Source organism: Escherichia sp. MOD1-EC5495 (genome assembly GCF_002965965.1).
GTDB classification, from domain to species: domain Bacteria; phylum Pseudomonadota; class Gammaproteobacteria; order Enterobacterales; family Enterobacteriaceae; genus Escherichia; species Escherichia ruysiae.
In genome coordinates, this window is record NZ_PTRI01000023.1 from 1 (window position 1) to 57,671 (window position 57,671).

Here is a 57,671-nt window from a genome sequence, read left to right on the forward strand (position 1 = left end):
GACTATCACTTATTTAAGTGATATTGGTTGTCTGGAGATTCAGGGGGCCAGTCTAGTGATTAAGTTTTATGCATTTAATGAAAAAAATCTGAGGAAAAGGTGGATATCTGAGCGATTAATACCATGAACGCTAAAACGCACAGCGGAAAATGCCAGCGCCAGCCATAAGTAACGCAATAATAGATTTAAGCAAATATAAAAAAAGACAATGGTTTCTGTCACAAATCCGTTAATGGATAGTGAGATATGGGGCGCAAATTTGGCAGGGAAATGTGTGATGTGTAGGTCGAATAAGGTGTTCACGCCGCATCCGACAATGGGCTGGCACATTTGCCTGATGCGACGCTGGCGCGTCTTATCAGGCCTACGTCGAGTCGAACCTCACTGCCCCCGGAGGTTCTCATCCTCTTCAGACCGCAGAAAGCAAAAAACCAGCCCGTAGGCTGGTTTTTCTAAATTGGTCGGTGATAGAGGATTCGAACCTCCGACCCCTTCGTCCCGAACGAAGTGCGCTACCAGGCTGCGCCAATCACCGAATGCGGGGCGCATCTTACTGCGCAGATACGCCCTCGTCAATCCCTTAATAGCAAAATGCCTTTTGATCGGCGAGAAAGTCAGCAGGCCGTTTAGTTAGCCACAACAGCCTTCGCCTGTGGGATGTGACACCAGTTGTTGTTTTCGTTAATTCCACCATCCGGTGAAGTATAGCCGAGACAGCCCATGATGGTGTCGTACAGCTCTACGTGACGGCGCGGTACTTTCATATCGGCTTCTTTTTTCAACTGCGCGAATGCCTGCGCATTGGCCGGATTTTCCAGATATTTATCTGACATCCAGACCATCATCGGTACGCGGAACTGCTCCGGTGGTGCATATTCGCGTGGTGTACCATGCAAGTGCTCACGCTCGTTAATCGACTCACCGTGATCCGCTGCATAGAAAATAATGGCCTTCTTATCGCGGAATCTGTCGATCACCGAGTCGATAAAATGATCTACGTAGGTAATGGAGTTATCGTATGAGTTAATCATCGGCGCTCTTGGACATTTGCGATCAATTGCATAACACTCTGGCTTCCACTGGGCAAACTCACGTGGATAACGCTGAGTATAGTTGTAGTGCGACCCTTTGGTATGCAGCACAATCAGATGCTTACCTTCTGGTTTTTTCTCCAGAGAACGTTCAATTTCATTAACCAGCAACATGTCGTCTACCGCTTTCCCACGGTTACGTGGCTCAGCCGCGATTTGCTCACGGTAGGCAATGTTGTCAGCCATGGTATTGCTGTAGAACCACATCTCGCTCTGCATGGCGTACAAATCAGAGCTAAAACCCAACTGCTTGAGAACCGCAAATACGTTCTGCTCTTTGAGCGTACGTTGAGGGTTATCTTCCGTTCCGCCCTCACGAACAAACATACAGCGTAGTGATAATTTAGTCGCAGTATCGCAAGAATAACCACGGTACATCACCAGATTTTTCTCTTTCGCCAGCTTCGGCGTGGTATCACGCTCGTAACCCAGCATCCCCATATGATCCCAACGCGTGGTTTCACCAATAATGAAAATCACATAGGTGTCGTCGAGATTTTGCGTCGGGGTATAGGTGAATTTTTTCGCCGGATTCATCAACGAACGATTGTCAGAAGATTCATCCACTTGCGCCCAGGCGTACAGACCCAGCGCAGAAAGCCAGTTCGAGGGTAAATAAGAGTTCGCCAGCACCCCGCCATAACTTGGCATATCCACCCCAGCCATGCGGTCTGCACGCTTTTGTGCTACATCCATAAGACGGATTGGGCCCCATACCAGCAAGCCCGCTAACAGCACAGTAAGCGCGCTACGCCAGCGTGTTTTCGGGGTACAAAGCTGACGCCAGAAGGTGTCTTGTGAGCGGTTCATCCAGATAAAGAGCAACGGGATAATACTCACCAGTACAACCCATGCGATAAGTGTCCAGCCAACCACTTCTTTCGACAGGTCGATGTCGGTGGTCATCACCGAAGCGACAATCCCGTAGCCAATCATGACGTTCATAAATGTCATGTAGTAACTGGCTCCGGCAGAAATCAGCACCAGCAATGAAGCCAGCACTTTCCAGGCCGTTCTGCCAAAGAGTGAAATTAAGCGTAAAAAGAAGAAGGTTGCCAGAACCGTCCCTGCCAGTTCGATAACCGCCGAGACACCATTAAGAAAAGTGAAGTTATGCGCGTAACCATCAAACCGACGGAAATAGACTGCGCAATTCATAAACAAACCAATATAGACAGCGAGCAAAAAGCTTAGCTTTTGCTGCGTTATCGTTTTGATATATCTCATGCAAACAAACCCTGGACAAACAGGTGATAACACCCTGCTTAGCGGCTTTTCAGGCCCGGCAGGGGAAAAGTGCGGAGGTAGCCAGATAAGTAAAATCTACACGCGCGAATAAGTAGACCACAGCAAAGGGAAAAAGTGTGGGGAAAGAGTGTGCATGAAGCACAAATTTACAAAAATGCAAGTATGAAAGGAGACTTTCATTAATTGAACACTTAAAAGGGCCAGCTAACTGGCCCCAACTTTATCAATGACTCATCCTGAATTGTTTTGATACATTGGCTCATTCACGGTGAAAAATGTGCCACTCTATCTCAGGACGAGACTGAAACCAGTCGCCAAACTTAACCATGCACCTCACGAAACGCTCTGAGTCCTGGTTGGCGAATAGTCGTAGAAAGTGCCAGAGACAGAATCAGCAGGGCGAAAATCACGTAGAAGGTCACATAGAAACCGCCAAACAGTGAGGCAATAATCGAGCCGCAAATACTACCAATACCGAAACCGAGGTAAATTACACCGTAGTTTTTCGCCAGATTATTAAGTCCAAAGAACTCGCTGACCAGTGACGGGAACACCGTGATTGTACCGCCGAAGTTAAAGGCCACGCAGGCAATCGCTGCGAAGAACGTTAACGCATTGAGTGGAGCGAACAGCAGTGCCGCCATGCCCACCAGCGAAACTACCTGTCCAATGGTGATGACCCGAATACGGGCAATTTTGTCAGACAGAATACCCAACACCAGACGACCAGAAAGGTTAGCAATAGAAATAACCGTCACTGCATTGGCTGCGGAAATTGCATCAAGATGCGCCAGACTCTGGGCGATATCTTTCGCCACCCCAATTACATACAGACCGCTCATGCAGGCAGTCAGGAACATCACCGCTAACATCCAGTATTGTGGTTTTCGCATCGACTCTGCCAGAGTGAAATCATTTTCCACCACACCATTATGGGTTTTGACTTCCTGTTTCGGCGCATCTTTCATTAAGGTCGCACCAAAAACAATCATCACCAGCGCAATCGCACCCCAAATTATAAAGGTTTTTTCCAGACCGACCGTTTCCAGCAGTTGCGTGTCGATAAATTTGAAACCCAGGCTACCCAGGCCATAGGAACCAATGGCGAATGCGGAGATCAAACCTTTACGTTCCGGGAACCACTTCACGCAGTTAGAGAGCGTCAGCAAGTAACCCGCGCCATCTGCCAGACCGACCAGCACACCGGCACTCAGCCACAGCATCATCAGGTTGTTGGAATGCGCGGTCAGGAAGAAGCCTAATCCCAGCAAAATACCTGAAGCCATAGTGACGCGTTTAACGCCAAAACGTTCCTGTAATTTTCCCGCGACAGAAGAAGAAATTGCCAGTCCCAGACTCAACAGGCCAAAAGAAAATGCCACCTGGCTTACCGGTGCATCTAGTTTGGCGGAAAGTGCACCGTTAAACAGGCTCCAGGTATAAACCGACCCCAGGGCAAACTGGGTAATAATAGTACCGATAAGCGTCAGCCAGCGCGTACGTTGATAGTTGGAAGGTGTCATGGCAGTGTTCCTGCATTAATAAAAAGGAAAGGTCTCTGCCGACAACCATATCGAAGTGCACTTTATGCCAGGGGAAAAACGGCATGAAATGCCATCAGAACGGAATGAAATGCCTTAGTTCAGGAATGAATGACGTGACAAATATTCACCGCAATAATAATTATGTCAGTTAGTACCCACTATCAGCACAATGATTGTTATACACGGCCTTGAATTGTAAATGACAAGTTAAAATCTGGCGCTAACGCCCATGCTATACAAATAATCATTATTATTGTTGCTGTTTTCTGCCTGAGATAACGCGGCATAAGCGGCAATATTTGGATTAAGCAACATATCGGCTCCCACCGTCACATCAAGCCAGTTGCCGTTCTGATTTGTCGCCGTCATGCGGCTCAGGCCTGATTGAGCCTTCCAGATATTCTCGCCAAATTGCTGGTTATAGCTGATTTGCGCCCAGGGACGAAAATCACCAAGCCGGGAATCAACACGCCAGCCTAATGTACTGACGCTGGCATGCCATAACGGATCGGTCAATGTTGCAGTGCTGTCGCCAAACTCGTTATACATCGAATTGGTCGTACCATCATAATGCAATGCGGCGACTGGGCCTGTTGTAACATGTTCATATAAAGGGAAATTCCAGCCCATACTCATACTACTGGTCACATCCGCAGGCGTATCCTCCGCCAGATTGACTTCCAGTCCCAGCGCCCTTTGGCTACTTTGAATACGTTGCGACAAAATATCATTGTAATCAGGTTGGTGATCGCTATCCCAGGTATAACGCTCCGTAGTATGCCCAGGCTGCGTATCAACGATATATTCTTGTTGCCAGGCATAAGCTGTGTTGAGAAAAAGAGAACTGGTTACAACGCTCGCCAGCAAACTTAACGTCCAGTGGCCACCGCATTTTTTTATGATCATTAACACGACTCCAGGAAAGAGCCGAATTCGGCGATATTATTGTCATTGTATGAAGGATATCGGGCATATTAGCCCTGTATTAAATATTGACTTTTTCACCGATGCGTCAAGAAAAGCAGGTGAAATTTTTACGACCGGGTATATAACGAGGGAAAGTATGGAACGTTGCGGCTGGGTGAGTCAGGATCCACTTTATATTGCCTACCACGATAATGAGTGGGGCGTGCCTGAAACCGACAGTAAAAAACTGTTCGAAATGATCTGCCTTGAAGGACAACAGGCTGGGTTATCCTGGATTACCGTCCTCAAAAAACGTGAAAATTATCGCGCTTGTTTTCATCAGTTTGATCCCGTCAAGGTTGCGGCAATGGAGGAAGACGATATCGAAAGACTGGTACAGGATGCCGGGATTATTCGCCATCGTGGAAAAATCCAGGCCATTATCGGCAATGCGCGCGCTTACCTGCAAATGGAGCAAAACGGCGAACCGTTTGCCGACTTTGTCTGGTCGTTCGTAAACCACCAGCCACAAGTGACACAAGCCAGAACATTGAGCGAAATCCCTACTTCAACGCCCGCCTCCGACGCGCTCTCCAAGGCTCTGAAAAAACGCGGCTTTAAGTTTGTTGGCTCGACGATTTGTTACTCCTTTATGCAGGCATGTGGGCTGGTGAATGATCATGTGGTTAGCTGCTGTTGCCATCCGGAGAACAAAACATGATTCGGGAAGCGCAACGTTCGGAACTGCCCGCGATTCTGGAGTTATGGCTGGAAAGCACAAGCTGGGGACATCCCTTTATAGAAACAAGCTATTGGCGTGACTGCATTCCGCTGGTACGTGATGCATATCTTGCCAACGCGCAAAACTGGGTGTGGGAAGACGATGGTGAATTTCTCGGTTTTGTCAGCATTATGGAGGGACGATTTCTGGCAGCAATGTTCGTTGCACCGAAGGCCATCAGGCGCGGTATCGGTAAGGCGCTGATGCAATATGTACAGCAGCGCCATCCCCATTTGTTGCTGGAGGTTTATCAAAAAAACCAACCGGCGCTAGATTTTTACCATGCGCAGGGGTTTCATATTGTCGACTGCGCATGGCAGGAGGAAACCCAACTCCCTACCTGGATTATGGATTGGCAGGCGGATCAAACGCCGTAAGCGACAGCTTCGGGCCATTATATTTTTCCAGCCACGCCAGCGCCGTGTTACCCGCACAGCCATTCCCCAGCCGCGAGCTGGGAAGGTCTTTAGTTAGCACGTTAACCGCACCATTTTTACAAATGCCGCCAGCAGATAAATCCAGATCTGGCCATGCACCTTCGTGAATACAAATCACGCCTGGCTTAATACCTTCGCTAATGACTGCTCCGGCAAGGATTTGCCCGCGCGAGTTCCACACCCGAACTGTATCGCCATCTTGTATGCCGCGCGCCCGCGCATCCTCTGGGTGAATGGTGACAGGTTCACGATTTGCCACCGCATACAATTCGCGTAGAGAACTGTAATTCAGCTGACTGTGCAGACGATGTGCCGGGTGAGCAGAAAGTACCTGCAACTGTTCCGGTTCGGCATTGCCCTGCCACTCATCCGGCTCCAGCCACGTTGGATGTCCCGGACAATCCCGGTAACCATAATCCGCAATGCGCTGCGAGAATATTTCAATCTTGCCGCTGGCGGTTTTTAACGGATGAGCCTGCGGATCGCGGCAGAAATCGGCGAAGCGAATAAACCGCTCACTGTCTGGGTTTTCCGGCATCTCAATTAATTGGTTGGCTTCCCAAAATTCATCAAATGGCGGCAATTGTACCTGCTGACTTGCCCCACGCTGCCGGGCGACGTTATAAAACGTTTCCAGCCATTGCAGCTCACTTTTTCCTTCCGTAAATCGCGCATAACCGCCCTTTTCCCACCGTTCGCTTAATTCAGCAAAAACATCAAAATCATTACGTGCTTCATCACGCGGTGGCACCACTTGTTTCATCGGCACCAGATGCTGATTGCTGTAATCTCCGGTCATAGTGAGATCATTACGCTCAAACGAGGTGGTTGCAGGGAGGACAATATCGGCGTGTTTCGCCGCCGCCGTCCAGAAGCATTCAGATATCACCACCAGCTCTGGTTTTTGCCAGGCGCGGATCAAGCGGTTAGTATCCTGATGATGAGTAAAGTTGGCGCCGCCCGCCCACCAGATAAAACGAATATCCGGAAAATGTCGGTTCATGCCGTTGTGTTGATATGCGCCACCGGGGTTTTCTAATGCTTCAACGATACGGGCAACGGGGATTTTATCTACTGCATCGGTGCCGCCAGGCAAACTACTCTGCATGGAAGAGAGCACCGCAGCGCGGCGGGTCGGATTGCCGCCATTAGCAAAATGGTAAGAAAGGCCAAAACCGCCACCGGGTGTGCCGATTTGCCCCAACATTGCCGCCAGCGTGACGATCATCCAGTGTTTTTGCTCACCAAACTGCTGGCGCTGCATTCCCCATCCCGCCATCAGCATCGTAGTGTTTTGGTGGAAAATAGCCGCCAGCTCGCGAATTTTCTCCGCTGAAATGCCACAAATCTCCGCCGCCCATTCGGCGGTTTTCGCTATTCCATCGTTCTCACCCAGCAAATAAGAAGCGAAGATGTCATAACCCGTGGTGCAACGCGCCAGAAACGCCTCATCGTGCCAGCCGTTTTTCACCAGCGTATGGGCGATCCCCAGCATTAATGCCACATCGGTGCCCATATGTGGCGCTATCCACTCCATTTTATCGCCAAAGAAATCGACGGTTTCCGATCGCATGGGATCAATACAGATCAGTTTTTTCCCGCTATCACGCAATGCGGAAAAATAAGAAAGCCCCTGCTCATCGGACGCATTCCACGCAATTTTCAGCGTATTTAGAGGGTTAGCACTCCACAGCACCACCACATCGCTATGTTGCAGCACCAGCGGCCAGCTGGTCTGCTGCTGATAGACTTCGCTACCCCCCACGACATACGGCATGATCGCCTGTGCCGCGCCGGTCGAATAATCCCCCAGATGTCCGGTATAACCGCCTGCCAGCGCCATATAGCGTTGTAATAAAGTTGACGCTTTATGCAATACACCGTTTGAACGCCAGCCGTAGGAACCAGCAAAAATCGACTCCGGTCCATAAGCATCACGAATACGTTTATGTTGATGGTGGATGAGCTCCAGCGCCTCATCCCAACTCACGCGAACAAATTCATCCTGCCCACGAATGCCTTGTGGGGTTTCTGGAGACGCGAGAAAGCCTTTGCGCACCATTGGAAATCGCACCCGCGTATTGCTGTGAACCTGGTCGCGAACCGCGCTCTGCAAGGAGTTTTCCAGCTCTGTTGCTAACGCGCCACGCGAGCTAAACACGGTTTCGCCGTCGGTTTCAACCAGCATGGGTCCCCAGTGGGCGGCAGTAAGAACGGAATAACGTGAGGATGAATTGGCCAAACCGAAGGCTCCTGAAAGGTTAGATGTATTGAGCAGTTAAATATTACTTACAAATTTCCGAGTATTCCCAGGAATAATCTTCATGTTCACACGGCATAATCTCCCGCCACGGCACCCGTGAACAAGAATAAAAAGGTTATTAAGGATTAACAATGAAGAAACGTGTTTATCTTATTGCTGCCGTCGTGAGCGGCGCTCTGGCGGTATCTGGCTGTACAACTAACCCTTACACCGGCGAACGTGAAGCAGGTAAATCTGCTATCGGTGCAGGTCTGGGCTCTCTCGTTGGCGCGGGTATTGGCGCACTCTCTTCTTCGAAGAAAGATCGCGGTAAAGGTGCGCTTATTGGCGCAGCCGCTGGCGCGGCCCTGGGCGGCGGTGTTGGTTATTACATGGATGTGCAGGAAGCGAAGCTGCGTGACAAAATGCGCGGCACCGGCGTTAGCGTAACCCGTAGCGGGGACAACATTATCCTTAACATGCCGAACAATGTGACCTTTGACAGCAGCAGCGCAACTCTGAAACCGGCTGGTGCTAACACGCTGACTGGCGTGGCAATGGTGCTGAAAGAGTATCCGAAAACAGCGGTTAACGTGATTGGTTACACCGACAGCACGGGTGGTCACGACCTGAACATGCGTCTCTCCCAGCAGCGTGCGGATTCCGTTGCCAGCGCGTTGATCACCCAGGGCGTGGACGCCAGCCGCATCCGTACTCAGGGTCTTGGCCCGGCTAATCCGATCGCCAGCAACAGCACCGCAGAAGGAAAAGCGCAAAACCGCCGCGTAGAAATCACTTTAAGCCCGCTCTAATCCCTTTCATGCCGGGTGATGCAGAAATCACCTGGCATTCTTCAGTTTTCCTTCATCATGTTTCAGGCTAAGGTGATCGCCTTATCAGTGAATGGAGAGAAGAATGAAGCCGTCCGTTATCCTCTACAAAGCCTTACCTGATGATCTACTGCAACGCCTGCAAGAGCATTTCACCGTTCACCAGGTAGCAAACCTCAATCCACAAACCATCGAACAAAACGCGGCGATTTTTGCCGAAGCTGAAGGTTTACTGGGTTCAAACGAGAATGTTGATGCCGCATTGCTGGAAAAGATGCCAAAACTGCGTGCCACATCAACTATCTCCGTCGGCTATGACAATTTCGATGTCGACGCGCTTAACGCCCGAAAAATCCTGCTGATGCATACGCCAACCGTATTAACAGAAACCGTCGCCGATACGCTGATGGCGCTGGTGTTATCTACCGCTCGCCGGGTTGTGGAGGTAGCAGAACGCGTAAAAGCAGGTGAATGGACCGCCAATATCGGCCCGGACTGGTACGGCATTGATGTTCACCATAAAACACTGGGCATTGTCGGGATGGGACGGATCGGCATGGCGCTGGCACAGCGCGCGCATTTTGGCTTCAACATGCCAATTCTCTATAACGCTCGCCGCCACCATAAAGAAGCAGAAGAACGCTTTAACGCCCGCTACTGCGATCTGGATACGCTGTTACAAGAATCAGATTTCGTTTGCCTGATCCTGCCGCTAACTGAAGAAACTCATCACCTGTTTGGCGCGGAACAATTCGCCAAAATGAAATCCTCCGCTATTTTCATTAATGCAGGGCGTGGCCCGGTAGTTGACGAAAATGCGCTGATTGCAGCGTTGCAGAAAGGGGAAATTCACGCCGCTGGTCTGGATGTCTTCGAACAAGAGCCATTGCCAGTAGATTCGCCGTTGCTCTCAATGGCAAATGTCGTTGCAGTACCGCATATTGGTTCAGCCACTCATGAGACGCGTTATGGCATGGCTGCCTGTGCCGTGGATAATTTGATTAATGCGTTGCAGGGGAAGGTTGAGAAGAACTGTGTGAATCCGCACGTCGCGGACTAAGCCGCGACTGCGTGGAGTAAAGCCCGATAATCGCTCGGGCTTTTACTCTTTATTGGGTTGCAGTAACTGCCGTAGTCCAGGCCTGATTAAACGCCTGATGCTGTGCCGGTAATGGCGCAATCAGTTTGTTATATTCACTCGCCTGCTGTGAAGTCGGGAACTGGATGCCATTCGCGACAAAGCTCACCTGAGTACCTTGTTGAGCGATGTAGTCCCCCACCATCACCAGTTGCTGCGTAAACGTTTGAGCCGCCGGAATCAGCGGTTGCAACGCATCAGCTGGGGTCGTCACTACTTTAGTGAATGCCTGATCAAAGACCGGTTTCAGGTCATCGGTCTGTTTTAGCGCAGAGTGTGCGGCATCGGCCTGCAACTTCGCATTTTGCAATTGTTGCGCCAGTACGCCCAGAGATCCGTTCATTTCACGCAGTGGACCACTTTGCGTGACATAATCCTGTGGTACGCGAATCGCGTTAACGCTGTCTACAACCGGACGCAGACCGGAATCCATCGCCTGATTAACCTGTTGGGAATAGCCATACAGGATCGCGTAATCAGAGACAAAAGGACCAAACTGTTTTTTCTGATCGGCAGTCAGGGTTGGTAGACGTTCACCGCTACGCATCACTGTATTCTGCAGGAAGTCGATAAACGCTTTACGCTGATCGCCTTCTTTATCAAAACACCCACTCAGGCTAACTACCATTAATAACGCCGCAAGAGGCGCAAACCAGCGAGAGCAGGACTTTCCTGTCGCCATTTTCTTACTCCTTTCACCCAAAAAAAGCGCACAACGACACACGCGTGTCTGACGCTGACAAGGATAGTCCAGGACAGGCTTACAGGATACCCTTTATGCATAATCTTCCTGGGAAAATGATGTAGAAAATGAAGAAGAGTTAATTTGTTGTTTTATTGTTAAAAACAGGCATTATTATTGCGTTTTTGTGGCCAGCCCCTCCCTCCTCTTGGTAGGCCAGATTTTCGGAATCTTTACAATCCCAGGACGCAACGAAATATATCGGCATTAATCATATTGTTAGGCGACTATAAGTCACGGCAACTTAGCAGCTGAATCGAATCATACTTAAATCACTCACGGGTTTCTCCCCGCTGTGTCTGCTTTTCCCGACTATTCTTAATGAGCTTCGATGAAATTCACGATCCCGCAGTGTGATTTGAGGAGTTTTCAATGGAATATAAAGATCCAATGCATGAGCTGTTGAGTAGCCTGGAACAAATTGTTTTTAAAGATGAAACGCAAAAGATTACCCTGACGCACAGAACAACGCCTTGTACCGAAATTGAGCAATTACGTAAAGGGACAGGGTTAAAAATTGATGATTTCGCCCGGGTTTTGGGCGTATCAGTAGCCATGGTGAAAGAATGGGAGTCCAGACGCGTAAAGCCTTCCAGTGCCGAACTAAAATTGATGCGCCTGATCCAGGCCAACCCAGCATTAAGTAAACAGTTGATGGAATAGACTTTTATCCACTGTATTGATGTTTACGGTCCTGATGACAGGACCGTTTTCCGACCAATTAATCATAAATATGGAAAATAATTGTTGCATCACCATTCAATGCGTGGCTTAATGCACATCAACGGTTTGACGTACAGACCATTAAAGCAGTGTAGTAAGGCAAGTCCCTTCAAGAGTTATCGTTGATACCCCTCGTAGTGCACATTCCTTTAACGCTTCAAAATCTGTAAAGCACGCCATATCGCCGAAAGGCACACTTAATTATTAAAGGTAATACACTATGTCCGGTAAAATGACTGGTATCGTAAAATGGTTCAACGCTGACAAAGGCTTCGGCTTCATCACTCCTGACGATGGCTCTAAAGACGTGTTCGTACACTTCTCTGCTATCCAGAACGATGGTTACAAATCTCTGGACGAAGGTCAGAAAGTGTCCTTCACCATCGAAAGCGGCGCTAAAGGCCCGGCAGCTGGTAACGTAACCAGCCTGTAATCTCTGCTTAAAAGCACAGAATCTAAGATCCCTGCCAATTGGCGGGGATTTTTTATTTGTTTTTCAGGAAATGAATAATCGATCGCGTAATACAATCTATTATTATTTTTATAAAGAATAAATTTGGGTGCATTGAGAATGCGCAACGCCGTAAGAAAGGCGGGAATAATTTCCCGCCGAAGACTCTTACTCTTTCAAATTGCAGGCTAAAAATGCTGCCAGCTCATAGCTTCCCTGTTTAATATGCAATTCACACAGTGAATCTCTTATCATCCAGGTGAAAAATAAAAGCGTGAAACAAATCACTATTAAAGAAAGCAATCTATATTTCTGCGGCATTCCCAGCCTCCTGTGTTGATTTCCAACGAGTAAGAGGCTAACCTTATGGTGTTCAGGCATAGGGCAGCCTCACTTTGATTTATAGTCAGGTGGGGCTTTTCTCTGTCTGCCTTTTGGTGAATACCTGAGACAAACAGTCTCAAGCACCCAGACTTATTTTAGCGTAATAACCTCTTTTCCTCTCCTTAATAAATTCCGAAAAAAAATCTCATGAAATTAATATATGAGATAATTTTTATTCAGCAGAAGATTATTACAGGTAGCTGTATTATTTAGTGATAAAAAAAGTCTGCCATCTGGCAGACTTTTTAATAAAGGAGTTATTACTGCAGTAAAGAAATATCCGCAACCCGCAGGAACAGTTCGCGCAGTTTTTCCAGCATGGTCAGGCGGTTGATACGCAGATCTTTATCATCAACCATAACCATCACTTTATCGAAGAAGGCATCAACCGGTTCACGCAGCTCAGCCAGCTCGACCAACGCATCCTGGTAACGACCTTCAGCGAAGTACGGCTCCAGCTTGTCGCGCAATACGACCACCTGCATCGCCAGTTTAATTTCTTCCGGCTCTTTCAGGGTGGAGGCATTCACGCGATCGCTCAGCACTTCGTCTGATTTCGCCAGAATGTTAGATACACGCTTGTTCGCCGCCGCCAGTGCTGCCGCTGCTTCCAGGGTACGGAAGTGCGATACTGCTTTCATACGCGCATCGAAATCAGCCGGACGAGTCGGACGACGCGCCAGTACCGCCTGGATGGTGTCGACGGTGTAACCTTCGTCCTGATACCAGGCGCGGAAGCGACCGAGCATAAAGTCGATAACGTCATCAACCACATTGGCGTTAGTCAGCTTATCACCGTACAAGCGCACCGCTTCTTCGGTCAGCGTTTGCAGATCAAGATTGAGGTTCTTCTCAACGATAATACGCAGCACGCCCAGCGCCGCACGACGCAGTGCAAACGGGTCTTTATCACCTTTTGGATGCTGACCAATACCGAAGATGCCCGCCAGGGTATCCATCTTGTCAGCAATCGCCAGCGCACAGGCTACCGGGTTAGACGGCAGGGAATCACCAGCAAAGCGCGGTTGATACTGCTCGTTCAGCGCCACCGCGACATCTTCCGCTTCACCATCATGACGCGCGTAGTGCATACCCATAACGCCCTGGGTGTCGGTGAACTCAAAGACCATGTTAGTCATCAGGTCACACTTGGACAGCAGCCCCGCACGAGTTGCGTGGTTAACGTCAGCGCCAATCTGTTCAGCGATCCAGCCAGCCAGAGCCTGAATGCGGTCAGTTTTATCGCGCAGTGTCCCCAACTGTTGCTGGAACAGTACGGTTTGCAGGCGCGGCAGGTTATCTTCCAGACGTTTTTTACGGTCGGTGTTGAAGAAGAACTCGGCATCCGCCAGACGCGGACGAACGACTTTCTCGTTACCGGAAATGATCTGCTGCGGATCTTTCGACTCAATGTTGGCAACGAAGATAAAGTTCGGCAGCAGTTTGCCGTCATTCGCATACACCGGGAAGTATTTCTGGTCACCTTTCATGGTATAAACCAGTGCTTCAGACGGTACAGCGAGGAATTTTTCTTCGAATTTCGCGGTCAGAACAACCGGCCATTCAACCAGCGAAGCCACTTCTTCCAGCAGGCTTTCGCTTAAGTCAGCATTACCACCAATCTTACGCGCCGCTTCTTCAGCATCGGCTTTAATCTTCGCTTTACGCTCTTCGTAATCGGCAATGACTTTACCGCGCTCACGCAGAATTTCCGGATACTGATCGGCATTGTCGATGGTAATTTCCGGCTCACCCATAAAGCGATGTCCGCGAATTACGCGATCGGACTGAATACCCAGAATAGTTGCCGGAATGACTTTATCGCCCAGCAGCAAAGTTACGGTGTGCACCGGACGCACAAAGTGCACGTCAGACGCGCCCCAGCGCATCAGTTTCGGGATCGGTAGTTTCGCCAGCGAAGTGGCTACCATGTTCGGTACAAGCACCTCGGTGCTTTCGCCCTTCACGTGAGCGCGATACAGCAACCATTCACCTTTGTCAGTAGTCAGACGCTCGGCCTGGTCAACGGAGATCCCGCAGCCACGCGCCCAGCCTTCTGCTGCTTTACTCGGTTTGCCTTCGGCGTCGAAAGCCTGGGCAATCGCCGGGCCGCGTTTTTCGATTTCACGATCCGGTTGCGCTTCCGCCAGGTTAGCTACTTTCAGCGCCAGACGACGCGGAGCAGCAAACCATTGAACGGTGCCATGAGCGAGGCCAGCGTTATCCAGCTCCGCAGTAAAGTTCGCAGCAAAGGACTCAGCCAGGCTGCGCAGTGCTTTTGGTGGCAGCTCTTCAGTGCCGATTTCCACCAGAAAAGTTTTCTCAGACATAGCCGCCTCTTACTTATCTTTGTTGCACATCGGGAAGCCGAGGGCTTCACGGGAAGCGTAGTATGCTTCTGCCACTGCTTTGGTCAGGGTGCGAATGCGCAAAATATAACGCTGACGCTCGGTGACGGAGATGGCTTTACGCGCATCCAGCAGGTTGAAGCTGTGGGCGGCTTTCAGAATACGCTCGTAGGCAGGCAGCGGCAGCGGATTTTCCAGTGCCAGTAGCTGCTGCGCTTCTTTCTCGTACTGCTCGAAGCAGGTGAACAGGAAGTCCACGTCCGCGTATTCGAAGTTATAAGTGGACTGCTCCACTTCGTTCTGATGGAACACGTCGCCATAAGTGGTTTTACCCAGCGGGCCGTCGCTCCAGACCAGGTCATAAACACTGTCTACGCCCTGAATGTACATCGCCAGACGTTCCAGACCATAGGTGATCTCGCCGGTAACCGGTTTACACTCCAGACCACCAACCTGCTGGAAGTAAGTGAACTGAGTCACTTCCATGCCGTTCAGCCACACTTCCCAGCCCAGACCCCAGGCACCCAGCGTCGGGTTTTCCCAGTTATCTTCCACGAAACGAATATCGTGGATGGTCGGGTCCATTCCCAGCTCTTTCAGGGAACCGAGGTACAGCTCCTGAATATTGTCCGGCGATGGCTTAATGACCACCTGGAACTGATAGTAATGCTGTAAGCGGTTGGGGTTTTCGCCGTAGCGACCATCGGTCGGGCGACGAGAAGGCTGGACATAAGCAGCCGCCATCGGTTCTGGCCCCAGCGCGCGCAGACAGGTCATTGGGTGAGAGGTTCCCGCGCCGACTTCCATGTCCAATGGTTGAACAATGGTGCAGCCCTGGCGAGCCCAGTAATCCTGTAAGGTCAGGATCAAGCCCTGGAAGGTCCTGGTATCAAACTTTTGCATATTATTTCGTGCTGGATACGTGTGGATTTAAAGGAAGGGATCAGTATACCCGCTGGATGGAAGATATACAGTACGAAACGGGAAAAAGCAGGGCTTAACGCATGGAAAGATGCAAAAAATGGCCATCTGCGTCAAAAGAACAGACAAAGTGCTCTTTCCGAAAGGTATAGCCGCGCATTTCGTAACTCCCCTGGAACTGTTCAAATGCGGTGACGTCGATTTTTTGCTCGCCGGTGTTATAACGTTTTGCTGCCTGATCCTTGCACAAGGCTTCCATATTCAACGAACGCAGAGGATCAACTTTTACCCGTTGTGCTTTCTGTACGGGTGGCGGTGTCGAGCATCCCACTAACACCATAAGCACCATTGCCGGAAAGAAATAGTTCATCATCATTAAATTACCGTCTGGTTTGCAGGTGAGTCTTATTATTTATATCGGTATAGTGGCTGATATCTTACGAATTTCCTCAAGCCTCTATAAGCTGTAGTGATAAAACTCAGATTATTCCAGTGCGCCAACCGAATGATTTATCGGTCAGACTTTTTTTAACCAGATACAGAGACACAGATGCAGCCCAAAATTTACTGGATTGATAACCTGCGAGGGATAGCGTGTTTAATGGTGGTGATGATTCACACCACTACCTGGTATGTGACCAATGCCCATAGTGTTAACCCCATCACTTGGGATATCGCGAATATTCTAAATTCTGCCTCTCGTGTCAGCGTACCGCTATTTTTCATGATTTCCGGCTATCTCTTTTTTGGCGAACGTAGCGCCCAGCTGCGTCATTTCTTACGTATCGGCTTATGCCTGCTGTTTTATAGCACTGTCGCACTGCTCTACATTGCACTGTTTACTTCCATCAATGTGGAGTTATCGCTGAAAAATCTGCTGCAAAAGCCGGTGTTTTATCACTTATGGTTTTTCTTCGCGATTGCGGTGATTTATCTGGTTTCGCCGCTGATTCAGGTAAAGCACGTCGGCGGTAAAATGTTGTTGGTGCTAATGGTGGTGATTGGCATCATCGCCAACCCAAACACTGTGCCACAGAAGATCGACGGTTTTGAATGGCTACCAATTAACTTATATATCAATGGCGATACCTTTTACTACATCCTGTATGGCATGTTGGGCCGCGCCATTGGGATGATGGACACGCAACATAAGCCACTGTCGTGGATGAGCGCCGCACTGTTTATAGCCGGGGTATTTATTATCTCTCGTGGGACATTATATGAATTACGGTGGCGCGGAAATTTTGCCGATACCTGGTATCTTTACTGTGGGCCGATGGTTTTTATCTGCGCAATTGCGTTACTGACTCTGGTAAAAAATACACTGGATACGCGTACTGTTAGCGGGCTTGGACTGATATCCCGTCATTCTCTGGGTATATACGGGTTCCACGCGTTGATTATCCATGCGCTGCGCACCAGTGGTATTGAGCTTAAAAGCTGGCCAATACTGGATATTATTTGGATCTTTTGCGCGACGCTGGCAGCAAGCTTGTTACTTTCTGTGCTGGTGCAACGAATCGATAAAAACAGATTAGTGAGTTAAGTAAAAACCCGGTCACACTGGGCTGACCGGGCTTACCTGGATTATTCGCTATATTCTTCCTGCGCAGCCATCGTTTCTTTTGGGGCGTTGATTCCGGCATCACGGATATTTTTCTGCACCGCTACTGCACCAAACAAGCTTAAAAAGAAGGCCAGACCATAAAAGCCTTTTTCACTGAGTAATAACGTTGCATTCCACAGACCTACCATCAGTAACGCGACAGAGATGATAAATACCACCAGGCAGGTCATATAATAAATAGATGTGGTAGGAATACCTTCATACTTATCCCGAACGGTCTTTTGATAGGAAGCTGCCGAAAACAGCCCTAACACCAATACGGCAAAATAATATCCCTTTTCATTTAGCTGCATCTCTGCATTCCATAGCCCCAACAGATAGGTAACGATACCACCAGCAAGAGCTACCCATGACACAATACTGAATGCCGGAGAATAGGTTGATATTTTGTTTTCCATCACAGATTTCCTTTCATTCCTGAACTATTAAGAGCTTTATGGCGATCATGCCGAGCGAAACAAGCGCATTTGACCAAACAAGCAAACAAAAAAGGCAATCGGGTAGATCACCATTTCATAAGCGTTAATGGGTGCGTTTAAAACGCCGATAAACAAAAGGCCGATAGTGATTAACGCAACTAACTGGCAAATGCGAATAAAGAAATCATCCAGTTGCCCGAGTTTCTCTGCGCGCAGATAGGCATAGTTGCCAAAAGTCCCCGTCATTAACACGCCAAGAAAATAGCCTTTGCCACTTAACAATGGACATGAGATCCATAATCCAATCAGATAAACCAGCGCCCCGACCACAAATAATAGTTTTGCCACAGTCTTTGAGTTTTTCATAACGATCTCCGTATCTACCGGTGATACATTACGAGTAACCAACGAAAGACAAAACTGAAAAACACCATTAACAAATGATTTTCAGAATAAATCCATATAAAAAATTAATATATTCTAAATATATATAGATGGAGATTATCCCCCGCCACATAAGGCAGGGGGAAATATTATGCCATTAGCGGCAGAAGTTGCTGATAGAGACGACGGAACGTTTCACGCCGTGGCTGATAAGCAGCATAACGCTGCGCGTTCGGCAGATGCGACTGTTCTAAAGGAAGTTGCGGCAACAACTCAATGAGAGATTTATCTGGATTTACCGCAATCTGTGCCAGCCTTGCTGCGCCTAATGCTGGCCCCACATCCCCCCCCGTGCGGTAATCCAGTTGCTGACCGCTAATATCCGCCAGCATCTGACGCCAGTACTCGCTACGCGCTCCGCCACCAATCAGTGTAATGCTTTGCGGTTGAATGCCACAGGCATGTACGACATCCATGCCATCCGCCAACGCATACCCCACGCCTTCCAGTACCGCGCGTGCCAGTTCTGCGGGGCCGTGTTGATGGGTGAGGCCGAAGAAAACGCCCTTTGCCTGTGGATTATTGTGCGGCGTACGCTCGCCAGAAAGATAAGGCAAAAACCAGACAGGATCGACGCTCTCATCGGCCTGCTGGGCTGCGGCAATTAAAACAGGGACATCACTCAGACCGGTTAATTTCGTCGCCCAGTCCAGACACGACGCCGCACTCAACATCACAGACATTAAATGCCAACGCTGCGGCAATGCATGACAAAAGCTATGTACGGCACTTTCCGGCTTACTGAGGAAACCTTCGCTCACCGCAAAATAAACGCCTGAAGTCCCCAGCGATAACATTGCCTGGTTGGCATCAACCATACCCACACCAACCGCGCCAGCCGCATTATCGCCGCCGCCCGCAACAACCGGCACTGCATTCATTCCCCACGCTTTTGCAACCTCAGGTAGCAAAGTGCCGGTAATTTCGCTGCCTTCGTATAATGCTGGCATCTGATCTCGAGATAACTGGCAAGCCTCCAGCATAACATCACTCCAGTCACGCTTTGCGACATCCAGCCACATGGTGCCAGCTGCATCAGACATATCACTGGCGAATTCTCCAGTCATCCGCAGACGCAAATAATCTTTCGGCAATAATACTTTGTCTACCTGAAGGAATATCTCTGGCTCATTTCGCTGAATCCACAGCAATTTAGGCGCGGTAAATCCGGGCATCATCAGGTTGCCTGTAATATCCCGCGACTGCGGAACTCGCGCTTCCAGCAAGGCACACTCCTCCGCGCAGCGCCCGTCGTTCCACAAAATGGCGGGACGTAGCACCCGCTGCTGAGCATCAAGTAAAGTTGCACCATGCATTTGCCCGGCAATACCCAATGCTTTAACGTCTCGCAGAGAATGCTGTTCACCCAGGGTTTTCATCGCGCGACCAGTCGCCAGCCACCACTGTTCCGGATCTTGCTCCGACCAGAGTGGATGCGGACGCGAAACGGTTAGTTTTTCCGTTTGCGAAGCGACCACTTCACCTTGCTCGTTGAGCAAAATAACTTTTACGCCCGATGTGCCAAGATCTATCCCGATATACATAGCGATTGTTCCTTAAAAAAATGCCCGGTATCGCTACCGATAACCGGGCTTGCGGACTGCACAATTAGCCGTTATTTGTCGAACAGATAATGATTTACCAGATTTTCCAGTTGCTCCTGGCGTCCACTCTGATGCACCGGCGCCAGATTGTTGTCCTGAGCATATTTTGCTAAATCAGCCAATGACATTTGGCCTTTCAGGATTTGCTGACCCAGTTCGCTATTCCAGCCGGAATAACGCTGCGCTACGCGTTTATCCAGTTCGCCGTCTTCAATCATGCGTGCTGCAATTTTCAGTGACAGCGCCATCGTATCCATCGCCCCAATATGACCGTAGAACAGATCGTATTTATCAGTGCTCTGACGACGTACTTTGGCATCAAAGTTCAGACCACCGGTCGTGAAACCACCTGCTTTGAGGATTTCATACATTACCAGCGCGTTCTCTTCCACGCTGTTCGGGAACTGGTCAGTATCCCAGCCCAATTGCGCGTCGCCACGGTTAGCATCGACAGAACCGAACAGACCAAGCGCAATGGCTGTGGCAATTTCATGGTGGAAAGAGTGACCCGCAAGCGTCGCGTGGTTCGCTTCAATATTCAGTTTAATCTCTTTTTCCAGGCCAAACTGTTTCAGGAAACCGTAAACCGTTGCGGCATCGTAATCATATTGATGTTTGGTCGGTTCTTGCGGTTTCGGTTCGATAAGCAGCGTGCCCTGGAAACCGATTTTATGTTTATGCTCAACCACCATCTGCATAAAGCGACCAAGCTGTTCACGCTCCTGACGAAGATCGGTATTCAACAGAGTTTCGTAACCTTCACGACCGCCCCACAGCACATAGTTTTCACCACCCAGTTTATGCGTTGCTTCCATCGCGGTAACAACTTGTGTAGCTGCCCAGCTAAAGACCTCGGGATCTGGGTTCGTCGCCGCGCCCGCGCCATAGCGAGGGTTAGTAAAGCAGTTAGCGGTTCCCCACAACAGTTTCACGCCGCTCTCTTCTTGCTTGCCAGCCAGCACATCGACCATTTGCGCAAAGTTATTGATGTACTCTTTTAACGATGTGCCTTCCGGGGAAACATCCACGTCATGGAAGCAATAAAACGGCACATGTAATTTGTGGAAAAACTCGAATGCGACATCGGCTTTACGCTTCGCCAGCGCCAGAGCTTCGCCAGGCTGCTGCCACGGACGATTAAAAGCGCCCACACCAAACATGTCCGCCCCGTTCCAGCAGAAGGTGTGCCAGTAGCAGGCGGCAAAACGCAAGTGGTCTTCCATACGCTTGCCCAACACCAGTTCGTCGGGATTGTAATGACGGAATGCTAACGGGTTAGAGGATTTCGGACCTTCATAACGAACGCGATCGAGCTGGTCAAAATAGGCTTGCATAATGAACTCCATAATCAGGTAATGCCGCGTGTGATGGATGATGTCGTAATATTGGGCACTCCCTTTCAGTTGCTCAATTATGTTATTTCACACTGCTATTGAGATAATTCACAAGTGTGCGCCCGCTCGCAAAAATAATATGGAATGATGAAATTGGGTGATTTCTCGAATAGAAAAATGCAACAAGTACAATTAATCAACAAAAGTAAGATCTCTGTCATAAATCAAGAAATAAACCAGAAATCGTAATCGAAAGATAAAAATCTGTAATTGTTTTCCCCTGTTTAGTTGCTAAAAATTGGTTACGTTTATCGCGGTGATTGTTACTTTTTTAAGCTGACCTCTAACAACAGAAGGCCTCTGAATCATGAAAATAAAGAACATCTTACTCACCCTTTGCACCTCACTCCTGCTTACTAACGTCGCAGCGCACGCCAAAGAAGTAAAAATAGGAATGGCGATTGACGATCTTCGTCTTGAACGCTGGCAAAAAGATCGGGATATCTTTGTTAAAAAAGCAGAATCTCTCGGTGCGAAAGTATTTGTGCAATCTGCGAATGGCAATGAAGAAACCCAAATGTCGCAGATTGAAAACATGATTAACCGGGGCGTCGACGTTCTTGTCATTATTCCATATAACGGTCAGGTATTAAGTAACGTTGTAAAAGAAGCCAAACAAGAAGGTATAAAAGTATTAGCTTACGACCGCATGATTAATGATGCAGATATAGATTTTTATATTTCTTTCGATAATGAAAAAGTCGGCGAACTGCAAGCAAAAGCCCTGGTTGATATCGTCCCACAGGGCAATTATTTCCTGATGGGTGGCTCCCCGGTCGATAACAACGCCAAGCTATTTCGCGCCGGGCAAATGAAAGTATTAAAACCTTATGTTGACTCAGGAAAAATTAAAGTCGTTGGCGACCAATGGGTTGATGGTTGGTTACCAGAAAATGCGCTGAAAATTATGGAAAATGCGCTAACTGCCAACAATAACAAAATTGATGCGGTTGTTGCCTCAAACGATGCTACCGCTGGCGGGGCGATTCAGGCATTAAGTGCTCAAGGTTTATCAGGCAAAGTGGCAATTTCCGGTCAGGATGCAGATCTCGCGGGCATAAAACGTATTGCTGCCGGTACGCAAACTATGACGGTGTATAAACCCATTACGTTGTTGGCAAATACTGCCGCAGAAATTGCCGTTGAGTTGGGCAATGGTCAGGAACCAAAAGCAGATACCACACTGAATAATGGTCTGAAAGATGTTCCATCCCGCCTGCTGACACCAATCGATGTTAATAAAAACAACATCAAAGATACGGTAATTAAAGACGGATTCCACAAAGAGAGCGAGCTTTAAGCGTCACGCCCCGGCGCTGACCGGGGCGTGATTTCTCTCCATGCCGCGTGAACTGATTGGCTTAGGTGGAGTCGTTATGTCTTATCTACTTGAAATGAAGAACATTACCAAAACCTTCGGCACCGTGAAGGCGATAGATAACGTCAGCTTGCGGCTAAACGCTGGCGAAATCGTCTCACTCTGTGGGGAAAATGGGTCTGGTAAATCAACGCTGATGAAAGTGCTGTGTGGAATTTATCCTCATGGTTCCTACGAAGGCGAAATTATTTTTGCTGGCGAAGAGATTCAGGCAAGTCACATCCGCGATACCGAACGCAAAGGTATTGCCATCATTCACCAGGAATTGGCCCTGGTGAAAGAATTGACCGTGCTGGAAAATATCTTCCTGAGTAACGAGATAACCTACAATGGGATTATGGATTATGACCAGATGACGCTACGCTGCCAGAAGCTATTAGCGCAGGTCAGTTTATCCATTTCACCAGATGCCCGCGTTGGCGATTTAGGGCTTGGACAACAACAATTGGTTGAAATTGCCAAGGCGCTTAATAAGCAAGTGCGTTTATTAATTCTTGATGAACCGACAGCCTCATTAACCGAGCTGGAAACCACGGTTTTACTGGATATTATTCGCGATCTGCAACAACACGGTATCGCCTGTATCTATATTTCGCACAAACTCAACGAAGTTAAAGCAATTTCCGATACGATTTGCGTTATTCGCGACGGTCAGCATATAGGAACACGTGATGCAGCCGGAATGAGCGAAGACGATATTATCACTATGATGGTAGGGCGAGAATTAACGGCACTTTACCCTAACGAACCGCATATCACTGGTGATGAAATATTACGTATTGAGCACTTGACGGCGTGGCATCCGGTTAATCGTCATATTAAACGGGTTAACGATGTCTCTTTTTCTCTGAAACGCGGTGAAATACTGGGTATTGCCGGACTGGTCGGTGCCGGACGCACCGAAACCATTCAATGCCTGTTTGGCGTTTGGCCCGGACAGTGGGAAGGGAAAATCTATATTGACGGCAAACAGGTGGATATTCGCAACTGCCAGCAAGCGATCGTCCAGGGTATTGCGATGGTACCAGAAGACAGAAAGCGCGATGGTATCGTTCCGGTAATGGCAGTTGGTAAAAATATTACCCTCGCCGCACTCAATAAATTTACCGGAGGGATCAGCCAGCTTGATGATGCCGCAGAGCAAAAATGTATTCTGGAATCCATCCAGCAACTCAAAGTTAAAACATCCTCCCCCGACCTTGCTATTGGACGTTTAAGCGGTGGCAATCAGCAGAAAGCGATCCTCGCACGCTGCCTGCTATTAAATCCACGCATTCTCATTCTTGATGAACCCACCAGGGGTATTGATATTGGCGCTAAATACGAAATCTACAAATTAATTAACCAACTCGTCCAGCAAGGTATTGCCGTTATTGTCATCTCTTCTGAATTACCTGAAGTACTCGGCCTTAGCGATCGTGTGCTGGTGATGCATGAAGGAAAACTAAAAGCCAACCTGATAAATCATAACCTGACTCAGGAGCAGGTGATGGAAGCCGCATTGAGGAGCGAACATCATGTCGAAAAGCAATCCGTCTGAAGTGAAATTAGCCGTACCGACATCCGGTGGCTTTTCTGGGCTGAAATCACTGAATTTACAGGTCTTCGTGATGATTGCAGCGATCATCGCAATCATGCTGTTCTTTACCTGGACCACCGATGGTGCCTACTTAAGCGCCCGTAACGTTTCCAACCTGCTGCGCCAGACCGCAATTACCGGCATTCTCGCGGTAGGTATGGTGTTCGTCATAATTTCTGCTGAAATCGACCTCTCGGTCGGCTCCATGATGGGGCTACTAGGCGGGGTCGCCGCTATCTGTGACGTTTGGTTGGGTTGGCCGCTGCCACTCACTATCATTGTGACATTGGTTCTGGGACTGCTTCTCGGAGCGTGGAATGGGTGGTGGGTCGCGTACCGCAAAGTCCCGTCATTTATTGTCACCCTGGCAGGTATGTTGGCATTTCGCGGCATCCTGATTGGTATCACCAACGGCACGACCGTTTCCCCCACCAGCGCCGCGATGTCACAAATTGGGCAAAGCTATCTACCAGCCAGTACCGGTTTCATCATCGGCGCGCTTGGTTTAATGGCTTTTGTCGGCTGGCAATGGCGCGGAAGAATGCGCCGTCAGGCTTTGGGTTTGCAGTCTCCGGCATCTACGGCGGTGGTCGGTCGCCAGGCATTAACGGCTATCATCGTTTTAGGCGCAATCTGGCTGCTAAATGATTACCGTGGCGTTCCCACTCCTGTTCTGCTGCTGACGTTGCTGTTACTCGGTGGAATGTTTATGGCAACACGGACAGCCTTTGGGCGACGTATTTACGCTATTGGCGGTAATCTGGAAGCGGCGCGGCTATCCGGGATTAACGTTGAACGAACAAAACTTGCCGTGTTTGCTATCAACGGTTTGATGGTAGCCATCGCCGGGTTAATTCTTAGTTCTCGACTTGGCGCTGGTTCACCTTCTGCGGGGAATATCGCCGAGCTGGACGCGATTGCAGCATGTGTGATTGGCGGTACTAGTCTGGCAGGCGGTGTGGGGAGTGTTGCCGGTGCAGTAATGGGGGCATTCATCATGGCTTCGTTGGATAACGGTATGAGTATGATGGATGTACCGACCTTCTGGCAGTATATCGTCAAAGGTGCGATTCTGTTGCTGGCAGTATGGATGGACTCCGCAACCAAACGCCGTTCCTGATTTTGATAAAAATTTTCTCAAAGCCGGTAACGTATTACCGGTTTTGAGTTTTTGCATGATTCAGCAGGAAAAGAACCATGTTTACTAAACGTCATCGCATCACGTTGCTGTTCAATGCTAATAAAGCCTATGACCGTCAAGTAGTAGAAGGTGTAGGGGAATATTTACAGGCGTCGCAATCGGAATGGGATATTTTCATTGAAGAAGATTTCCGCGCCCGCATTGATAAAATCAAGGACTGGTTAGGAGATGGCGTCATCGCCGACTTCGACGATAAACAAATCGAGCAAGCATTGGCTGATGTCAACGTCCCTATTGTTGGGGTTGGTGGCTCGTATCACCTGGCAGAAAGCTATCCGCCCGTACATTACATTGCCACCGATAACTATGCGCTGGTTGAAAGCGCATTTTTGCATTTAAAAGAGAAAGGCGTTAACCGCTTTGCTTTTTATGGTCTGCCAGAGTCGAGCGGCAAACGCTGGGCCGCCGAACGCGAGTATGCCTTTCGCCAGCTTGTGGCTGAAGAGAAGTACCGAGGTGTGGTTTATCAGGGGCTGGAAACCGCACCAGAGAACTGGCAACACGCGCAGAATCGGCTGGCAGACTGGCTGCAAACACTGCCACCGCAAACAGGGATTATTGCCGTCACTGACGCCCGGGCGCGGCATATTCTGCAAGTATGCGAGCATCTGCACATCCCCGTACCGGAAAAATTATGCGTGATTGGCATAGATAACGAAGAATTGACCCGCTATCTTTCGCGTGTCGCCCTCTCTTCTGTCGCCCAGGGCGCCCGACAAATGGGCTATCAGGCGGCAAAAATTTTGCATCGCTTATTAGATAAAGAAGAGATGCCGTTGCAGCGGATTTTGGTTCCGCCAGTCCGTGTCATCGAACGGCGTTCTACTGATTACCGTTCGTTGACCGATCCCGCCGTTATTCAGGCCATGCATTACATCCGCAATCATGCCTGCAAAGGAATTAAAGTGGATCAGGTTCTGGATGCGGTGGGCATATCGCGATCCAATCTTGAAAAACGGTTTAAAGAAGAAGTGGGTGAAACTATTCACGCCATGATTCATGCCGAGAAGCTGGAGAAAGCGCGCAGCCTGCTGATTTCTACTACCTTGTCGATCAATGAGATATCGCAAATGTGTGGTTATCCATCGCTGCAATATTTCTACTCTGTATTTAAAAAAGCGTATGACACGACGCCAAAAGAGTATCGCGATGTAAATAGCGAGGTAATGCTGTAGCGGGAGGGGAAAATCCGCCAGGCATGATAAGACGCGCCAGCATCGCATCAGGTAACTCAGCACAACCACCTGATGCGAACAAAAGCCCTATCCGACCAACAAGTCGGATAAGGCTCAAGGGAATGCAATTACATATGCGCAGCGATTAACCGCTGGTTATCCTGGTACATCGCGAACAGGTAGTTGTTATAGCTCTGCCCTTTCGTGGAATAACCTTTCAGCTTATGAATCATCGCTGTGGCGGTAACTTCCTGATCCGCTTTACGCAATTGTGCACGTGATTTGCGGAAAGAAGCGTAAGCCGGATGCGTATTCAGGTTAGTGACATAGGCGCTCACCGATTCTTTTACAGAACTGAACTGTGAGTACCCCTTCACTTTACCCGGCGCATTGGTACAACGTCCTTTCATGCACTTCATGCCGAACAGGTTGTTGTTGCTACGCGCCAGTTTCGACGTTCCCCAACCGCTTTCTGCTGCAGCCATCGTCGCCACCATACTGGTCGGGATAATGTCTACACGTTCGAGCAGCGTATTCCACGGGATTTTTCGCGTATTACCGGACCACTTCACCTTATAGCGTTTGGCAATGTCTTGCAGACGTGCACGCTCTGAAGGCGACCATTGCCCCTGGTACTGTTTTGAGATCAGCCAGTTACGTTCCGCCGTAATGGCAGCATTTTGGCTGGTAATATAGGGCATTACAGTCCGGAGAAACGCTTTTTTTCTTGGTGTTCCGGAAGGGTATTTTCGCAAATCAGGAAGTGAACTGCTCTTTGCACTATTGCGAGAATACTCTTGTTTACTGCTTACCTGTTTATTACTAGCTTTAGTTAAGTGGGACTGTTGACTCGTTGTTGTCGTGTGCGTCTTCGCTAACACCTCACTCGAAAACACCAGAGTGAGTAACATAAGAATCATCGCCCCATATCGTCGTATGGGAGTCAAAATCATCAGGTCTCCTGATCGGATTTAATCATTCAAACACCTTATACTCGTCATACTTCAAGTTGCATGTGCTGCGTAAACGCTGTTCAAAACGCCATTGGTGTTTTGTCCTGCAACTCGAATGATTTAGAGTAATATTTTTCCCAAGTTTGAGAGTTGAATCTCAAATCATATCAAAAATAGCGGTCGAGCGCACCCCAAGGAATAGTCCAAATCTGAAACTATGTCACGTGGTAATGGTTCAGATTGGTGCAAGATCGCAGAAAATGTGGATTTTATCGCAAAATTCAGCTGTTTTTTGCGCGCGATCGCTCACCCCTGCGTCTCATCCTGTGGACTTACTACTCAGGGATGAGTTTTGTCTGGTTATTCGCTGGCAAACTGTCTGAAATCGCAGCAATAAGGACTCACCCGCCATGAAACTTGCCGCCTGTTTTCTGACACTCCTTCCCGGCTTTGCCATTGCCGCCAGCTGGACTTCGCCGGGGTTCCCCGCCTTTACCGAACAGGAGACAGGAACATTTGTCAGCCACGCGAAGCTGGCTAAAGGTACGCGTCCACTAACGCTAAATTTTGACCAACAGTGCTGGCAGCCGGTGAATGCGATAAAACTCAACCAGATGCTTTCCCTGCAACCTTGCAACAACACACCGCCACAATGGCGATTGTTCAGAGATGGCGAATATACGCTGCAAATCGACACCCGCTCCGGCACGCCGACGTTGATGATATCGATCCCAAACACCGCCGAACCAATAGCAACCCCAATCCGTGAATGCCCGAAATGGGATGGTCGCCCACTTACGCTTGATGTCAGTGCCACCTTCCCGGAAGGTGCGCCTGTCCGTGATTATTACAGCCAACAAATCGCGACAGTGAAAAACGGCCAAATTACATTACAACCTGCCGCCACTAGTAACGGCTTACTACTACTGGAACGGGCAGAAACTGACACCTCTGCCTCTTTCGACTGGCATAACGCCACCGTTTACTTTGTGCTGACAGACCGTTTCGAAAACGGCGATCCCAGCAATGATCAGAGCTACGGTCGTCATAAAGACGGTATGGCGGAAATTGGCACTTTTCACGGCGGCGATTTACGCGGCCTGACCAACAAACTGGATTATCTCCAGCAGCTGGGCGTCAATGCCCTGTGGATCAGCGCCCCGTTTGAGCAAATTCACGGCTGGGTGGGCGGTGGTACAAAAGGCGATTTCCCGCACTATGCCTACCACGGTTATTACACACAGGACTGGACGAATCTTGATGCAAATATGGGCAACGAAGCCGATCTACAGGCGCTGGTTGATAGCGCACACCAGCGCGGTATTCGTATTCTCTTTGATGTGGTGATGAACCATACCGGTTATGCCACGCTGGCGGATATGCAGGAGTATCAGTTTGGCGCGTTATACCTTTCCGGTGATGAGCTGAAAAAAACACTGGGTGACCGCTGGAGCGACTGGAAACCCGCTGCCGGGCAAACCTGGCATAGCTTTAACGATTACATTAATTTCAGCGACAAAACAGGCTGGGATAAATGGTGGGGAAAAAACTGGATCAGAACGGATATTGGCGATTACGACAATCCTGGATTCGACGATCTCACCATGTCGCTGGCCTTTTTGCCGGATATAAAGACCGAATCTACCACCGCTTCAGGTCTGCCAGTGTTCTATAAAAACAAACCGGATACCCACGCTAAAGACATCGATAGTTTTACTCCCCGCGATTATTTAACGCATTGGTTAAGCCAGTGGGTTCGCGACTACGGGATTGATGGTTTTCGGGTCGATACCGCCAAACATGTTGAGTTGCCCGCCTGGCAGCAACTGAAAACCGAAGCCAGCGCCGCACTTCGCGAATGGAAAAAAGCTAACCCCGATAAAGCGTTAGATGACAAACCTTTCTGGATGACCGGCGAAGCCTGGGGTCATGGCATAATGCAAAGTGACTACTATCGCCACGGCTTCGATGCGATGATCAATTTCGATTATCAGGAACAGGCCGCGAAAGCCGTCGATTGTCTGGCACAGATGGATACCACCTGGCAGCAAATGGCAGATAAATTGCAGGATTTCAACGTGTTGAGCTACCTCTCGTCGCATGATACCCGCCTGTTCCGCGAAAGGGGCGACAAAGCAGCAGAGTTATTGCTATTAGCGCCAGGTGCGGTGCAAATCTTTTATGGTGATGAATCCTCGCGTCCGTTCGGAGCTACCGGTTCTGATCCGCTGCAAGGCACACGCTCGGATATGAACTGGCAGGATGTTAGCGGTAAATCTGCTGCCAGCGTTGCGCACTGGCAACGCCTCGGTCAGTTCCGCGCCCGCCATCCAGCGATTGGCGCGGGTAAGCAGACCACATTGTCACTGAAACAAGGTTATGGATTTGTCCGTGAACATGGCGACGATAAAGTGATGGTTGTCTGGGCGGGGCAACAGTAACTTTTCCGGCTTCCCACTTGCAGTATGTCGGGAAGCCGTATTCCAGTATAAAAGACCAGACATATCATAAACCTTAGCATGATACGCCAATCCTCTTGCAGCAACCCGATTTGCACCCCAGCAAATGTAGCGTTATTGTTACTTTCCTTGCTACAGAGTTCGACAGATATCCCGCTATGACATTCTCCCTTTTTGGTGACAAATTTACCCGCCACTCCGGCATTACGCTGCTGATGGAAGATCTGAACGACGGCTTACGCACGCCCGGCGCGATTATGCTCGGCGGCGGCAATCCGGCGCAGATCCCAGAAATGCAGGACTACTTCCAGACGCTGCTTACCGACATGCTGGAAAGCGGCAAAGCCACTGATGCGCTGTGTAATTACGACGGCCCGCAGGGGAAAACGGAGCTACTCACACTACTTGCCGAAATGCTACGCGAGAAGCTGGGTTGGGATATCGAACCACAGAATATTGCACTAACAAACGGCAGCCAGAGCGCATTTTTCTACTTATTTAATCTGTTTGCCGGACGCCGCGCCGATGGTCGGGTCAAAAAAGTGCTGTTCCCGCTGGCACCGGAATACATTGGCTACGCTGACGCCGGACTGGAAGAAGATCTGTTTGTCTCTGCGCGTCCGAATATTGAACTGCTGCCGGAAGGCCAGTTTAAATACCACGTCGATTTTGAGCATCTGCATATTGGCGAAGAAACCGGGATGATTTGCGTCTCCCGGCCGACGAATCCAACAGGCAATGTGATTACTGACGAAGAGTTGCTGAAGCTTGACGCGCTGGCGAATCAACACGGCATTCCGCTGGTGATTGATAACGCTTATGGCGTCCCGTTCCCGGGTATCATCTTCAGCGAAGCGCGCCCGCTGTGGAATCCGAATATCGTGCTGTGCATGAGCCTTTCTAAATTGGGGCTGCCAGGTTCGCGCTGCGGCATTATCATCGCCAATGAAAAAATCATCACCGCCATCACGAATATGAACGGCATTATCAGCCTGGCGCCTGGTGGTATTGGTCCGGCGATGATGTGCGAAATGATTAAGCGTAACGATCTGCTGCGCCTGTCAGAAACGGTCATCAAGCCGTTCTACTACCAGCGTGTTCAGGAAACTATCGCCATCATTCGCCGTTATTTACCAGAAGATCGCTGCCTGATTCATAAACCCGAAGGCGCTATTTTCCTCTGGCTATGGTTTAAGGATTTGCCGATTACCACCGAGCAGCTTTACCAGCGGCTTAAAGCGCGCGGCGTGCTGATGGTGCCAGGACACAACTTCTTCCCTGGGCTGGATAAACCGTGGCCGCATACGCATCAATGTATGCGCATGAACTATGTGCCGGAGCCGGAGAAAATCGAGGCAGGTGTGAAGATTCTGGCGGAAGAGATTGAACGCGCCTGGGCTGAGAGTCATTAAAAATTGCCTGATGCGCTGCGCTTATCAGGCCACATAATTTCTGCAATATATTGAATTTGTAAGATTTTGTAGGCCAGATAAGACGTTCACGCCGCACCCGGCATAAACGAAACGCACTATTCCGGCGTTGAGAACCGCCGGAATAATGTCTCAAACAGGCTGCTGTAGTAGCCGATTCCGCTGCACTTTCTCAACATCCATACATTGCAACGCCTTTGTCGGGCAAGCTTCAACACAGGCCGGTCCCGTCGCCCGATGCCAGCACAGATCGCACTTAATCGCCCTCGCCTTTGTGCGCGAAGAAACCACTTCCATCGCACCAAACGGACAAGCCAGCATACAACTTTTACAGCCAATACAACGTGATTGTTCAACGAAGATATGCCCATGTTCGCGGCGAATAGCGTCCACAGGGCAAACATTCGCGCAGGGTGCATCTTCACACTGATGACAGGCTACTGCCGTGGTCCAGGTGTGGTCTTTGATGACACGAATACGGGAAATAAACTCGCCAGGTAACAACGAAGCGCAATCCTGATTCTCCTGATGCGACACTGCGCAAGCCACTTCACAGGTACGGCAACCGATACATTTCGTCGCATCCGCAATAATAAACCGGTTCATGATCACTCCTTTGCACTAAAACCGCAGCGTGCCAGAGAGTGCGCCATTATTGCTTTGATCCAACGAAGGAAATATTAAAGTTTTGCCACCTGCCAAAAGCGTTATGTGATCGCGCCCTGGTCATCCCGGACGGTAAATCCCAGTTCATTGGAGATAGCCTGCGCAGTTTCAAGCAGCGGTTTCAGGAGATTTTTCTCCCCCACCTGTTTCAGGCGTGATGTCGAAAGCGAAATCGACACCGCATACGGCACCCGCCCATGAATATCAAACACCGGAACAGCAATACAGGAGACGCCAAGTTCATTCTCTTCTCTGTCCATTGCCACGCCGCTTTCACGAATGCGCGCCAGTTCATCGAACATCGCGGGCAGTTCGGTAATGGTGTTGCGGGTTAGCGGCTGGATTTCATTCTGATGGCTTTCCCAATACGATTTCACGTAGTCCTGATGCCCAAACGCCATATAAACCTTACCCATCGCCGAACAGTAGAGCGGCATATGCTGACCAATATAGGCGCGAGTTCGTAGCATACCGGTAGTAGGTTCCAGTTTATAAATCAAAATAGCGTGATCATCTTCTCGACTGGAAAAGTTAATGGTTTCACCAGTGGAGATGTTCAGCGTCTCAAGATGCGGCGCGGCAATATGAATGATATTCAGCGACGACAGCGCCTTTTGCCCGACAGCAATAAATTTTGTGGTCAGGCGGTAACTCCCCGCAGCGGGCGCAGCTGTCACATAGCCACAGGACTGTAGCCCCTGCAATAAACGATGGACCGTGCTTTTATTTAAGCCAGCCAGTTCAGAGAGATGCGCCAGCGGACAACCGTTTGGATAGTTGCTCAAAATCTCAATCAGCATCAACCCGCGAAACAGGCTCTGACTTCCAGCTGGGCGCTCTTTTTCCTGCGCCAACTCGTGCTCTTTTTTTCCCATCGCTTTCTTCCCCTTTTTATCGCGCCCTGATGGTAACGCAAAGTGTGTCGCAGTTCACGATCTCGACAGATAATTTGTAACTATTTGATTTTAATAATTTTTGAAAATCATGGCGCGGATTGCTTTGTTAAAAAGCGATCGATATATTTGAAATCAAATTTCGCATAGTGGAATTTTAAGCTAAAAAAGCGATCAATAAACACAAGGAAGCCAGGGATGAAAGTGACATTTGAGCAGTTAAAAACAGCCTTTAATCGGGTATTAATTTCACGTGGCGTTGACAGCGAAACAGCCGATGCCTGTGCAGAGATGTTCGCCCGCACCACCGAATCCGGCGTTTATTCTCATGGCGTTAACCGCTTCCCCCGTTTCATTCAGCAACTGGAAAACGGCGATATCATTCCTGACGCCCAACCCAAACGTATAACCAGCCTCGGCGCGATTGAGCAGTGGGACGCCCAGCGTTCGATCGGTAACCTGACGGCGAAAAAGATGATGGATCGCGCCATTGAACTGGCGGCAACTCACGGGATTGGCCTGGTCGCGTTACGCAATGCCAACCACTGGATGCGCGGCGGCAGCTACGGCTGGCAGGCGGCGGAAAAAGGCTATATCGGCATCTGCTGGACCAACTCTATCGCCGTAATGCCGCCGTGGGGCGCAAAAGAGTGTCGCATCGGCACCAACCCACTGATCGTCGCTATTCCTTCTTCACCCATCACCATGGTCGATATGTCGATGTCGATGTTCTCCTACGGCATGTTAGAAGTGAATCGTCTGGCGGGACGCGAGCTGCCGGTCGATGGTGGGTTTGATGATGAGGGCAATTTGACCAAAGAACCTGGCATTATCGAGAAAAATCGCCGCATTTTGCCGATGGGTTACTGGAAAGGTTCCGGTATGTCGATCGTGCTGGATATGATCGCCACTCTCCTTTCTGACGGCGCATCGGTTGCTGAAGTCACCCAGGACAACAGCGACGAGTACGGCATTTCACAAATCTTTATTGCCATTGAAGTGGACAAACTGATCGACGGTTCCACCCGCGATGCCAAACTGCAACGCATTATGGATTACGTTACCAGCGCCGAGCGCGCAGACGAAAACCAGGCCATTCGTTTACCCGGTCACGAATTCACTACCCTGCTGGCAGAAAACCGCCGTAACGGCATCACCGTTGATGACAGCGTGTGGGCAAAAATCCAGGCATTATAAGGAGATAGACCATGATATTTGGACATATCACACAACCTAATCCGTGCCGTTTGCCCGTCGCCATTGAAAAGGCGCTCGATTTTCTGCGCACCACCGATTTCAACGCCCTGCCGCCGGGCATTGTCGAAATCGACGGCAAGAATATTTTTGCGCAAATTATCGATTTAACCACACGCGAGGCGGTGGAAAACCGTCCTGAAGTTCATCGGCGCTATCTGGATATTCAGTTTCTGGCCTGGGGCGAAGAGAAAATAGGTATCGCCATTGATACGGGAAATAATAAAGTCAGCGAATCACTATTAGAGCAACGCGATATTATTTTTTATCACGATAGTGAACATGAATCATTTATAGAAATGATACCGGGTAGCTACGCTATTTTCTTCCCGCAGGATGTTCACCGACCGGCATGTAATAAAAATGCCCCAATGGCAATCCGCAAAATCGTGGTTAAAGTAGCCCTCTGCGCTTTATAAAAAGTTATTACTGGAGCACAAAATGAAAGCGAATAATGTCGGTTATATTATCGGCGCGTATCCCTGTGCACCTTCTTTTCATCAAAGAAGTGAAGAGGAAGAGAAGGAATTCTGGCGACAATTATCAGATACCCCTGATATTCGCGGTCTGGAACAACCCTGCCTGGAAAACTTCCATCCTCTTGGCGATCAATGGTTACTTCGCCATACGCCGGAAAGCTGGAAATTTGTCGTCACCGCTGTGATGGAAACCATGCGTCGCCGCAGCGAAAACAGCGGCTTTGGTCTCGCCTCCAGCGATGAAGAACAACGCAAGGCCTGCGTGGCGTACTATTGCCACCTGTTCCATAAAATCAACTCATTGCAGGCTAATAAAGTGCTCGCACTGGAGATCCAGGCCGCACCGTTAGCAACGAATCCCAATGTTATGCAAGCGACGGATGCTTTTGCCCGCTCGTTGAAAGAAATCGCCAGTTGGGACTGGCCGTGCAAACTGGTGCTGGAACACTGCGATGCCATGACGTCTGCCGCTCCCCGCAAAGGCTTTTTGCCTTTGGAAAATGTGCTGGAAGTCATTGCCGATTATGACGTCAGCATCTGTATCAACTGGGCGCGATCCGCCATTGAAGGCCGCAATACAGCGTTGCCGCTGACCCATACCCAAATGGCGAAACAGGCCGGGAAACTCGGCGCGTTGATGTTCTCTGGTACGACGCTAAACGGAGCATACGGAGAATGGCAGGATTTACACGCGCCGTTTGCACCATTCTGTGCAGAAAGCCTGATGACCACAGATCATGTTCGCGAGTTATTTAATGTAGCAGAACCATCAACATTGCAATTTTCGGGCATCAAGTTATTAGAAATCCATGCTGCTGCTGATGTTCAGCACCGCATCGAAATATTACGCAATGGCATTCACTCTCTAAATGAATCTATTTAAAACGATTCATTTATTTTGCCAGATTCTAATTAATCGCTCTCCAATAAATATTACGAATACCAACAACATTAATTAATGAAAACATATTGCATAACAAGAAGGACTCGTTATGAAACGGATACTCGAAGGCATTCTTGCGCTCATCATCGCAATACTGTCTTGTATTATTTTTATTAATATCATTCTTCGATATGGATTTCACACAAGCATATTATCGATTGATGAATTATCCCGGCTTTTATTTGTCTGGTTAACCTTTATTGGCGCTATCGTTGCTTATATGGACAACAGCCATGTGCAGGTTACTTTTTTAGTCGAAAAACTCTCTCCCACTAATCAACAACGTGTTTCGCTGCTAACCCATACGCTCATTTTATTGCTGTGTCTGGGTCTGGCCTGGGGTGCAATAGAAAAAACGTCACAGGACTGGAGTAACTTATCGCCCATTCTCGGCGTACCCGTTGGCTTAATGTACGCCGCCGCTATCCCCACCAGCCTGATTATCGCATTGCTGGAGTTGCGTCACTTATACCGGCAGTTCACAAATACCACCAGCCAAAATCAACAAGGAGTCTGACGATGACAATTCTTATATTTATTGTCAGTTTGTTAGGCGCTATCGCGATTGGTGTTCCCATCGCCTGGGCATTATTGCTGTGCGGCATCTCATTGATGTTCTGGATGGATATCTTTGATGTGCAAATTCTGGCGCAAACGCTGGTCAACGGTGCAGACAGTTTCTCTCTGTTAGCCATTCCCTTCTTTGTGCTGGCGGGTGAGATCATGAACGCGGGCGGCCTGTCGCAACGTATTGTCGACCTGCCAATGAAACTGGTGGGTCACAGGCCAGGCGGTCTGGGTTACGTTGGCGTGCTGGCGGCAATGATCATGGCAAGCCTTTCCGGTTCTGCGGTTGCTGATACCGCAGCTGTCGCGGCGCTGCTGGTGCCGATGATGCGTCAGGCCAACTATCCGGTAAACCGCGCCGCCGGGCTTATCGGATCGGGCGGTATTATTGCGGCCATTATCCCGCCCTCTATTCCGCTCATTATCTTCGGCGTCTCCAGCGGACTCTCTATCAGTAAACTGTTTATGGCGGGCATCGCGCCGGGCATCATGATGGGCGTCACGCTGATGATTACCTGGTGGTGGCAGGCAAAACGGCTGAATCTGCCTTGCCAGCCAAAAGCCTCACTGCGGGAAGTCTGGCAATCTTTAGTCTCCGGTATTTGGGCGCTCTTTTTGCCGATAATTATTATTGGCGGTTTCCGTTCGGGGTTATTTACGCCTACCGAAGCAGGCGCGGTTGCCGCCTTCTACGCTCTGTTCGTCTCGGTGGTGGTCTATCGCGAAATGACCTTCTCCACGCTTTATCATGTTCTGATTAACGCGGCGAAAACCACATCCGTGGTCATGTTCCTGGTGGCTTCTGCTGCGGTATCTGCATGGCTTATTACGATCGCCGAATTACCCATGATGGTATCGGAGCTATTACAACCGTTGGTTGATTCGCCTCGCTTATTATTCATCGTCATTATGCTCGCTATTATGGTGATCAGCACGGTAATGGACTTAACGCCCACCGTATTAATTCTTACACCTGTATTAATGCCATTAGTGAAAGAAGCGGGAATAGATCCGGTCTATTTCGGCATCATGTTTATTATCAACTGTTCAATATCACTGATTACGCCCCCGGTCGGTAACGTCCTTAACGTGGTATGCGGCGTGGCAAAACTTAAATTTGACGATGCGGTAAAAGGCGTTGCGCCTTACGTCATGGTTTTATTCATGTTGTTAGCATTATTTATTTTTATACCGGAGCTTATTACCGCTCCTCTTAAATGGATGAGTTAAAAGGAAATCATAATGAAATTACGTTCTGTAACCTACGCTTTATTATTTGCCGGAGTGGCGGCGTTCAGTACATCTTCTCTGGCGGCACAATCATTACGTTTCGGTTATGAAACCTCGCAAACCGATTCACAACATATTGCAGCAAAAAAATTCAACGAATTATTGCAAGAAAAAACCAAAGGCGAACTGAAGTTAAAACTGTTTCCGGACAGCACCCTCGGCAATGCGCAGGCGATGATCAGCGGCGTGCGCGGCGGCACTATTGATATGGAGATGTCTGGCTCCAATAACTTTACGGGACTCTCGCCCGTCATCAACCTGCTCGATGTCCCTTTCCTGTTCCGCGATACCGCTCATGCGCATAAAACCCTCGACGGTAAAGTCGGTGATGAGCTGAAAACTTCCCTTGAAGGTAAAGGGCTGAAAGTACTGGCCTACTGGGAAAACGGCTGGCGCGATGTCACCAACTCGCGTGCACCAGTTAAAACTCCCGCCGATCTGCAAGGGCTGAAGATCCGTACCAACAATAGTCCAATGAATATTGCGGCATTCAAAATCTTCGGTGCTAACCCGATCCCGATGCCATTTGCCGAAGTCTATACCGGGCTGGAAACCCGCACCATCGACGCCCAGGAACACCCGATTAACGTCATCTGGTCAGCAAAATTTTATGAAGTGCAGAAGTACCTTTCTCTGACCCATCACGCCTACTCCCCACTTCTGGTGGTGATCAACAAAGCGAAGTTTGATGGCTTAACCCCTGAGTTCCAGCAGGCACTGATCACATCTGCGCAAGAAGCGGGTAACTATCAGCGCAAACTGGTTGCTGAAGATCAGCAAAAAATCATCGACGGCATGAAAGACGCGGGCGTTGAAGTGATTACCGATCTCGACCGCAAAGCCTTTAGCGATGCATTGGGTAATCAGGTTCGCGACATGTTTGTTAAAGATGTTCCGCAGGGCGCTGAACTGCTGAAAGCCGTGGATGAGGTGCAATAAACCATGACGCAATACTGGCTGGGGTTAGATTGTGGCGGTAGCTGGCTGAAAGCCGGACTGTATGACCGCGAAGGCCGGGAGGCGGGCGTGCAGCGCCTGCCGCTGTGCGCATTAAGCCCGCAGCCAGGCTGGGCAGAGCGCGATATGGCAGAACTGTGGCAATGCTGCATGGCTGTCATTCGCGCCCTGCTTACCCATTCTGGCGTTAGCGGGGAGCAAATTGTGGGTATCGGTATCTCCGCACAAGGGAAAGGTTTGTTTTTACTCGATAAAAATAACAAACCGCTAGGTAACGCCATTTTGTCCTCTGACCGCCGGGCGATGGAAATCGTCCGTTGCTGGCAGGAAGATGGCATCCCGGAAAAACTCTACCCGCTGACCCGCCAAACCTTGTGGACCGGGCATCCGGTGTCGCTGTTACGCTGGCTGAAAATGCACGAACCTGAGCGTTATGCGCAAATTGGCTGCGTGATGATGACGCACGACTACCTGCGCTGGTGTTTAACCGGCGTCAAAGGCTGCGAAGAAAGCAATATTTCCGAGTCCAATCTCTACAACATGAGTCTTGGGGAATATGATCCGTGCCTCACCGACTGGCTGGGGATCGGTGAAATCAATCACGCCCTGCCGCCTGTTGTTGGATCTGCCGAAATCTGCGGGGAGATCACCGCTCAGACAGCCGCACTGACCGGTCTGAAAGCGGGTACGCCCGTTGTCGGCGGCCTGTTTGATGTGGTTTCCACCGCACTTTGTGCCGGGATCGAAGACGAATCTACCCTCAATGCGGTGATGGGAACCTGGGCGGTGACCAGCGGCATAACCAGCGGTTTACGTGACGGTGAAGCGCATCCGTATGTCTATGGCCGCTACGTTAATGACGGTCAATTTATCGTTCACGAAGCCAGCCCTACCTCTTCCGGCAATCTCGAATGGTTTACCGCGCAGTGGGGAGAAATCTCTTTTGCTGAGATTAATCAGGCCGTTGCCGGCTTGCCGAAAGCCGGAGGCGATCTGTTTTTCCTGCCGTTCCTGTACGGCAGTAACGCCGGACTTGAGATGACCAGCGGTTTCTACGGGATGCAGGCCATTCACACCCGCGCGCACCTGTTGCAGGCCATTTATGAAGGCGTGGTGTTCAGCCACATGACCCACCTCAACCGGATGCGTGAACGTTTTACCGCTGTTCACACCCTGCGCGTGACTGGCGGTCCGGCGCACTCCGATGTCTGGATGCAAATGCTGGCGGACGTCAGCGGTCTGCGTATCGAGCTGCCGCAGGTGGAAGAAACGGGATGCTTTGGTGCGGCGCTCGCTGCCCGTGTCGGTACGGGCGTTTATCGCAACTTCAGCGAGGCCCAGCGCAGCTCGCAACATCCGCTACGCACATTACTGCCGGACATGACCGCGCATCAGCATTACCAACAAAAATATCAACGCTATCAGCAACTCATTGCCGCACTTCAGGGTTATCACACCCGCATTAAGGAACACACATTATGAGCAGACCACTTCTGCAACTGGCTCTCGACCACTCATCACTTGAAGCCGCGCAGCGCGACGTGACGCGGTTAAAAGACAGCGTCGATATCGTCGAAGCGGGCACCATTCTCTGTTTAAACGAAGGGCTTGGCGCGGTGAAAGCCTTGCGTGAACAGTGCCCGAACAAAATCATCGTCGCTGACTGGAAGGTCGCTGATGCCGGTGAAACGCTCGCGCAACAGGCGTTTGGCGCGGGCGCCAACTGGATGACCATCATCTGCGCCGCGCCGCTCGCCACGGTGGAAAAAGGCCACGCGATGGCGCAACGCTGCGGCGGTGAAATCCAGATAGAGCTGTTCGGTAACTGGACACTGGACGACGCCCGTGACTGGCATCGCATTGGTGTACGGCAGGCGATTTATCATCGTGGTCGCGACGCACAGGCCAGCGGGCAGCAATGGGGCGAGGCGGATCTGGCGAGGATGAAGGCACTTTCTGATATCGGCCTCGAACTTTCTATTACTGGCGGGATTACCCCTGCTGACCTGCCGCTGTTTAAAGATATCCGCGTGAAAGCGTTTATTGCCGGGCGCGCACTGGCGGGCGCTACCAATCCAGCGCAGGTTGCCGCTGATTTTCATGCGCAAATTGACGCAATCTGGGGAGGTGCTCGTGCGTAGTCATCCGTTAGGGATTTATGAAAAGGCGCTGGCGAAAGATCTCTCCTGGCCGGAGCGACTGGTGCTGGCAAAAAGCTGCGGTTTTGATTTTGTCGAAATGTCGGTGGATGAAACCGACGAACGTCTGTCACGCCTGGACTGGAGCGCCGCACAACGTGCTTCGCTGGTTACCGCGATGATCGAAACGGGCATTGCTATTCCGTCAATGTGCCTGTCTGCCCATCGCCGTTTCCCTTTTGGTAGCCGCGACGAGGCGGTGCGCCAGCGGGCGCGGGAAATCATGAGTAACGCGATTCGCCTGGCGCGCGACCTTGGTATTCGCACCATTCAACTGGCGGGCTACGACGTCTATTACGAAGACCATGACGAAGGCACCCGGCAACGGTTTGCTGAAGGACTGGCGTGGGCGGTTGAACAGGCGGCGGCATCACAAGTGATGCTGGCGGTGGAGATTATGGACACCGCGTTTATGAACTCCATCAGCAAATGGAAAAAATGGGACGAGATGCTCGCCTCGCCATGGTTCACCGTCTACCCGGATGTCGGCAACCTCAGCGCCTGGGGCAATGATGTTCCCGCCGAACTGAAACTGGGCATTGATCGTATCGCCGCGATCCACCTGAAAGACACCCAGCCAGTTACCGAGCAAAGCCCCGGACAGTTCCGTGATGTGCCGTTTGGCGAAGGCTGCGTCGATTTCGTTGGCATCTTTAAAACGCTGCATGAACTGAACTATCGCGGTTCTTTCCTGATTGAGATGTGGACAGAAAAAGCCAAAGAGCCAGTGCTGGAGATTATTCAGGCGCGGCGCTGGGTTGAAGCACGTATGCAGGAGGCTGGTTTTATATGTTAGAGCAACTGAAAGCCGACGTGCTGGCGGCGAATCTGGCGCTTCCCGCTCACCATCTGGTGACGTTCACCTGGGGCAATGTCAGCGCAGTAGATAAGACGCGACAATGGATGGTGATCAAGCCTTCCGGCGTCGAGTACGACGTGATGACCGCCGACGATATGGTGGTGGTTGAGATAGCCAGCGGTAAGGTGGTGGAAGGCAGCAAAAAGCCCTCTTCCGACACGCCAACGCATCTGGCGCTTTATCGCCGCTATGCAGAAATTGGCGGCATTGTGCATACCCACTCGCGCCATGCCACTATCTGGTCGCAGGCAGGGATTGATCTCCCTGCCTGGGGTACGACTCACGCTGACTATTTTTACGGTGCGATCCCCTGCACGCGCCAGATGACCGCAGAGGAGATCAACGGTGAGTATGAATACCAGACTGGCGAAGTGATCATTAAAACCTTCGAAGAGCGCGGCAGGAGTCCGGCACAAATCCCGGCGGTACTGGTGCATTCCCACGGCCCGTTCGCCTGGGGTAAAAACGCCGCCGATGCGGTGCATAACGCCGTGGTGCTGGAAGAGTGCGCGTATATGGGGCTGTTCTCGCGCCAGCTCGCGCCGCAGCTTCCTGCCATGCAAAATGAACTCTTAGATAAGCACTATCTGCGTAAGCACGGGGCTAATGCCTATTACGGGCAGTAATCTCTCACGCCGGGGCTTCATCGCCCCGGTACTATGAATTGATATGCTCCCGCTTCCATGCGGTGGACGTTAAACCCGTGTGTTTGCGAAAATCTGTCGGAAATAACTGACATTATTAAATCCGCACAACGCCGCCACTTCAGTTAGCGACTCGTCTGTTGCGCTGAATTTGCCCGGCTGGCGTCCACAGCGGTATCCAACATTACATTCCTCACAAGAATCAGAAACGTTTAACGTAGGCGATTATAATCATCGACCATTTCGTTGTACTCGCGTAATGCTCGTGGAAATGAGTCTTCGACCATCCAGCTTGAGTTTGCGTCCTGAAGTTGCTCTTTATCCCAGTCGGAGTACGGGACTTTATCTCTAATGCGGCGAACATATTTTTTAGCCTCAAGCTGATATTGGTCTGCCGAATGGATGAATGAGAAATTCATGCCACCTTTATCCGCTTCTTTGGCCTGCGCCACCAGCGTTTCCAGCTCAGTCACTTTCTTCATTGCCGCTTCGGCATCAAACTTATCTTGCGAGATCAGGTTATTAATTTGTTTCGCTGAGATCATGACTGCCAGAGAGTAGTAGTGGAATGTTTTCCCTTCTCTTTCTTCAATATTTTTCAGTTCCGCAAGCTGGCGCTTATCATTAATTTCCTGAATTGCCGCATGATAAGATTCTGCTACAGGTTCAAAGGCTTCAAGATTTTTTAAGAATGTCTGGTGCAGCGTTTTCCCTTTGGCAAACGCATCGTCTTTATAATTTTCCTGGGTGTAATATTTATCCATTTCGTTAATGGTATTACCCAACGCCACGGCAGCATCGATATAACTCACCGCCACGCCGTCAATAGGTTGCAGTGCAGGCGTTAACGCCACAGCACTTTTCACTCCTTTCTCACACTCTGAGAGATTGGATTCACTAATACTGTAGATGCCATAGACAGTCCTCTCTTTACCGGTAGGCCCCTGTTTAAAATCTTCCAGCCAGTCAGCATAACGCGCCAGACTACGCTGTACAGGGATCTGTAACTTGTTGTAGCACTTGATATAGACATCCATTTTTTCGTCGAAAACCGCTTGTTCATCGACCACCGGTTGCGCAGGCGTTTCAGGCTTAGCTTCTGCTTTTGCAACGGGGGCTTCAGGAGCTGGTGCGGCAGGTTGACTATTGGCGGGCGGGGGAGTTTCTGTTTCGGCTTTTTTATCATCACATCCAGTGATACCGAGGGCCATTATGGCGATAATAATAGCTGAAGATAATAAATTCCTTTTCATTTAATTGCCTTATAAATAGATAAATAAGAGAGTGAATATAATAAATGAAAAAAGAAAGCGTCACTACACGCGTTTTGTTTATAAATAAATAGCTACAATTCACTGAATGAATAAGTCCTGTAATTTTATATCTAAATTACAGGACTTAATTCAATTAACAGTTCAACCATTGCGGGAGGGAAGTTTCTGCCCCCCATTATTTAAACCTGCATTACATCCCATAACGTTCAGAAATAGCAGCATGTTTCTCTTCGTTCGCTCCGGCTTCTTTGGCAAGTCGCCACCAGCACAACGGATGTTCCCAGTCTGCGGTCAATCCGCTCAGGGTCTTATCAATATCACCTTTAGAAACTGAACGCGGCGCGCTGATAACAAAATAGAACGCGGGCAGCGGCTGTGCATCTTCTCCCTGATGACTGTCCGTTAACGTATAGTCATCGTTACTGTTGCTCCAGTAGTACCAGTTTCGTTCACGTAGCGCCTCACGGAAGGCATTAAACTGTTCTTCACCAGGCATAACGCCTTCGCAGAACCAAGACTCGCCGTACTCAGTCGGGATAATGGTTTTCAGGCAGGCATAAAGCGGGGTGAAATTCTTCTGTTCTTCCTCATCTTCAGGCCGGGTATTCAACATCTCCGCATCGAAAACGACAACTTCATCAACATGTTGTGGGTAATCGGTCCGGTAGGTTGGTTCAATGATCCTTGCCGTTACCGGTCCAATCCGCTGGGCATAGTAATAGCGGTATTCGAAGTTTTCCCGGAAACGGATATTCAGTAACCCCCATTTTTCGTCAATAAAACCTTCACCTTCCGTGAGTTCGATTTCCAGTTCTGCGGCGATAGTCCGCACCAAATCCCACTGTTGTAAGATGCTGGCGGTCGCCATGATATCCCACTGGAGATTGCGAATATCTTCTTCACGGCTAATCATAAGTTGCTGCAATTGCTGTAAATAATCCAGCTGCCGATCCCAGGCTTCCTGTTTTTGTGCTGCCCAGGAGCACATGCGATAAACGCCGATCCACTCACGCCCTTTTTCGTGTTGTAGCAATTGCTGGCCAATCGCTTCCAGTTCGACCCAATTTTCTTGCTGGTTAAGCACACGTGCACGGAACCACAATGCCATATGCATCAGGCCCGCCCGTTCATACTGCTTCGCCAGTTGTTCGATCGCTTGCTGATCGCCACGGTGTAGCAGGAGATCCAGCAGATCGAAGCAAAGGCCGTTATCTTCCTGGATGTGGCTTTCAACATAGCTTTGCAGCAGTTCAATCGACTCATCAATCGCATTGCAAGCCTTTAACGCATTGACCAGTTTACCCAGCAATTCCGTATCATCTGGCGTGTTCAGGTAAGCACGGCGGAATATTTCGACGTCTTTTTCGGGGTCAGGCTGCGTTTCTTCATCGCTATTTTCAGGCGATTCAACAACCGGGCGAGCAAGCAGTTCCGCCTCTTTAGCGGCAATTTTTTCACTAAGTTCGAGAAACTCGCGATCAACCCCCAATAACGCGCGTAATTTCGGTATGTGCCGCTGAGCCAGTTTCATCGCCATTTTGGCAACCCAGACGGATTCACGCTCCAGTGCCAGAGTGATTTGCAGTTTCGCCAGATCAACCACTTTGCGGTGCGCCCCGGCCTGTGAACGGTGCTCCAGCATTTTTTGGATGATTCGCGCCAGTTGCCAGTGGTTTCTCTGTGGATTGCGGGGCAGTAATTCAGTAATAATCTTCAGCCATAGTCCCCATGAATAGGGAGTCAGATCTGACCAACGCGGCAATTCCTCCCAGACTTCTTTGTCCTGCCCGCATAACGCCATGATGTACAGTTTTTTGAGTTGATAATTGATGCGGTCGCGTCCCCAATAATCATTCTCTTTTGCCAGTTCATCAATCACTTCACGTGCTTCATCGTAACGCTGAAGGGCAACCAAAATATCGGCACGGGTTGCCAGTAGTGCTTCTAAATATTCACTCCCCGATGCTTTTACCGCGTCGATTTGCCTGTCGATATAAACCAACGCCTCTTCTGTTCTGTTGGAATCCATCAGCGCACTGGCATATTCGCAGGATAAACACATAAAGCAGCTCCAGGTCGGATCAATGCGCGCGATGGTTTCTTCACACACCGCCATGCGTTCATTGGCCCAGCCTGGGGCATCTATATTCTCGTAGCAGGCGGATAAATCCTGTGTAACGCAGATAGATTGCGGGCAATCTTTCGCCTCTTCCCGATGCGCTTTTTCAAACAGCGCCACCACGTCAGGCAGCACTTTTTCGCCTTCTTCGTAGTTGGTCAGACGATGGCGCATCTCCCAGTGTCCGATAAATATTTCCAGCCACGGATTTTTTGCCACCTGATTCAGTGCTTTCATTTCCGGTAATAACGAATCGCACTTTTCCATTTGCAGATGTAAAACACCTTCAGAAAAATCATCAATTATCTGCGGAATATACTCCTGCCCGGCATCACGCAACTCCTGGCTATATTTGTTGTACCACTCCCATGTATCCATTTTATTTTCCTTGATTAATTAAGACAGGAATAACCTGAGTAAAATCATCCAGCGCCTGGTGTAAATCCCACTGCTGTTCTTTATTACCGCTGGAGCACAAAATTACTTTCAGCGATTTTAATAACCGTAATGCCGCCGCTGGCTGTTGCTGATGTTGTAATGCCGTCACCAGTTGCATAACGCAGGGGTTATTGAGATTAATATACAGACTTGACGTTTTGGTCTTTTGGATTTGCGAGGTGAATTGCCGCGCCAACATTAACGCTGCGGTGCTAATACGTTTATCCGCGTCATCCTGTTCAAGAATTTGTTTTAATTCCGCTTCCCGATCTGGCGTTACCACTAATGGTAAAACGGCCGGTTCGAAGCGCGAGATAATTAATTGTTCGCCATCGCAAAGATGCTCTTCGAGATAAGCCACCTGCTCTTCGGGTAATTCCGCCAGGCTGAACAACTGCTCATTGCCCGTTTGCGTACCGACTTCAATAATCCGGCAGTGATATAACAGCGCCCAGCGGCGTAAAAATGGCACCACCGCATAGCGATCGCCACGCGCTACAGGTCGTTGCAGAATATGGAACAACATCTCTTCAAAACCGCCGTCGCGGCTTAACAGAATATGAATGCTGTTATTAACGCGTAAATCTTTCGCCAGCAGCGCACCTTTTGACGTTGGCACCTGTAAACGGTCTTTGAGCAAATCAAACAGACGGTCATCACACAACGCAGCACCAAGCAACGCTTCGTTGTGGCGCATTAATACCCTTCGCCAGATTTCTGGCTGATTTTGTGCGAGATCGGACAAACCAGAAATCAGCGCCTCTTTTAACGCCTCCTGCACCGCGACCCAGGTTTCGTCCCGTTGCAGATCTTCCCGGCTCGCCGTCGGCGTCAGTTTCGATGACTCAATCACACCGCCGATAAAACCGGCCCAGGGCGGCAGCAGCTCACGCGCTTCATCATCAAGTAACATGCCGCGCAAAAACAGCGACAGGTTGCGGTTATCGCTGGTGCCGTAGGTTGCGCCATCCTGAATCCATAAAATCCCGACCGCATCGCTCATTCCCGTTGGCACCACCGGAATGGTGCAAATAGGTTCAAAGGAGGATTCAAACTGGGCGGCAAAGGCGAGATTTTTCCGCTGTACCAGTGCGCGGTGCATCGTTACGCCATCTGGCGTTTCTTCACGCCACGGTGGCTGGAGTTTGTTCACCGGCTCGCTGGCATCCCCCACATAGACCGGTTCGTGCAGCAATATGCAGTAGCGGGAAAGGACGCGGTTCAGCAAATTGTTACTCGCCAGATGGCTGTACTCTTCTTTGAGCGTCAGAATCACCTGCGTCCCCGGCTCCGAGGCCTGATGCGGCGTAACGGTATATTTTTGCCCGTCGGTAGAGTGATATTTCCAGCTCTGATCCGGCGTTTGCCAGGATGTAGTCAACACCGTGACCTCTTTCGCCAGTACAAATGCCGACAAAAAACCGAGGCCGAACATACCAATTAAACCGGTGTTGTCATCCTGCTGGCGCAGCATTCGGGTATAACCCACGCCCACTGTAGCCAGGAAGCCGTGAATTTCGCTTTCTGTCAGACCCGCGCCAGTATCGCTGATGGTGATGGTTGACTTCGCTACGTCTGCCACCACACGAATCGCGTTATCCTTTGGCGCATCGGGCTGCTCAATCCTGCGGCGCACGATCGCATCATGGCCGTTCTGCACCAGCTCGCGCACGGCAACCACGGGAGTGGAGTAAAGATGCTTACTGAGCACCTCAATTAAGCCGTTTAAATTAACTTCTGTAGAATATGAACTGCCAGGTAACTGTAATGTACTCATTTTTCAATACTCATAATCCATCACCCACTATTGAAAATACATCGCTGTTTTTACAACCGGTGCAAGGTTTGTTATTTTCATTCACTCATCGGAAACATTTATTTATTGACACGATGATTAAAACAAAATGTCTTATATAAATAATGATTAATTCTTAAAGGATTAATGCGACTGGAGTATATCGATATAAACCGGAGTTAACGAGATAATTTCTTGTAGTTAAATTATTATTTAAATGCTGAATAACATATTCAGCATTATTTAATAAAAAAATAAAACCGCAATCCAGAATCAGAATTGCGGTATTTCTTTAATTATGAATCAACCGTTGCGGATGGGTATAAATCGTCGCCCGTCCCGGCTTACAAAAACCTACCAGCGTCAGGTTACATCGCTCGGCGACTTCTACGGCAAGCGTTGTCGCGGCAGACACCGCAAACAGAATTTCTACTCCGCACATCGCCGATTTTTGCACCATTTCATAGCTGGCGCGGCTGGAAACCAACACCGCCCCCGACTGCCAACGTTCACCTTCTTGCGCCCGCCGACCTAACAGTTTATCCAGCGCCACATGGCGGCCCACATCTTCATGTCCGCCAGCCAGTTCGCCAGACGGCAACATCCAGGCGGCGGCGTGAGTACAACCGGTCAATTGCCCCACGGGCTGGAAGTCATTGAGATGGCGTAACGCGTTATCAAGATTATTGAGATCAAATGTCTGGGTGAACGGCAGCGGCTGCACCGGTTTACCGATGTCGTTAAGTTGCTCCACGCCACATACGCCACAGCCCGTACGCCCTGCCAGCGCCCGGCGGCGCTCCTTCAACCCCATAAAGCGGCGGCTGGAAAGTTCGATTTGCACTTCCAGACCATTACACGAGGGAACAACATCCATGCCGAAAATATCACGCGGGCTTTCGATAATTCCTTCGGAAAGCGAAAAACCAAGCGCAAAGCGTTCAAGGTCTTTTGGCGAAGCCATCATCACTACGTGCGAAATGCCGTTGTAGACCAACGCAACGGGAACTTCTTCCGCGACTTCATCAAGCCGGGAATGTTGTAAATCGTCACGCTGCCATAACTCAATTTGTCGCATTCCCGTGATATTTGTCACATTTTTGATTTCTTTTTGCTGTGTTTTTTTCACTTTCTCTTAACCAGATAAGAACACACACACCAAGATTATGGTATTCTGTTACAAACCCTTCCTGGATGGAGGGAAATTGAGCCAATTCTGGACCTTTGCGGCCCCTTCCGCAAAGAAAAATAACTCCCACTCCCTGCACACGCAGCAAGCGAATGTAAATGGGACGTGACAATGTCGAAACAAGGAGCAATCCATGCAGGTCAGCAGAAGGCAGTTCTTTAAGATCTGCGCTGGCGGTATGGCAGGCACCACGGCAGCGGCACTGGGCTTTGCACCCAGCGTAGCACTCGCGGAAACAAGGCAGTATAAACTGCTGCGCACCCGCGAAACCCGTAATACCTGCACCTATTGTTCTGTTGGTTGCGGGCTGTTGATGTACAGCCTCGGTGACGGAGCAAAAAACGCCAAAGCATCTATCTTCCATATCGAAGGCGATCCGGATCACCCGGTCAACCGTGGTGCACTTTGTCCGAAAGGCGCTGGCCTGGTGGATTTCATCCACTCCGAAAGCCGTCTGAAGTTCCCGGAATACCGTGCGCCTGGTTCTGATAAATGGCAGCAAATCAGTTGGGAAGAGGCGTTTGATCGCATCGCCAAACTGATGAAAGAAGACCGCGATGCGAACTACATTGCGCAAAACGCCGAAGGCGTGACTGTTAACCGCTGGCTCTCCACCGGGATGCTGTGTGCTTCCGCGTCGAGTAACGAAACCGGCTATTTAACGCAAAAATTCTCCCGCGCGCTGGGTATGCTCGCGGTCGACAACCAGGCGCGTGTCTGACACGGACCAACGGTAGCAAGTCTTGCTCCAACATTTGGTCGCGGTGCGATGACCAACCACTGGGTCGACATCAAGAACGCCAACCTCGTCGTGGTGATGGGCGGTAATGCCGCTGAAGCTCACCCGGTAGGATTCCGCTGGGCGATGGAAGCCAAAATTCACAACGGCGCGAAGCTAATTGTGATTGATCCTCGCTTTACGCGTACGGCGGCGGTGGCTGACTACTATGCCCCTATTCGTTCCGGTACTGACATTGCTTTCCTGTCAGGCGTATTGCTGTACCTGCTGAACAATGAAAAATTCAACCGCGAATACACCGAAGCCTATACCAACGCCAGCTTGATCGTGCGTGAAGATTACGGCTTTGAAGATGGCCTGTTCACCGGCTACGACGCGGAAAAACGCAAGTACGATAAATCCTCCTGGACTTACGAACTGGACGAAAACGGCTTCGCCAAACGCGATACCACGCTGCAACATCCACGCTGCGTGTGGAACTTGCTGAAACAGCACGTTTCCCGTTATACGCCAGATGTGGTTGAAAACATCTGTGGTACGCCAAAAGACGCGTTCCTGAAAGTCTGCGAATACATCGCAGAAACCAGTGCTCACGATAAAACTGCCTCGTTCCTCTACGCGCTCGGCTGGACGCAACACTCCGTTGGTGCGCAAAACATTCGTACCATGGCGATGATCCAGCTGCTGCTCGGCAACATGGGGATGGCAGGTGGCGGCGTTAACGCCCTGCGCGGTCACTCCAACATTCAGGGGCTGACGGATCTGGGGCTGCTGTCGCAGAGCCTGCCGGGTTACATGACGCTGCCAAGCGAGAAGCAGACCGATCTGCAAACCTACCTTACCGCCAACACGCCGAAACCGCTGCTGGAGGGCCAGGTAAACTACTGGGGCAACTACCCGAAATTCTTCGTCTCAATGATGAAGGCCTTCTTTGGTGATAAAGCGACGGCGGAAAATAGCTGGGGCTTTGACTGGTTGCCGAAGTGGGATAAAGGTTACGACGTCCTGCAATACTTCGAGATGATGAAAGAGGGCAAGGTCAATGGCTATATCTGCCAGGGCTTTAACCCCGTTGCCTCATTCCCGAACAAAAACAAAGTGATCGGTTGTCTGTCGAAACTGAAGTTCCTCGTCACCATCGACCCGCTGAACACTGAAACCTCTAACTTCTGGCAGAACCACGGTGAGCTGAACGAAGTTGACTCGTCGAAGATCCAGACCGAAGTGTTCCGCCTGCCATCGACCTGCTTCGCGGAAGAGAACGGTTCTATCGTTAACTCCGGTCGCTGGTTGCAGTGGCACTGGAAAGGTGCGGACGCCCCAGGGATTGCACTGACCGACGGCGAGATCCTCTCCGGTATCTTCCTGCGCTTGCGCAAGATGTATGCCGAACAGGGTGGCGCGAACCCGGATCAGGTACTGAACATGACCTGGAACTACGCCATTCCGCATGAGCCATCTTCAGAAGAAGTGGCGATGGAGAGCAACGGTAAGGCGCTGGCCGATATTACCGATCCAGCAACCGGTGCGGTTATCGTCAAGAAAGGCCAACAACTTAGTTCGTTCGCCCAACTGCGCGATGATGGTACGACTTCCTGTGGCTGCTGGATTTTCGCCGGTAGCTGGACGCCGGAAGGCAACCAGATGGCACGCCGAGATAACGCCGATCCGTCTGGCCTCGGTAACACGCTGGGCTGGGCATGGGCATGGCCGCTTAACCGCCGCATCCTGTATAACCGCGCCTCCGCAGACCCGCAGGGTAACCCGTGGGATCCGAAGCGTCAGTTGCTGAAATGGGACGGCACTAAGTGGACCGGCTGGGATATTCCGGACTACAGCGCAGCGCCTCCGGGCAGCGGCGTCGGGCCGTTTATCATGCAGCAGGAAGGCATGGGGCGTCTGTTTGCTCTCGATAAGATGGCGGAAGGTCCGTTCCCGGAACACTACGAGCCGTTTGAAACGCCGCTGGGGACTAACCCGCTGCATCCAAACGTTATCTCGAATCCGGCTGCGCGTATCTTTAAAGATGACGCTGAAGCATTGGGTAAAGCCGATAAGTTCCCGTATGTCGGAACCACCTATCGTCTGACCGAGCACTTCCACTACTGGACCAAACACGCGCTGTTGAACGCGATTTTGCAGCCAGAGCAGTTTGTGGAAATCGGTGAGTCGCTGGCGAATAAACTTGGCATTGCCCAGGGCGATACCGTGAAAGTCTCATCCAACCGTGGCTATATCAAAGCCAAAGCGGTGGTGACCAAACGTATTCGCACGCTGAAAGCGAACGGCAAAGATATCGATACCATCGGTATTCCGATTCACTGGGGCTATGAAGGCGTGGCGAAAAAAGGCTTTATTGCCAATACGTTGACGCCATTCGTCGGTGATGCGAACACGCAGACGCCGGAGTTTAAGTCCTTCCTTGTGAATGTGGAAAAGGTGTAACGGAGACGACATATGGCTTATCAATCTCAAGATATCATTCGTCGTTCCGCGACTAACGGTCTGACCCCCGCGCCTCAGGCGCGGGACTTCCAGGAAGAAGTGGCGAAACTCATCGACGTCACCACCTGTATCGGCTGTAAAGCCTGTCAGGTGGCGTGTTCAGAGTGGAACGACATTCGCGATACCGTCGGCAATAACATTGGGGTGTACGATAACCCCAATGATTTAAGCGCCAAATCGTGGACGGTAATGCGCTTCTCGGAAGTGGAGCAGAATGACAAACTGGAATGGCTGATCCGCAAAGACGGCTGTATGCACTGTTCCGATCCGGGCTGCCTGAAAGCGTGCCCGGCGGAAGGTGCAATTATTCAGTATGCCAACGGTATCGTCGACTTCCAGTCCGAGCAGTGCATTGGCTGCGGTTATTGCATTGCGGGCTGTCCGTTCGACATTCCGCGCCTCAACCCGGAAGACAACCGCGTCTACAAATGTACGTTGTGCGTTGACCGCGTGGTGGTTGGGCAAGAACCGGCCTGTGTGAAGACCTGCCCGACGGGCGCGATTCATTTCGGTACGAAAGAGTCGATGAAAACGCTGGCGAGCGAGCGTGTGGCTGAGCTGAAAACCCGTGGTTACGACAATGCGGGTCTGTACGATCCGGCTGGCGTCGGTGGTACACACGTTATGTACGTGCTGCACCATGCTGACAAGCCGAATCTGTATCATGGCTTGCCGGAGAACCCGGAAATCAGCGAAACCGTGAAATTCTGGAAAGGCATCTGGAAACCGCTCGCGGCTGTTGGCTTTGCGGCTACCTTTGCGGCCAGTATCTTCCACTACGTGGGTGTCGGTCCGAACCGTGCGGATGAGGAAGAGAACAATCTGCACGAAGAGAAAGACGAGGAGCGCAAATGAAACGACGTGACACCATCGTGCGCTACACCGCGCCGGAACGTATCAACCACTGGGTAACCGCCTTCTGCTTCATCCTGGCGGCGGTGAGCGGGCTGGGCTTTTTGTTCCCATCCTTCAACTGGTTGATGCAAATCATGGGCACTCCGCAGCTGGCGCGTATTCTGCACCCGTTTGTCGGCGTGGTTATGTTTGCCTCGTTCATCATCATGTTTTTCCGTTACTGGCATCACAACCTAATCAATCGGGATGATATCTTTTGGGCGAAGAATATTCGTAAGATCGTCGTCAACGAGGAAGTAGGTGACACCGGGCGTTATAACTTCGGTCAGAAATGCGTTTTCTGGGCAGCGATTATTTTCCTGGTTCTGCTGCTGGTGAGCGGTGTGATTATCTGGCGTCCTTATTTTGCGCCTGCTTTCTCAATCCCGGTGATCCGATTCGCGTTAATGCTGCATTCATTTGCCGCAGTAGCGTTAATTGTGGTTATCATGGTGCATATCTACGCCGCCCTTTGGGTGAAAGGCACGATTACCGCCATGGTGGAAGGATGGGTTACCAGCGCATGGGCGAAGAAACACCATCCACGCTGGTATCGTGAAGTCCGCAAGACAACGGAAAAGAAAGCTGAATGAGTATTCGCATAATCCCGCAAGATGAGCTGGGTTCGAGCGAGAAACGTACGGCGGATATGATTCCGCCGTTATTGTTCCCTCGGCTCAAAAATTTGTACAACCGCCGCGCCGAGCGTCTGCGCGAACTGGCAGAAAATAATCCGCTGGGTGATTACCTGCGCTTTGCTGCGCTTATCGCCCACGCCCAGGAAGTGGTGCTGTACGACCATCCGCTGGAGATGGATCTGACTGCACGCATTAAAGAAGCCAGCGCACAAGGCAAGCCACCGCTGGATATTCACGTTCTGCCGCGCGATAAGCACTGGCAAAAACTGTTGATGGCGCTGATTGCCGAGCTGAAACCTGAAATGAGCGGTCCGGCGCTGGCCGTGATTGAGAATCTGGAGAAGGCATCAACCCAGGAGCTGGAAGATATGGCCAGCGCGCTGTTTGCCTCTGATTTCTCCTCCGTCAGCAGCGATAAAGCACCGTTTATCTGGGCCGCGCTGTCGCTCTACTGGGCGCAAATGGCTAACCTGATCCCCGGCAAAGCCCGCGCAGAATACGGCGAACAACGTCAATATTGCCCGGTTTGTGGTTCTATGCCGGTGTCCAGCATGGTGCAAATTGGCACCACTCAGGGTCTGCGTTATCTGCACTGCAACCTGTGCGAAACCGAATGGCACGTGGTGCGCGTAAAATGCAGCAACTGCGAGCAGAGCGGCAAACTGCATTACTGGTCGCTGGATGACGAACAGGCCGCGATTAAAGCCGAAAGCTGCGATGACTGTGGCACTTACCTGAAGATTCTTTATCAGGAAAAAGAGCCGAAAGTTGAAGCCGTGGCAGATGACCTCGCCTCTCTGGTACTGGACGCGCGAATGGAGCAAGAAGGCTATGCCCGTAGTTCCATCAACCCGTTCCTGTTTCCAGGTGAAGGGGAGTAATCTCTGACGTTTTCCGGGTGGCGCAGGTCGCCCGGATTACAGCTCATAGGGTGTGATACACCATCTCTCGTATTCCGTGTTACCAATTCAAGTCCATGCTGTCAGTACCTGTTTGGTCTCAATTTTCCCAGCAACACATCGATAAGGTTATTGGCATGTCACTGATGACAAACGTAAGATTGCCTGATGCGCTACGCTTATCAGGCCTACCCTAAAAACTGCAATATATTGAATTGGCATGATTTTGTAGGTCGAATAAGGCGTGCAAGCCGCATCCGGTATGAACAACGCGCACTTTTCAGTATTCTGATTGGTATCATTTTTGCCATTACCATTCCTCGCGCAGCTTACACTATTCTTCAACACCTACTGCCTCACTCCTTTGCTTGCCGCCTTTTACCCTACGCACCGGAAATTGCTGACGCTCCAGATATTGCTCTACCGCTTCGCGTAAAATTGCAGATCGCGAAACCTTACGCCAGCCCCTGAGCTTATTCAGCCGTTTAATTGCCTCTTCTAATAAATGAAGAAAAACCGTATTCATCGCCATTTTCACCACCTTACATAAATTACTCATTAATGTATGTGCGAAAATTACGCCGAAAAATTAACTGACGAAAGCTTATTTTTTCATACGGTTTTGTTTTTGCGAGACGTTTTCCAGAAATAATACAACAGTTGCAATTATTTTAATTGTTACTCAAAAATGGCTTAGTTATCGCCCAGAATAATTTATTACTCTTAATTAGGCGGGGACACTCCCACAGAAAAGCGACAATAAATAATAAGGATGAGTTATGGGTGTTATGAATATATTATATTCAAGAATATTTTTTTGATTGGGTCTTCATTTGCATCATCCAGGTGGTGTACCCGAAAAAAGTCAGCTTCTTTACAGCATCGGAGATTAAGGTGAAATTAATCATCCGTAACTGACCGGTCAGTGCCACCACCAACCGGTCTTTAATTAAAACGTCCACCCTACTCTTCTTCATTCCCGCCCTCTTCATACGGGCCAAATGGCTTAGCGGGAAGAACGATATACGTCCCTTCAAACACCGCACCAGGCGTCTCGTCGCCAAAGATTTCAACCTGCATTTGCACCCGCGCTTTACGCCCGCGCGCCAGACGGTCGAGATCGCCACTTAACGCACCGAGGTCGGCTACCGCATGAGGTTTACCGCTAATCGGCTTGCTGTAACGAATATGCGCGTCAGCCAGAATAATCGTTCCGCCGAGATGACGTTCACGCAGCATCAGCCAGATAAGCCCCCAACCGGTGAGTGTTGCCAGCGAGAATAAACTCCCGGCAAATAACGTATGATGCGGATTCTGATTGCCGGTTTCCGGCATGGTGGTGATGAATTTTTGCCCGGTATATTGCTGAATACGCACGCCCATTTTTTCACTTAATGGGATGTGTTCATACCACGCCTGTTGCAGCTGCGCGCACCAGTCGCCGCGATGCAAAATATCATCCAGAGTAGCGACAGGTTTAATCATCAAAAAATGACGAATGGGCGTGGTAGTTGGTGTGGTGATTTCTCCCTGATTCACAAACCCCAGCTTGGCGAAAAACTCCACCGCATCTTCGCGGGCGCTACAGGTCACGCGTTTAACACCTTCCTGACGCGCCACCGACTCAAGCGTCATCGCCATCAGCGTCCCCAACCCTTTGTCCTGCACGTCCGGGTGTACCGCCATAAAACGGATGGAGGCTTCGTTATCGGCATTGATATACAGCCGCCCTACCGCCACCAGATTACCCTGCTCGTCAACGACCATCTGGTGATGCGCCATCGCATCCCACGCGTCGCGTTCCGAACCTTTTGGTTGATGCAGGGGCTTACGCAACATTTCCCAGCGAAACTGATAGTAACGCTCTAATTCTTCTTCTGTTTGTGGAACCCGAAGGTGATACATAGCGATACTCTCTCTTGTTTCCCGTGACAACCCTGGAAGCTGGCTCATACCTGCAACCAGAATGTCACGGGGCCATCATTGACCAGCGATACCTGCATATCCGCAGCGAAGCGTCCTGTTTGCGTGTTCATCTCCTGCTGACGGCAGCGTTCGACGAAATAGTCATATAACGCCTCTGCGCGATCCGGTGATGCGCCTTTGGAGAAACTTGGGCGCATCCCTCGTTCGGTATCTGCGGCAAGGGTAAACTGGGAAACCACCAGCACACTGCCGCCGGCCTGTTGCACGTTGAGATTCATCTTGCCTTCGGCATCGCTGAAGATGCGATAGCCGAGCACACGCTCGCACAGACGGTTTGCTTTCTGTTCGTCGTCATCCTTTTCGACACCCAATAACACCAAAAGTCCCGCGCCAATTTCGCCCGTCACTTCTCCCTCCACGGTGACGCTGGCACGGGTTACGCGTTGAATTAATGCAATCATGGTTCGTCGTCTTCTTCTTGTTCAGCTGCTTGTTTTAGTTTGCGGTATTCCCCGAGAGTGACAGTAATTTCCGCGCCAAGCAAGACGATACACCATGTCCAGTAGACCCAGACGAAGAGAATGGGGATCACCGCCAGTACGCCGTAAATGAGCTGATACGACGGGAACATGGTGATATAAAGCGCGAAACCTTTCTTTCCTGCTTCGAACAGGAGCGCGGCGACAAACGCGCCGACAATAGCGTCGCGGTTAGGTACGCGGATGGTAGGAACAATGCTGTACAGCAGCCAGAAGGAGATCCACGACAACAGCAGCGGAAAAATACGCAGCACATTGTCGATGACGGTATTGAGATCGCTCGCCCAGCGCAGGGAGAGCAGATAGGAACTGATCGCCAGACTGGCACCTGCCAACAGCGGCCCTAACGTCAAAATCATCCAGTACACGGCAAACGAGTAAATTTTGGGACGCACCCGTTTACTGCGCCAGATGGCGTTAAGTGCGCTATCGATGGAGTACATCAGCAATAACGCCGTGACGATCAGGCCACATGCCCCGACAGCGGTCATCTTGTTGGAATTGGCAACAAACTGTT

General features: G+C 50.1%; 52 protein-coding genes, 1 tRNA gene and 1 pseudogene (1 of these 54 running past the window's edge). 28 read left to right on the forward strand and 26 right to left on the reverse strand.

What is annotated here, in order from left to right:
- Positions 1-458: 458 nt before the first annotated feature.
- The 4 genes from BEG40_RS17505 to BEG40_RS17525 all read right to left on the reverse strand — a co-directional run bounded on the left by BEG40_RS17505 (position 459) and on the right by BEG40_RS17525 (position 4,789).
- Positions 459-535: transfer RNA gene (locus BEG40_RS17505), tRNA-Pro, on the reverse strand.
- A gap of 91 nt (positions 536-626) precedes the next feature.
- The gene (gene eptB, locus BEG40_RS17510; RefSeq protein WP_105285838.1) at positions 627-2,318 is read right to left on the reverse strand and encodes a kdo(2)-lipid A phosphoethanolamine 7''-transferase; all 1,692 of its coding nucleotides are present in this window, start codon (positions 2,316-2,318) and stop codon (positions 627-629) included.
- 341 nt (positions 2,319-2,659) lie between these two features.
- Positions 2,660-3,862 carry an L-lactate MFS transporter gene (locus BEG40_RS17515; RefSeq protein WP_000189032.1) on the reverse strand — a complete coding sequence of 401 codons (1,203 nt, stop codon included), beginning with the start codon at positions 3,860-3,862 and terminating at the stop codon, positions 2,660-2,662.
- A 228-nt stretch (positions 3,863-4,090) separates the two neighbouring features.
- Positions 4,091-4,789, reverse strand: a complete 699-nt coding sequence (locus tag BEG40_RS17525) for an autotransporter outer membrane beta-barrel domain-containing protein (RefSeq protein ID WP_105285839.1) — start codon at positions 4,787-4,789, stop codon at positions 4,091-4,093.
- A gap of 157 nt (positions 4,790-4,946) precedes the next feature.
- Here BEG40_RS17525 and tag point away from each other — a divergent pair, with 157 nt between their 5' ends.
- Both tag and BEG40_RS17535 read left to right on the forward strand, forming a co-directional pair.
- On the forward strand, positions 4,947-5,510 hold the full coding sequence (tag, locus tag BEG40_RS17530; protein WP_016160034.1) for a DNA-3-methyladenine glycosylase I: 564 nt from the start codon (positions 4,947-4,949) through the stop codon (positions 5,508-5,510).
- On the forward strand, positions 5,507-5,947 hold the full coding sequence (locus tag BEG40_RS17535; protein ID WP_000617463.1) for an N-acetyltransferase: 441 nt from the start codon (positions 5,507-5,509) through the stop codon (positions 5,945-5,947). The genes tag and BEG40_RS17535 overlap by 4 nt, the downstream gene beginning before the upstream one ends.
- Here BEG40_RS17535 and bisC read toward each other — a convergent pair.
- Positions 5,916-8,249 (reverse strand): biotin sulfoxide reductase, encoded by a 2,334-nt coding sequence (gene bisC / locus BEG40_RS17540; RefSeq protein ID WP_105285840.1) that lies wholly within the window; start codon positions 8,247-8,249, stop codon positions 5,916-5,918. The two genes, BEG40_RS17535 and bisC, sit on opposite strands and share 32 nt — an antisense overlap.
- A gap of 152 nt (positions 8,250-8,401) precedes the next feature.
- Between bisC and BEG40_RS17545 the strand changes: the two genes are divergently transcribed.
- Both BEG40_RS17545 and ghrB read left to right on the forward strand, forming a co-directional pair.
- Complete coding sequence (locus BEG40_RS17545; RefSeq protein WP_000747625.1) at positions 8,402-9,061, forward strand: OmpA family lipoprotein; 660 nt, start codon at positions 8,402-8,404, stop codon at positions 9,059-9,061.
- Positions 9,062-9,164: 103 nt separating this feature from the next.
- Positions 9,165-10,139: a glyoxylate/hydroxypyruvate reductase GhrB gene (gene ghrB, locus BEG40_RS17550; protein WP_000805002.1), complete on the forward strand. Its 975-nt coding sequence runs from the start codon at positions 9,165-9,167 to the stop codon at positions 10,137-10,139.
- A 49-nt stretch (positions 10,140-10,188) separates the two neighbouring features.
- Here ghrB and BEG40_RS17555 read toward each other — a convergent pair whose 3' ends face one another.
- On the reverse strand, positions 10,189-10,899 hold the full coding sequence (locus tag BEG40_RS17555; RefSeq protein ID WP_000190517.1) for a DUF3053 domain-containing protein: 711 nt from the start codon (positions 10,897-10,899) through the stop codon (positions 10,189-10,191).
- 432 nt (positions 10,900-11,331) lie between these two features.
- Here BEG40_RS17555 and BEG40_RS17560 point away from each other — a divergent pair, with 432 nt between their 5' ends.
- The 3 genes from BEG40_RS17560 (at position 11,332) to BEG40_RS22170 (ending at position 12,325) form a co-directional block, all read left to right on the forward strand.
- Positions 11,332-11,622, forward strand: coding sequence for an HTH-type transcriptional regulator (locus tag BEG40_RS17560; protein WP_010344962.1), 291 nt, complete (start codon positions 11,332-11,334; stop codon positions 11,620-11,622).
- 280 nt (positions 11,623-11,902) lie between these two features.
- Positions 11,903-12,115 (forward strand): transcription antiterminator/RNA stability regulator CspE, encoded by a 213-nt coding sequence (gene cspE / locus BEG40_RS17565; RefSeq protein ID WP_000014594.1) that lies wholly within the window; start codon positions 11,903-11,905, stop codon positions 12,113-12,115.
- A gap of 138 nt (positions 12,116-12,253) precedes the next feature.
- A complete protein-coding gene (locus BEG40_RS22170; RefSeq protein ID WP_219906482.1) occupies positions 12,254-12,325 on the forward strand; it encodes a hypothetical protein in 72 nt (23 codons plus the stop codon).
- On the opposite strand, the gene hokA is transcribed toward BEG40_RS22170, so the two are convergent.
- The 4 genes from hokA to BEG40_RS17585 form a co-directional block, all read right to left on the reverse strand.
- Positions 12,302-12,454 (reverse strand): type I toxin-antitoxin system toxin HokA, encoded by a 153-nt coding sequence (hokA, locus tag BEG40_RS17570; protein WP_001135738.1) that lies wholly within the window; start codon positions 12,452-12,454, stop codon positions 12,302-12,304. The two genes, BEG40_RS22170 and hokA, sit on opposite strands and share 24 nt — an antisense overlap.
- Positions 12,455-12,777: 323 nt before the next feature.
- Positions 12,778-14,847, reverse strand: coding sequence for a glycine--tRNA ligase subunit beta (gene glyS / locus BEG40_RS17575; RefSeq protein WP_105285841.1), 2,070 nt, complete (start codon positions 14,845-14,847; stop codon positions 12,778-12,780).
- A 9-nt stretch (positions 14,848-14,856) separates the two neighbouring features.
- Positions 14,857-15,768 carry a glycine--tRNA ligase subunit alpha gene (gene glyQ, locus BEG40_RS17580; RefSeq protein ID WP_001168544.1) on the reverse strand — a complete coding sequence of 304 codons (912 nt, stop codon included), beginning with the start codon at positions 15,766-15,768 and terminating at the stop codon, positions 14,857-14,859.
- Between the two features lie 94 nt (positions 15,769-15,862).
- Positions 15,863-16,162: a YsaB family lipoprotein gene (locus tag BEG40_RS17585; RefSeq protein WP_000980219.1), complete on the reverse strand. Its 300-nt coding sequence runs from the start codon at positions 16,160-16,162 to the stop codon at positions 15,863-15,865.
- Between the two features lie 174 nt (positions 16,163-16,336).
- Between BEG40_RS17585 and BEG40_RS17590 the strand changes: the two genes are divergently transcribed.
- Entirely contained in the window at positions 16,337-17,332 is a 996-nt protein-coding gene (locus BEG40_RS17590) for an acyltransferase (protein WP_001182629.1), read from the forward strand.
- A 41-nt stretch (positions 17,333-17,373) separates the two neighbouring features.
- On the opposite strand, the gene yiaA is transcribed toward BEG40_RS17590, so the two are convergent.
- From yiaA to xylA, 4 genes are all read right to left on the reverse strand, one after another.
- Positions 17,374-17,811 (reverse strand): inner membrane protein YiaA, encoded by a 438-nt coding sequence (gene yiaA, locus BEG40_RS17595; RefSeq protein ID WP_010349690.1) that lies wholly within the window; start codon positions 17,809-17,811, stop codon positions 17,374-17,376.
- Positions 17,812-17,856: 45 nt separating this feature from the next.
- Entirely contained in the window at positions 17,857-18,198 is a 342-nt protein-coding gene (gene yiaB, locus BEG40_RS17600) for an inner membrane protein YiaB (RefSeq protein ID WP_105285842.1), read from the reverse strand.
- A 167-nt stretch (positions 18,199-18,365) separates the two neighbouring features.
- Positions 18,366-19,820 (reverse strand): xylulokinase, encoded by a 1,455-nt coding sequence (xylB, locus tag BEG40_RS17605; RefSeq protein ID WP_000275355.1) that lies wholly within the window; start codon positions 19,818-19,820, stop codon positions 18,366-18,368.
- A gap of 71 nt (positions 19,821-19,891) precedes the next feature.
- The gene (xylA, locus tag BEG40_RS17610) at positions 19,892-21,214 is read right to left on the reverse strand and encodes a xylose isomerase (protein WP_001149551.1); all 1,323 of its coding nucleotides are present in this window, start codon (positions 21,212-21,214) and stop codon (positions 19,892-19,894) included.
- Positions 21,215-21,581: 367 nt separating this feature from the next.
- On the opposite strand from xylA, the gene xylF reads away from it, so the two are divergent.
- The 4 genes from xylF to xylR all read left to right on the forward strand — a co-directional run bounded on the left by xylF (position 21,582) and on the right by xylR (position 26,607).
- Positions 21,582-22,574, forward strand: a complete 993-nt coding sequence (gene xylF, locus BEG40_RS17615; protein WP_000694881.1) for a D-xylose ABC transporter substrate-binding protein — start codon at positions 21,582-21,584, stop codon at positions 22,572-22,574.
- 76 nt (positions 22,575-22,650) lie between these two features.
- Positions 22,651-24,192 carry a D-xylose ABC transporter ATP-binding protein gene (gene xylG, locus BEG40_RS17620; RefSeq protein WP_105285865.1) on the forward strand — a complete coding sequence of 514 codons (1,542 nt, stop codon included), beginning with the start codon at positions 22,651-22,653 and terminating at the stop codon, positions 24,190-24,192.
- On the forward strand, positions 24,170-25,351 hold the full coding sequence (xylH, locus tag BEG40_RS17625) for a xylose ABC transporter permease XylH (protein WP_000045978.1): 1,182 nt from the start codon (positions 24,170-24,172) through the stop codon (positions 25,349-25,351). Before xylG ends, xylH begins: the two co-directional genes overlap by 23 nt.
- Before the next feature lie 77 nt (positions 25,352-25,428).
- Positions 25,429-26,607 (forward strand): D-xylose utilization transcriptional activator XylR, encoded by a 1,179-nt coding sequence (xylR, locus tag BEG40_RS17630; RefSeq protein ID WP_105285843.1) that lies wholly within the window; start codon positions 25,429-25,431, stop codon positions 26,605-26,607.
- Positions 26,608-26,735: 128 nt separating this feature from the next.
- On the opposite strand, the gene BEG40_RS17635 is transcribed toward xylR, so the two are convergent.
- Positions 26,736-27,560: a protein bax gene (locus BEG40_RS17635; protein WP_105285844.1), complete on the reverse strand. Its 825-nt coding sequence runs from the start codon at positions 27,558-27,560 to the stop codon at positions 26,736-26,738.
- A gap of 410 nt (positions 27,561-27,970) precedes the next feature.
- On the opposite strand from BEG40_RS17635, the gene malS reads away from it, so the two are divergent.
- Positions 27,971-30,001, forward strand: a complete 2,031-nt coding sequence (gene malS, locus BEG40_RS17640) for an alpha-amylase (protein WP_105285845.1) — start codon at positions 27,971-27,973, stop codon at positions 29,999-30,001.
- Positions 30,002-30,177: 176 nt separating this feature from the next.
- A complete protein-coding gene (gene avtA, locus BEG40_RS17645; protein WP_000144334.1) occupies positions 30,178-31,431 on the forward strand; it encodes a valine--pyruvate transaminase in 1,254 nt (417 codons plus the stop codon).
- A 150-nt stretch (positions 31,432-31,581) separates the two neighbouring features.
- Here the strand turns inward: avtA and BEG40_RS17650 are convergent, their stop codons facing one another.
- Positions 31,582-32,055, reverse strand: coding sequence for a 4Fe-4S binding protein (locus BEG40_RS17650; RefSeq protein ID WP_021549999.1), 474 nt, complete (start codon positions 32,053-32,055; stop codon positions 31,582-31,584).
- 101 nt (positions 32,056-32,156) lie between these two features.
- Positions 32,157-32,990 carry an IclR family transcriptional regulator YiaJ gene (gene yiaJ / locus BEG40_RS17655; protein ID WP_105285846.1) on the reverse strand — a complete coding sequence of 278 codons (834 nt, stop codon included), beginning with the start codon at positions 32,988-32,990 and terminating at the stop codon, positions 32,157-32,159.
- Positions 32,991-33,206: 216 nt separating this feature from the next.
- Here yiaJ and yiaK point away from each other — a divergent pair, with 216 nt between their 5' ends.
- The 10 genes from yiaK to araD all read left to right on the forward strand — a co-directional run bounded on the left by yiaK (position 33,207) and on the right by araD (position 42,181).
- The gene (gene yiaK / locus BEG40_RS17660; protein ID WP_021549997.1) at positions 33,207-34,205 is read left to right on the forward strand and encodes a 3-dehydro-L-gulonate 2-dehydrogenase; all 999 of its coding nucleotides are present in this window, start codon (positions 33,207-33,209) and stop codon (positions 34,203-34,205) included.
- Between the two features lie 11 nt (positions 34,206-34,216).
- Positions 34,217-34,681 (forward strand): NanQ anomerase/TabA/YiaL family protein, encoded by a 465-nt coding sequence (locus BEG40_RS17665; RefSeq protein WP_105285847.1) that lies wholly within the window; start codon positions 34,217-34,219, stop codon positions 34,679-34,681.
- Positions 34,682-34,703: 22 nt separating this feature from the next.
- Positions 34,704-35,624 carry a DUF4862 family protein gene (locus tag BEG40_RS17670; RefSeq protein ID WP_105285848.1) on the forward strand — a complete coding sequence of 307 codons (921 nt, stop codon included), beginning with the start codon at positions 34,704-34,706 and terminating at the stop codon, positions 35,622-35,624.
- 109 nt (positions 35,625-35,733) lie between these two features.
- Positions 35,734-36,201 carry a 2,3-diketo-L-gulonate TRAP transporter small permease YiaM gene (yiaM, locus tag BEG40_RS17675; RefSeq protein WP_000821450.1) on the forward strand — a complete coding sequence of 156 codons (468 nt, stop codon included), beginning with the start codon at positions 35,734-35,736 and terminating at the stop codon, positions 36,199-36,201.
- 2 nt (positions 36,202-36,203) lie between these two features.
- Complete coding sequence (gene yiaN, locus BEG40_RS17680) at positions 36,204-37,481, forward strand: 2,3-diketo-L-gulonate TRAP transporter large permease YiaN (protein ID WP_000153835.1); 1,278 nt, start codon at positions 36,204-36,206, stop codon at positions 37,479-37,481.
- 12 nt (positions 37,482-37,493) lie between these two features.
- Positions 37,494-38,480 (forward strand): 2,3-diketo-L-gulonate TRAP transporter substrate-binding protein YiaO, encoded by a 987-nt coding sequence (yiaO, locus tag BEG40_RS17685; protein WP_105285849.1) that lies wholly within the window; start codon positions 37,494-37,496, stop codon positions 38,478-38,480.
- Between the two features lie 3 nt (positions 38,481-38,483).
- Positions 38,484-39,980, forward strand: a complete 1,497-nt coding sequence (lyxK, locus tag BEG40_RS17690) for an L-xylulokinase (RefSeq protein ID WP_105285850.1) — start codon at positions 38,484-38,486, stop codon at positions 39,978-39,980.
- Positions 39,977-40,639, forward strand: a complete 663-nt coding sequence (gene ulaD / locus BEG40_RS17695) for a 3-keto-L-gulonate-6-phosphate decarboxylase UlaD (protein ID WP_105285851.1) — start codon at positions 39,977-39,979, stop codon at positions 40,637-40,639. The genes lyxK and ulaD overlap by 4 nt, the downstream gene beginning before the upstream one ends.
- On the forward strand, positions 40,632-41,492 hold the full coding sequence (locus BEG40_RS17700) for an L-ribulose-5-phosphate 3-epimerase (protein ID WP_105285852.1): 861 nt from the start codon (positions 40,632-40,634) through the stop codon (positions 41,490-41,492). Before ulaD ends, BEG40_RS17700 begins: the two co-directional genes overlap by 8 nt.
- Positions 41,486-42,181, forward strand: a complete 696-nt coding sequence (gene araD / locus BEG40_RS17705) for an L-ribulose-5-phosphate 4-epimerase (RefSeq protein WP_000893150.1) — start codon at positions 41,486-41,488, stop codon at positions 42,179-42,181. The genes BEG40_RS17700 and araD overlap by 7 nt, the downstream gene beginning before the upstream one ends.
- Positions 42,182-42,212: 31 nt before the next feature.
- Here araD and BEG40_RS21940 read toward each other — a convergent pair.
- From BEG40_RS21940 to fdhD, 5 genes and pseudogenes are all read right to left on the reverse strand, one after another.
- Positions 42,213-42,331 (reverse strand): annotated as a pseudogene (locus BEG40_RS21940) (AraC family transcriptional regulator); the annotation flags it as partial.
- A gap of 80 nt (positions 42,332-42,411) precedes the next feature.
- Complete coding sequence (locus BEG40_RS17710) at positions 42,412-43,452, reverse strand: YiiG family protein (protein ID WP_105285853.1); 1,041 nt, start codon at positions 43,450-43,452, stop codon at positions 42,412-42,414.
- A gap of 211 nt (positions 43,453-43,663) precedes the next feature.
- Positions 43,664-45,970, reverse strand: coding sequence for a tetratricopeptide repeat protein (locus BEG40_RS17715; RefSeq protein ID WP_105285854.1), 2,307 nt, complete (start codon positions 45,968-45,970; stop codon positions 43,664-43,666).
- Between the two features lies 1 nt (position 45,971).
- Entirely contained in the window at positions 45,972-47,807 is a 1,836-nt protein-coding gene (locus tag BEG40_RS17720) for an ATP-binding protein (protein ID WP_105285855.1), read from the reverse strand.
- A 310-nt stretch (positions 47,808-48,117) separates the two neighbouring features.
- The gene (gene fdhD / locus BEG40_RS17725) at positions 48,118-48,954 is read right to left on the reverse strand and encodes a formate dehydrogenase accessory sulfurtransferase FdhD (RefSeq protein ID WP_105285856.1); all 837 of its coding nucleotides are present in this window, start codon (positions 48,952-48,954) and stop codon (positions 48,118-48,120) included.
- A gap of 193 nt (positions 48,955-49,147) precedes the next feature.
- Between fdhD and fdnG the strand changes: the two genes are divergently transcribed.
- From fdnG to fdhE, 4 genes are read left to right on the forward strand one after another with little or no spacing between them, the layout of a single operon-like run.
- Complete coding sequence (fdnG, locus tag BEG40_RS17740) at positions 49,148-52,198, forward strand: formate dehydrogenase-N subunit alpha (protein ID WP_010723259.1); 3,051 nt, start codon at positions 49,148-49,150, stop codon at positions 52,196-52,198.
- Positions 52,199-52,210: 12 nt separating this feature from the next.
- Complete coding sequence (gene fdoH / locus BEG40_RS17745; protein ID WP_000331377.1) at positions 52,211-53,113, forward strand: formate dehydrogenase O subunit beta; 903 nt, start codon at positions 52,211-52,213, stop codon at positions 53,111-53,113.
- Complete coding sequence (gene fdoI, locus BEG40_RS17750) at positions 53,110-53,745, forward strand: formate dehydrogenase cytochrome b556 subunit (protein ID WP_000829031.1); 636 nt, start codon at positions 53,110-53,112, stop codon at positions 53,743-53,745. The genes fdoH and fdoI overlap by 4 nt, the downstream gene beginning before the upstream one ends.
- Positions 53,742-54,671, forward strand: a complete 930-nt coding sequence (gene fdhE, locus BEG40_RS17755; protein ID WP_000027708.1) for a formate dehydrogenase accessory protein FdhE — start codon at positions 53,742-53,744, stop codon at positions 54,669-54,671. Before fdoI ends, fdhE begins: the two co-directional genes overlap by 4 nt.
- A gap of 352 nt (positions 54,672-55,023) precedes the next feature.
- On the opposite strand, the gene BEG40_RS17760 is transcribed toward fdhE, so the two are convergent.
- The 4 genes from BEG40_RS17760 to BEG40_RS17775 all read right to left on the reverse strand — a co-directional run.
- Positions 55,024-55,221 (reverse strand): ribbon-helix-helix domain-containing protein, encoded by a 198-nt coding sequence (locus BEG40_RS17760; RefSeq protein ID WP_123058475.1) that lies wholly within the window; start codon positions 55,219-55,221, stop codon positions 55,024-55,026.
- 431 nt (positions 55,222-55,652) lie between these two features.
- Entirely contained in the window at positions 55,653-56,594 is a 942-nt protein-coding gene (fabY, locus tag BEG40_RS17765) for a fatty acid biosynthesis protein FabY (protein ID WP_001297068.1), read from the reverse strand.
- Between the two features lie 44 nt (positions 56,595-56,638).
- The gene (dtd, locus tag BEG40_RS17770; protein WP_000560983.1) at positions 56,639-57,076 is read right to left on the reverse strand and encodes a D-aminoacyl-tRNA deacylase; all 438 of its coding nucleotides are present in this window, start codon (positions 57,074-57,076) and stop codon (positions 56,639-56,641) included.
- Positions 57,073-57,671 carry the 3' portion of a virulence factor BrkB family protein gene (locus tag BEG40_RS17775; RefSeq protein WP_000920721.1) on the reverse strand. The gene runs 274 nt beyond the window's last position, so only the last 599 of its 873 coding nucleotides appear in the window; the start codon falls outside the window, past its right edge; its stop codon occupies positions 57,073-57,075. Before BEG40_RS17775 ends, dtd begins: the two co-directional genes overlap by 4 nt.

Bases quoted from the DNA above. Each gene is read 5' to 3' on its own strand.
- yiaB (WP_105285842.1), bottom strand. From the start codon at position 18,198: ATGAAAAACTCAAAGACTGTGGCAAAACTATTATTTGTGGTCGGGGCG.
- tag (WP_016160034.1), top strand. From the start codon at position 4,947: ATGGAACGTTGCGGCTGGGTGAGTCAGGATCCACTTTATATTGCCTAC.
- yiaM (WP_000821450.1), top strand. From the start codon at position 35,734: ATGAAACGGATACTCGAAGGCATTCTTGCGCTCATCATCGCAATACTG.
- xylG (WP_105285865.1), top strand. From the start codon at position 22,651: ATGTCTTATCTACTTGAAATGAAGAACATTACCAAAACCTTCGGCACC.
- xylF (WP_000694881.1), top strand. From the start codon at position 21,582: ATGAAAATAAAGAACATCTTACTCACCCTTTGCACCTCACTCCTGCTT.
- BEG40_RS17545 (WP_000747625.1), top strand. From the start codon at position 8,402: ATGAAGAAACGTGTTTATCTTATTGCTGCCGTCGTGAGCGGCGCTCTG.
- cspE (WP_000014594.1), top strand. From the start codon at position 11,903: ATGTCCGGTAAAATGACTGGTATCGTAAAATGGTTCAACGCTGACAAA.
- fabY (WP_001297068.1), bottom strand. From the start codon at position 56,594: ATGTATCACCTTCGGGTTCCACAAACAGAAGAAGAATTAGAGCGTTAC.
- malS (WP_105285845.1), top strand. From the start codon at position 27,971: ATGAAACTTGCCGCCTGTTTTCTGACACTCCTTCCCGGCTTTGCCATT.
- BEG40_RS17710 (WP_105285853.1), bottom strand. From the start codon at position 43,452: ATGAAAAGGAATTTATTATCTTCAGCTATTATTATCGCCATAATGGCC.
- BEG40_RS17555 (WP_000190517.1), bottom strand. From the start codon at position 10,899: ATGGCGACAGGAAAGTCCTGCTCTCGCTGGTTTGCGCCTCTTGCGGCG.
- yiaK (WP_021549997.1), top strand. From the start codon at position 33,207: ATGAAAGTGACATTTGAGCAGTTAAAAACAGCCTTTAATCGGGTATTA.
- xylB (WP_000275355.1), bottom strand. From the start codon at position 19,820: ATGTATATCGGGATAGATCTTGGCACATCGGGCGTAAAAGTTATTTTG.
- BEG40_RS17760 (WP_123058475.1), bottom strand. From the start codon at position 55,221: ATGGCGATGAATACGGTTTTTCTTCATTTATTAGAAGAGGCAATTAAA.
- BEG40_RS17650 (WP_021549999.1), bottom strand. From the start codon at position 32,055: ATGAACCGGTTTATTATTGCGGATGCGACGAAATGTATCGGTTGCCGT.
- BEG40_RS17515 (WP_000189032.1), bottom strand. From the start codon at position 3,862: ATGACACCTTCCAACTATCAACGTACGCGCTGGCTGACGCTTATCGGT.
- BEG40_RS17585 (WP_000980219.1), bottom strand. From the start codon at position 16,162: ATGATGATGAACTATTTCTTTCCGGCAATGGTGCTTATGGTGTTAGTG.
- ulaD (WP_105285851.1), top strand. From the start codon at position 39,977: ATGAGCAGACCACTTCTGCAACTGGCTCTCGACCACTCATCACTTGAA.
- BEG40_RS17715 (WP_105285854.1), bottom strand. From the start codon at position 45,970: ATGGATACATGGGAGTGGTACAACAAATATAGCCAGGAGTTGCGTGAT.
- hokA (WP_001135738.1), bottom strand. From the start codon at position 12,454: ATGCCGCAGAAATATAGATTGCTTTCTTTAATAGTGATTTGTTTCACG.
- xylA (WP_001149551.1), bottom strand. From the start codon at position 21,214: ATGCAAGCCTATTTTGACCAGCTCGATCGCGTTCGTTATGAAGGTCCG.
- eptB (WP_105285838.1), bottom strand. From the start codon at position 2,318: ATGAGATATATCAAAACGATAACGCAGCAAAAGCTAAGCTTTTTGCTC.
- BEG40_RS17720 (WP_105285855.1), bottom strand. From the start codon at position 47,807: ATGAGTACATTACAGTTACCTGGCAGTTCATATTCTACAGAAGTTAAT.
- yiaO (WP_105285849.1), top strand. From the start codon at position 37,494: ATGAAATTACGTTCTGTAACCTACGCTTTATTATTTGCCGGAGTGGCG.
- dtd (WP_000560983.1), bottom strand. From the start codon at position 57,076: ATGATTGCATTAATTCAACGCGTAACCCGTGCCAGCGTCACCGTGGAG.
- BEG40_RS17590 (WP_001182629.1), top strand. From the start codon at position 16,337: ATGCAGCCCAAAATTTACTGGATTGATAACCTGCGAGGGATAGCGTGT.
- lyxK (WP_105285850.1), top strand. From the start codon at position 38,484: ATGACGCAATACTGGCTGGGGTTAGATTGTGGCGGTAGCTGGCTGAAA.
- ghrB (WP_000805002.1), top strand. From the start codon at position 9,165: ATGAAGCCGTCCGTTATCCTCTACAAAGCCTTACCTGATGATCTACTG.
- yiaA (WP_010349690.1), bottom strand. From the start codon at position 17,811: ATGGAAAACAAAATATCAACCTATTCTCCGGCATTCAGTATTGTGTCA.
- fdoH (WP_000331377.1), top strand. From the start codon at position 52,211: ATGGCTTATCAATCTCAAGATATCATTCGTCGTTCCGCGACTAACGGT.
- xylR (WP_105285843.1), top strand. From the start codon at position 25,429: ATGTTTACTAAACGTCATCGCATCACGTTGCTGTTCAATGCTAATAAA.
- yiaN (WP_000153835.1), top strand. From the start codon at position 36,204: ATGACAATTCTTATATTTATTGTCAGTTTGTTAGGCGCTATCGCGATT.
- avtA (WP_000144334.1), top strand. From the start codon at position 30,178: ATGACATTCTCCCTTTTTGGTGACAAATTTACCCGCCACTCCGGCATT.
- BEG40_RS17670 (WP_105285848.1), top strand. From the start codon at position 34,704: ATGAAAGCGAATAATGTCGGTTATATTATCGGCGCGTATCCCTGTGCA.
- BEG40_RS17535 (WP_000617463.1), top strand. From the start codon at position 5,507: ATGATTCGGGAAGCGCAACGTTCGGAACTGCCCGCGATTCTGGAGTTA.
- BEG40_RS17525 (WP_105285839.1), bottom strand. From the start codon at position 4,789: ATGATCATAAAAAAATGCGGTGGCCACTGGACGTTAAGTTTGCTGGCG.
- BEG40_RS17560 (WP_010344962.1), top strand. From the start codon at position 11,332: ATGGAATATAAAGATCCAATGCATGAGCTGTTGAGTAGCCTGGAACAA.
- yiaJ (WP_105285846.1), bottom strand. From the start codon at position 32,990: ATGGGAAAAAAAGAGCACGAGTTGGCGCAGGAAAAAGAGCGCCCAGCT.
- BEG40_RS17665 (WP_105285847.1), top strand. From the start codon at position 34,217: ATGATATTTGGACATATCACACAACCTAATCCGTGCCGTTTGCCCGTC.
- BEG40_RS17635 (WP_105285844.1), bottom strand. From the start codon at position 27,560: ATGATTTTGACTCCCATACGACGATATGGGGCGATGATTCTTATGTTA.
- fdhE (WP_000027708.1), top strand. From the start codon at position 53,742: ATGAGTATTCGCATAATCCCGCAAGATGAGCTGGGTTCGAGCGAGAAA.
- glyS (WP_105285841.1), bottom strand. From the start codon at position 14,847: ATGTCTGAGAAAACTTTTCTGGTGGAAATCGGCACTGAAGAGCTGCCA.
- araD (WP_000893150.1), top strand. From the start codon at position 41,486: ATGTTAGAGCAACTGAAAGCCGACGTGCTGGCGGCGAATCTGGCGCTT.
- glyQ (WP_001168544.1), bottom strand. From the start codon at position 15,768: ATGCAAAAGTTTGATACCAGGACCTTCCAGGGCTTGATCCTGACCTTA.
- fdoI (WP_000829031.1), top strand. From the start codon at position 53,110: ATGAAACGACGTGACACCATCGTGCGCTACACCGCGCCGGAACGTATC.
- xylH (WP_000045978.1), top strand. From the start codon at position 24,170: ATGTCGAAAAGCAATCCGTCTGAAGTGAAATTAGCCGTACCGACATCC.